This is a genomic window from Rhodococcus sp. SGAir0479 (genome assembly GCF_005484805.1).
Classification (GTDB): domain Bacteria; phylum Actinomycetota; class Actinomycetes; order Mycobacteriales; family Mycobacteriaceae; genus Prescottella.
This window is the reverse complement of the sequence record NZ_CP039432.1, coordinates 2,402,053-2,459,723: the sequence shown is the minus strand read 5'-3', so window position 1 is coordinate 2,459,723 and position 57,671 is coordinate 2,402,053. Positions and strand designations below refer to the sequence as shown.

46 protein-coding genes, 4 tRNA genes and 5 pseudogenes (1 of these 55 running past the window's edge) are annotated in these 57,671 nt (G+C 68.5%); 33 read left to right on the top strand and 22 right to left on the bottom strand.

The features are described 5' to 3' along the window. Both E7742_RS11525 and acpS read left to right on the top strand, forming a co-directional pair. Positions 1-8,835: the 3' portion of a type I polyketide synthase gene (locus tag E7742_RS11525; protein ID WP_137799071.1), read on the top strand. 477 nt of this gene lie to the left of the window's left edge; only the last 8,835 of its 9,312 coding nucleotides appear in the window; the start codon falls outside the window, past its left edge; it ends in the stop codon at positions 8,833-8,835. Beyond that, positions 8,836-9,249: a holo-ACP synthase AcpS gene (gene acpS, locus E7742_RS11520; RefSeq protein ID WP_137799070.1), complete on the top strand. Its 414-nt coding sequence runs from the start codon at positions 8,836-8,838 to the stop codon at positions 9,247-9,249. A gap of 78 nt (positions 9,250-9,327) precedes the next feature. On the opposite strand, the gene E7742_RS11515 is transcribed toward acpS, so the two are convergent. Beyond that, the gene (locus E7742_RS11515; protein WP_441346853.1) at positions 9,328-9,981 is read right to left on the bottom strand and encodes a TetR/AcrR family transcriptional regulator; all 654 of its coding nucleotides are present in this window, start codon (positions 9,979-9,981) and stop codon (positions 9,328-9,330) included. Positions 9,982-10,187: 206 nt separating this feature from the next. On the opposite strand from E7742_RS11515, the gene E7742_RS11510 reads away from it, so the two are divergent. Continuing rightward, the gene (locus E7742_RS11510) at positions 10,188-11,555 is read left to right on the top strand and encodes a dipeptidase (protein WP_137799068.1); all 1,368 of its coding nucleotides are present in this window, start codon (positions 10,188-10,190) and stop codon (positions 11,553-11,555) included. Between the two features lie 6 nt (positions 11,556-11,561). Here the strand turns inward: E7742_RS11510 and bcp are convergent, their stop codons facing one another. After that, positions 11,562-12,032, bottom strand: coding sequence for a thioredoxin-dependent thiol peroxidase (bcp, locus tag E7742_RS11505; RefSeq protein WP_137799067.1), 471 nt, complete (start codon positions 12,030-12,032; stop codon positions 11,562-11,564). 142 nt (positions 12,033-12,174) lie between these two features. On the opposite strand from bcp, the gene E7742_RS11500 reads away from it, so the two are divergent. Then, the gene (locus tag E7742_RS11500) at positions 12,175-12,396 is read left to right on the top strand and encodes a DUF3618 domain-containing protein (protein ID WP_137799066.1); all 222 of its coding nucleotides are present in this window, start codon (positions 12,175-12,177) and stop codon (positions 12,394-12,396) included. Between the two features lie 174 nt (positions 12,397-12,570). On the opposite strand, the gene E7742_RS11495 is transcribed toward E7742_RS11500, so the two are convergent. Then, positions 12,571-12,643, bottom strand: a tRNA-Lys gene (locus E7742_RS11495). Between the two features lie 22 nt (positions 12,644-12,665). Then, a tRNA-Lys gene (locus E7742_RS11490) sits at positions 12,666-12,738 on the bottom strand. A 274-nt stretch (positions 12,739-13,012) separates the two neighbouring features. Between E7742_RS11490 and E7742_RS11485 the strand changes: the two genes are divergently transcribed. Both E7742_RS11485 and E7742_RS11480 read left to right on the top strand, forming a co-directional pair. Beyond that, the gene (locus E7742_RS11485) at positions 13,013-14,257 is read left to right on the top strand and encodes a L,D-transpeptidase (protein WP_137799065.1); all 1,245 of its coding nucleotides are present in this window, start codon (positions 13,013-13,015) and stop codon (positions 14,255-14,257) included. Positions 14,258-14,304: 47 nt separating this feature from the next. After that, the gene (locus E7742_RS11480; RefSeq protein WP_254699309.1) at positions 14,305-14,538 is read left to right on the top strand and encodes a hypothetical protein; all 234 of its coding nucleotides are present in this window, start codon (positions 14,305-14,307) and stop codon (positions 14,536-14,538) included. An 826-nt stretch (positions 14,539-15,364) separates the two neighbouring features. Here the strand turns inward: E7742_RS11480 and E7742_RS11475 are convergent. From E7742_RS11475 to E7742_RS11445, 8 genes are all read right to left on the bottom strand, one after another. Further along, positions 15,365-15,437 (bottom strand) — tRNA-His (locus tag E7742_RS11475). An 84-nt stretch (positions 15,438-15,521) separates the two neighbouring features. After that, positions 15,522-16,121 carry an oligoribonuclease gene (orn, locus tag E7742_RS11470; RefSeq protein WP_137799063.1) on the bottom strand — a complete coding sequence of 200 codons (600 nt, stop codon included), beginning with the start codon at positions 16,119-16,121 and terminating at the stop codon, positions 15,522-15,524. Between the two features lie 165 nt (positions 16,122-16,286). Continuing rightward, entirely contained in the window at positions 16,287-17,405 is a 1,119-nt protein-coding gene (locus E7742_RS11465; protein ID WP_137799062.1) for an NDMA-dependent alcohol dehydrogenase, read from the bottom strand. Positions 17,406-17,738: 333 nt separating this feature from the next. After that, the gene (gene cmrA, locus E7742_RS11460) at positions 17,739-18,542 is read right to left on the bottom strand and encodes a mycolate reductase (RefSeq protein ID WP_137799061.1); all 804 of its coding nucleotides are present in this window, start codon (positions 18,540-18,542) and stop codon (positions 17,739-17,741) included. Between the two features lie 45 nt (positions 18,543-18,587). Next, on the bottom strand, positions 18,588-20,618 hold the full coding sequence (locus E7742_RS11455) for an NADPH-dependent 2,4-dienoyl-CoA reductase (protein WP_137799060.1): 2,031 nt from the start codon (positions 20,616-20,618) through the stop codon (positions 18,588-18,590). Positions 20,619-20,637: 19 nt separating this feature from the next. Further along, on the bottom strand, positions 20,638-21,192 hold the full coding sequence (locus E7742_RS11450) for a PadR family transcriptional regulator (protein WP_137799059.1): 555 nt from the start codon (positions 21,190-21,192) through the stop codon (positions 20,638-20,640). Positions 21,193-21,291: 99 nt separating this feature from the next. Next, positions 21,292-21,423: a putative transporter small subunit gene (locus E7742_RS23370; protein ID WP_217497505.1), complete on the bottom strand. Its 132-nt coding sequence runs from the start codon at positions 21,421-21,423 to the stop codon at positions 21,292-21,294. A 37-nt stretch (positions 21,424-21,460) separates the two neighbouring features. After that, entirely contained in the window at positions 21,461-23,158 is a 1,698-nt protein-coding gene (locus tag E7742_RS11445; protein ID WP_137799058.1) for a sodium:solute symporter family protein, read from the bottom strand. A 568-nt stretch (positions 23,159-23,726) separates the two neighbouring features. Here E7742_RS11445 and E7742_RS11440 point away from each other — a divergent pair. Continuing rightward, positions 23,727-25,070 (top strand): MFS transporter, encoded by a 1,344-nt coding sequence (locus tag E7742_RS11440; protein ID WP_137799057.1) that lies wholly within the window; start codon positions 23,727-23,729, stop codon positions 25,068-25,070. Positions 25,071-25,082: 12 nt separating this feature from the next. Here E7742_RS11440 and E7742_RS11435 read toward each other — a convergent pair whose 3' ends face one another. Next, positions 25,083-25,910, bottom strand: coding sequence for an acyl-CoA thioesterase (locus tag E7742_RS11435; RefSeq protein WP_137799056.1), 828 nt, complete (start codon positions 25,908-25,910; stop codon positions 25,083-25,085). Positions 25,911-25,998: 88 nt separating this feature from the next. On the opposite strand from E7742_RS11435, the gene E7742_RS11430 reads away from it, so the two are divergent. After that, entirely contained in the window at positions 25,999-26,568 is a 570-nt protein-coding gene (locus tag E7742_RS11430) for a TetR/AcrR family transcriptional regulator (RefSeq protein WP_137799055.1), read from the top strand. A 7-nt stretch (positions 26,569-26,575) separates the two neighbouring features. Here the strand turns inward: E7742_RS11430 and E7742_RS11425 are convergent. Then, a pseudogene (locus E7742_RS11425) lies at positions 26,576-27,420 on the bottom strand (alpha/beta hydrolase). Positions 27,421-27,441: 21 nt separating this feature from the next. Beyond that, positions 27,442-28,116: a TetR family transcriptional regulator gene (locus E7742_RS11420; RefSeq protein ID WP_137799054.1), complete on the bottom strand. Its 675-nt coding sequence runs from the start codon at positions 28,114-28,116 to the stop codon at positions 27,442-27,444. A 93-nt stretch (positions 28,117-28,209) separates the two neighbouring features. On the opposite strand from E7742_RS11420, the gene E7742_RS11415 reads away from it, so the two are divergent. Genes E7742_RS11415 through E7742_RS11405 form a run of 3 tightly spaced genes read left to right on the top strand, consistent with a single transcriptional unit; the run spans position 28,210 to position 30,744 of the window. Then, complete coding sequence (locus E7742_RS11415) at positions 28,210-29,295, top strand: ferredoxin reductase (protein WP_254699249.1); 1,086 nt, start codon at positions 28,210-28,212, stop codon at positions 29,293-29,295. 31 nt (positions 29,296-29,326) lie between these two features. Then, on the top strand, positions 29,327-30,517 hold the full coding sequence (locus E7742_RS11410; protein ID WP_137799052.1) for a fatty acid desaturase family protein: 1,191 nt from the start codon (positions 29,327-29,329) through the stop codon (positions 30,515-30,517). A 14-nt stretch (positions 30,518-30,531) separates the two neighbouring features. Then, positions 30,532-30,744: a hypothetical protein gene (locus E7742_RS11405; protein ID WP_137799051.1), complete on the top strand. Its 213-nt coding sequence runs from the start codon at positions 30,532-30,534 to the stop codon at positions 30,742-30,744. A 69-nt stretch (positions 30,745-30,813) separates the two neighbouring features. Here the strand turns inward: E7742_RS11405 and gdhA are convergent, their stop codons facing one another. Further along, on the bottom strand, positions 30,814-32,157 hold the full coding sequence (gene gdhA / locus E7742_RS11400) for an NADP-specific glutamate dehydrogenase (RefSeq protein WP_137801163.1): 1,344 nt from the start codon (positions 32,155-32,157) through the stop codon (positions 30,814-30,816). Positions 32,158-32,504: 347 nt separating this feature from the next. Here gdhA and E7742_RS11395 point away from each other — a divergent pair, with 347 nt between their 5' ends. Together E7742_RS11395 and E7742_RS23770 are read left to right on the top strand one after the other, a co-directional pair. Then, complete coding sequence (locus E7742_RS11395) at positions 32,505-33,923, top strand: DUF4185 domain-containing protein (RefSeq protein ID WP_254699248.1); 1,419 nt, start codon at positions 32,505-32,507, stop codon at positions 33,921-33,923. 195 nt (positions 33,924-34,118) lie between these two features. Next, positions 34,119-34,469, top strand: coding sequence for a LysR substrate-binding domain-containing protein (locus E7742_RS23770; protein WP_368076968.1), 351 nt, complete (start codon positions 34,119-34,121; stop codon positions 34,467-34,469). A gap of 212 nt (positions 34,470-34,681) precedes the next feature. Here E7742_RS23770 and E7742_RS11385 read toward each other — a convergent pair whose 3' ends face one another. The 5 genes from E7742_RS11385 to E7742_RS11365 all read right to left on the bottom strand — a co-directional run bounded on the left by E7742_RS11385 (position 34,682) and on the right by E7742_RS11365 (position 40,331). Next, positions 34,682-34,792 carry an excalibur calcium-binding domain-containing protein gene (locus E7742_RS11385; protein ID WP_254699247.1) on the bottom strand — a complete coding sequence of 37 codons (111 nt, stop codon included), beginning with the start codon at positions 34,790-34,792 and terminating at the stop codon, positions 34,682-34,684. An 861-nt stretch (positions 34,793-35,653) separates the two neighbouring features. Beyond that, positions 35,654-37,018 carry a DUF6414 family protein gene (locus E7742_RS11380; protein ID WP_441346901.1) on the bottom strand — a complete coding sequence of 455 codons (1,365 nt, stop codon included), beginning with the start codon at positions 37,016-37,018 and terminating at the stop codon, positions 35,654-35,656. After that, the gene (locus E7742_RS11375; protein WP_137799049.1) at positions 37,008-38,246 is read right to left on the bottom strand and encodes an ATP-binding protein; all 1,239 of its coding nucleotides are present in this window, start codon (positions 38,244-38,246) and stop codon (positions 37,008-37,010) included. The genes E7742_RS11380 and E7742_RS11375 overlap by 11 nt, the downstream gene beginning before the upstream one ends. A gap of 980 nt (positions 38,247-39,226) precedes the next feature. Continuing rightward, positions 39,227-39,303: transfer RNA gene (locus E7742_RS11370), tRNA-Arg, on the bottom strand. A gap of 71 nt (positions 39,304-39,374) precedes the next feature. Continuing rightward, complete coding sequence (locus E7742_RS11365) at positions 39,375-40,331, bottom strand: LysR family transcriptional regulator (RefSeq protein WP_137799048.1); 957 nt, start codon at positions 40,329-40,331, stop codon at positions 39,375-39,377. 88 nt (positions 40,332-40,419) lie between these two features. Here E7742_RS11365 and E7742_RS11360 point away from each other — a divergent pair, with 88 nt between their 5' ends. The 12 genes and pseudogenes from E7742_RS11360 to E7742_RS11305 all read left to right on the top strand — a co-directional run bounded on the left by E7742_RS11360 (position 40,420) and on the right by E7742_RS11305 (position 53,463). After that, on the top strand, positions 40,420-41,547 hold the full coding sequence (locus tag E7742_RS11360; RefSeq protein WP_137799047.1) for an XdhC family protein: 1,128 nt from the start codon (positions 40,420-40,422) through the stop codon (positions 41,545-41,547). A 95-nt stretch (positions 41,548-41,642) separates the two neighbouring features. Next, entirely contained in the window at positions 41,643-42,527 is an 885-nt protein-coding gene (locus E7742_RS11355) for an FAD binding domain-containing protein (RefSeq protein ID WP_137799046.1), read from the top strand. A gap of 1 nt (position 42,528) precedes the next feature. Next, a complete protein-coding gene (locus tag E7742_RS11350) occupies positions 42,529-43,020 on the top strand; it encodes a (2Fe-2S)-binding protein (RefSeq protein ID WP_137799045.1) in 492 nt (163 codons plus the stop codon). Further along, positions 43,017-45,434 carry an aerobic carbon-monoxide dehydrogenase large subunit gene (locus E7742_RS11345; protein WP_137799044.1) on the top strand — a complete coding sequence of 806 codons (2,418 nt, stop codon included), beginning with the start codon at positions 43,017-43,019 and terminating at the stop codon, positions 45,432-45,434. The genes E7742_RS11350 and E7742_RS11345 overlap by 4 nt, the downstream gene beginning before the upstream one ends. 24 nt (positions 45,435-45,458) lie before the next feature. Next, positions 45,459-46,359, top strand: a pseudogene (locus E7742_RS11340) (XdhC family protein). Beyond that, positions 46,350-46,940: a nucleotidyltransferase family protein gene (locus E7742_RS11335; protein WP_137799043.1), complete on the top strand. Its 591-nt coding sequence runs from the start codon at positions 46,350-46,352 to the stop codon at positions 46,938-46,940. The pseudogene E7742_RS11340 and the gene E7742_RS11335 overlap by 10 nt, the downstream one beginning before the upstream one ends. A 41-nt stretch (positions 46,941-46,981) precedes the next feature. Continuing rightward, positions 46,982-47,776 (top strand): annotated as a pseudogene (locus E7742_RS11330) (AAA family ATPase); the annotation flags it as partial. A gap of 72 nt (positions 47,777-47,848) precedes the next feature. Continuing rightward, positions 47,849-48,522: pseudogene (locus tag E7742_RS11325) on the top strand (SRPBCC family protein). After that, a pseudogene (locus E7742_RS11320) lies at positions 48,519-49,723 on the top strand (vWA domain-containing protein); the annotation flags it as partial. The pseudogenes E7742_RS11325 and E7742_RS11320, both read left to right, overlap by 4 nt. A gap of 80 nt (positions 49,724-49,803) precedes the next feature. Beyond that, on the top strand, positions 49,804-51,834 hold the full coding sequence (locus E7742_RS11315) for a cytochrome c oxidase assembly protein (protein ID WP_137799042.1): 2,031 nt from the start codon (positions 49,804-49,806) through the stop codon (positions 51,832-51,834). 283 nt (positions 51,835-52,117) lie between these two features. Then, complete coding sequence (locus tag E7742_RS11310; RefSeq protein WP_137799041.1) at positions 52,118-52,477, top strand: recombinase family protein; 360 nt, start codon at positions 52,118-52,120, stop codon at positions 52,475-52,477. Then, the gene (locus tag E7742_RS11305) at positions 52,474-53,463 is read left to right on the top strand and encodes a recombinase family protein (protein WP_137799040.1); all 990 of its coding nucleotides are present in this window, start codon (positions 52,474-52,476) and stop codon (positions 53,461-53,463) included. Before E7742_RS11310 ends, E7742_RS11305 begins: the two co-directional genes overlap by 4 nt. Positions 53,464-53,761: 298 nt before the next feature. Here the strand turns inward: E7742_RS11305 and E7742_RS11300 are convergent, their stop codons facing one another. After that, positions 53,762-54,016 carry a helix-turn-helix domain-containing protein gene (locus E7742_RS11300; RefSeq protein WP_137799039.1) on the bottom strand — a complete coding sequence of 85 codons (255 nt, stop codon included), beginning with the start codon at positions 54,014-54,016 and terminating at the stop codon, positions 53,762-53,764. Positions 54,017-54,147: 131 nt separating this feature from the next. On the opposite strand from E7742_RS11300, the gene E7742_RS11295 reads away from it, so the two are divergent. The 8 genes from E7742_RS11295 to E7742_RS11270 all read left to right on the top strand — a co-directional run bounded on the left by E7742_RS11295 (position 54,148) and on the right by E7742_RS11270 (position 57,483). Next, positions 54,148-54,384, top strand: a complete 237-nt coding sequence (locus E7742_RS11295; protein WP_175420469.1) for a helix-turn-helix domain-containing protein — start codon at positions 54,148-54,150, stop codon at positions 54,382-54,384. After that, positions 54,381-54,518 carry a hypothetical protein gene (locus E7742_RS23225; RefSeq protein WP_175420468.1) on the top strand — a complete coding sequence of 46 codons (138 nt, stop codon included), beginning with the start codon at positions 54,381-54,383 and terminating at the stop codon, positions 54,516-54,518. The genes E7742_RS11295 and E7742_RS23225 overlap by 4 nt, the downstream gene beginning before the upstream one ends. A gap of 196 nt (positions 54,519-54,714) precedes the next feature. Continuing rightward, a complete protein-coding gene (locus E7742_RS11290) occupies positions 54,715-54,900 on the top strand; it encodes a hypothetical protein (RefSeq protein ID WP_137799037.1) in 186 nt (61 codons plus the stop codon). After that, a complete protein-coding gene (locus E7742_RS11285) occupies positions 54,897-55,217 on the top strand; it encodes a hypothetical protein (protein WP_137799036.1) in 321 nt (106 codons plus the stop codon). Before E7742_RS11290 ends, E7742_RS11285 begins: the two co-directional genes overlap by 4 nt. A 91-nt stretch (positions 55,218-55,308) precedes the next feature. After that, positions 55,309-55,464, top strand: coding sequence for a hypothetical protein (locus E7742_RS23220; RefSeq protein ID WP_175420467.1), 156 nt, complete (start codon positions 55,309-55,311; stop codon positions 55,462-55,464). Further along, positions 55,461-55,706 (top strand): hypothetical protein, encoded by a 246-nt coding sequence (locus E7742_RS11280; protein ID WP_137799035.1) that lies wholly within the window; start codon positions 55,461-55,463, stop codon positions 55,704-55,706. Before E7742_RS23220 ends, E7742_RS11280 begins: the two co-directional genes overlap by 4 nt. Then, on the top strand, positions 55,703-56,041 hold the full coding sequence (locus E7742_RS11275) for a hypothetical protein (RefSeq protein WP_137799034.1): 339 nt from the start codon (positions 55,703-55,705) through the stop codon (positions 56,039-56,041). Before E7742_RS11280 ends, E7742_RS11275 begins: the two co-directional genes overlap by 4 nt. Further along, complete coding sequence (locus E7742_RS11270; protein WP_137799033.1) at positions 56,038-57,483, top strand: ParB/RepB/Spo0J family partition protein; 1,446 nt, start codon at positions 56,038-56,040, stop codon at positions 57,481-57,483. The genes E7742_RS11275 and E7742_RS11270 overlap by 4 nt, the downstream gene beginning before the upstream one ends. The last annotated feature ends 188 nt before the right edge of the window (positions 57,484-57,671 follow it).

The window sequence follows — 57,671 nt, the reverse complement described above, 5'->3', positions numbered from 1 at the left end:
GTCGCCACCATCGGCCACTCGCAGGGCCTGATCGCCGCGGCCGCCGTGGCCGGTGCGGGTGCGGCCGACAGCGCGCTGCTCGCCACCGCGCAGCTCATCGGTGCGGGCGCCGGTCTCGTCGGTCGCCGCCGCGGCATCATCGCCGCCGCGGACCGGTCGCCGATGCTCGCCGTCTCGAACGTCGATCCCGAGCGCCTGAGCGCGATCGTCGCGGAACTCGCGCAGGGCCAGGAGCCCGAGCGTGCCGCCGTCATGGCCATTCGCAACGGTCGTCGTCGCGTCGTGCTGTCCGGCCCGCCGGCGCAGCTCGCGCGCGTGCAGCAGCGCCTCGAGCAGATCGCGGCCGAGGAGAGCCGCGAGCGTGACGCCAAGACCCGTGGCGGCGCAGTGTTCTCGCCGGTCTTCGAGTCGCTGCCCGTCGAGATCGGCTTCCATCATCCCGCGCTGGCCGAGGCCGTGGAGCTCATCGGCGGATGGGCCACCCGCTGCGGCCTCGACGCCGAGCAGGTCCGCGCGCTGGCGCAGGCCGTGCTGGTCGACCCCGTCGACTGGGTCGACGCCGTCGAAGGCGCCATCGAGTCCGGTGCCGCGTGGATCCTCGACCTGGGGCCGGGTGACCTGCTCACCCGCATGACCTCGACCGGTGTGCGCGGGCGCGGCGTCGGCATCATCGCTGCGTCCACCCGCGGTGGCCACCGCAACCTGCTCACCCCCGGCGCCGCCCCCGAGGTGGCCCGTGCCTGGACCGAGTTCGCCCCCAAGGCCGTTGCCCTGCCCGACGGCCGCGTAGCCGTCGAGACCGCATTCACGCGGCTGACCGGTCGCTCGCCGATCCTGCTCGCGGGCATGACCCCCACGACCGTCGACCCGGCGATCGTCGCCGCCGCCGCCAACGCCGGCCACTGGGCAGAGCTGGCCGGTGGCGGCCAGGTCACCGAGCAGATCTTCGCCGACCACGTGGAGAAGCTGAAGGGCCTGCTCGAGCCGGGCCGCGCCGTCCAGTTCAACTCGATGTTCCTCGATCCGTACCTGTGGAAGCTGCACGTGGGCGGCAAGCGGCTCGTGCCGCGCGCCCGCGCCGCCGGCGCGCCGTTCGACGGTGTCGTCGTCACCGCCGGCATCCCCGAACTCGACGAGGCCGTCACGATCATCGACGAGCTGACCGAGGCCGGTTTCAGCTACGTCGCGTTCAAGCCGGGCACCGTCGCGCAGATCCGTTCGGTGATCCGTATCGCGAACGAGGTGCCGAACTTCCCGATCATCGTCCACATCGAGGGCGGCCGCGCCGGCGGTCACCACTCGTGGGAGGACCTCGACGACCTGCTGCTCGACACCTACGCCGAGCTGCGCGCCCGCGACAACCTGGTGCTGTGCGTCGGCGGCGGCATCGGCACCCCCGAGCGCGCCGCCGAGTACCTGACCGGTCGCTGGTCCACCGCGTACGACTTCCCGGCGATGCCGCTCGACGGCATCCTCGTCGGCACCGCCGCGATGGCCACGCTCGAGGCCACCACCTCGCCCGACGTGAAGCAGATGCTCGTCGACACCCCCGGCACCCCCGACTGGGTCGGGGCCGGGACGGCGCAGGGCGGCATGGCCTCGGGGCGTAGCCAGCTGGGTGCCGACATCCACGAGATCGACAACGCCGCCTCGCGCACCGGACGCCTGCTCGACGAGGTCGCCGGTGACGCCGACGCCGTCGCCGCGCGCCGGGACGAGATCATCGCCGCACTCGACGTGACCGCCAAGCCGTACTTCGGCGACGTCGCCGCCATGACCTACCAGCAGTGGCTGCGCCGCTACCTGGAACTGGCCGTGGGCGTCGACTCCGCGCAGGCGTTCGACTGCGGCGGCGACGTGCAGGACGCGATCGCCGACGCGACGCAGTCGGTGTGGTTGGACGTGTCGTGGCGCGACCGCTTCGGCGAGATGCTCCAGCGCGCCGAGGCCCGTCTGCACCGCAACGACCGTGGCCCGATCCGAACGCTGTTCGCCGATTCCACGACGCTCGACCGGCCGTTCGCGGCGCTGTGCGCCCTCGAGGCCGCCTACCCCGATTACGCCGACACCGTCCTGCACCCGGCCGACGTCGCGTTCTTCGTCTCGCTGTGCAAGACGCCCGGCAAGCCGGTCAACTTCGTGCCCGTCGTCGACGCCGACGTCCGCCGCTGGTGGCGTTCGGATTCGCTGTGGCAGGCACATGATCCGCGGTACACCGCCGACCAGGTGTGCATCATCCCCGGCACCGTCGCCGTCGCCGGGATCACCCGCGTCGACGAGCCCGTCGGTGAACTGCTCGACCGCTTCGAGAAGGCCACGGCCGACGAGCTGGTCGCGGCCGGCGCCGATCCGGCGCCGATCGCCGGCCGCCGCCACGGCGGTTTCGGTACCGGTCTGCTCGACGCCGTCCTCACCGCGCCCGACGTGCTGTGGGCCGCGCGGCTGACCCAGAACCCGGTCCGTCGCCTCGGCGAGGTCGCCGAGTGGACCGTCGAGTCCGACACCGTCGCCAGCCACGACAAGACCGGCGCCCGCCTCGTGGTCGTGGACGCCGAGCACGTCGAGCTGACGGTGCCGCTCGCGCAGGGCAAGGCCGTCGAGATCCGTATCACCGTGCCCGCCACCGTCCGCGACGGCGGTGCCCCCGTCGTCACCGAGGCCGATGCCGAGGCGTCCATGGCGGCGCTGCTCGGTGTCGCTGCCGGGCAGGAGCTCCCGACCGTCAAGGGCGGTGTCGCGCACATCAACCTGGCGTGGACCCCGGACCTGATCGCCGACCACGCCGGTGTCACCGGTGTCGGCCTGCCGGTGAACCTGAGCACCAGCGGCAAGGCCGTGCCCGACGTCGTCGTCGGCGCGTGCTGGCCGGCCGTCTTCGCGGCGCTCGGCGCGGCGACCACCGAGTCCGGCGTGCACGTCATCGAGGGCATGCTCGACCTGGTCCATCTGGATCACGCAGTCGATCTCGTCGGTGAACTGCCGTCGGAGACCAGCATTCTCGTGGTGCGTGCCGAGGCCGGCGACGTCGTCGACACCGACATGGGCCGGGTCGTGGAGGTACGTGTCGAGGTCGGCGCCATGCTCGGCGAGGGCCTCGAGGCGCCCGCCGTCGCCGTCCTCACCGAGCGTTTCGCGATCCGTGGGCGCACCGGTAAGGGTGAGCTGGCCGATCCGGCTCGGGCCGGTGGTTCGCTGTCCGCCGACGTCGCGGAGACCCCGCGCCGTCGCCGCCGCGACCTGACGATGGTGGCGCCGCGCAACATGGCCGCGTTCGCCCGCGTCTCGGGCGACCACAACCCGATCCACACCTCCGACGCCGCGGCGCTCCTCGCCGGGCTGGGTACCCCGATCGTGCACGGCATGTGGCTGTCGGCCGCCGCTCAGCAGGCCGTCACCGCGGTCGACCCCGAGTCGAAGGTGCCGGCCCGCCGCCTGACCGCGTGGACCGCCCGCTTCCTCGGCATGGTCCGCCCCGGCGCCGAGATCGACGTCCGCGTCGACCGGGTCGCCACCGATCACGGTGACGAGATCGTCGAGGTCGGCTGCCGCGTCGACGGTGACCTGGTGATGGTCGCGACCGGCCGCACCGCCGCCCCCAAGACCGTGTACGCGTTCCCCGGCCAGGGCATCCAGCGTCCGGGCATGGGGCTCGACGCCCGCTCGCGCAGCAAGGCCGCCCGCGAGGTCTGGGAGCGCGCCGACAAGCACACCCGCGCGGCACTCGGCTTCTCGATCCTCGCGGTCGTGCGGGACAACCCGACGCTGGTCAAGGCGCGCGGCGTCGAGCACCGGCACCCGGACGGCGTGCTGCACCTGACGCAGTTCACGCAGGTCGCGATGGCGACCCTCGGTGTCGCCCAGGTGGCCGAGCTGCGCGAGTCCGGCGCGTTCGTCGAGGGCTCGTACCTCGCCGGGCACTCGGTGGGCGAGTACAACGCCCTCACCGCGGTCGCCGGAGTGCTGCCGCTCGAGGCGCTGCTCGAGGTGGTCTTCCAGCGTGGTTCGGCGATGCACGAGCTGGTGCCGCGTGACGCCGCCGGCCGCAGCGACTACCGCATGGCCGCGATCCGCCCGTCGCAGATCGGCGTCGCCGACGACGAGCTGCAGGCGTTCGTGGGTGGTGTCGCCGACGCGACCGGCGAATTCCTGCAGATCGTCAACCTCAACCTCAAGGGTTCGCAGTACGCGATCGCCGGCACGGTCAAGGGCCTCGCGGCCCTCGAACGGGAGATCGACATCCGCCGTGAGGCTTTCGGAGGCAAGCGCGCGTTCATCGTCGTTCCGGGCATCGACGTGCCGTTCCACTCGACGGTGCTGCGCGGCGGCGTCGACGACTTCCGCGCCAAGCTCGACGAACTCCTGCCGCAGGAGATCGATCCGGCGCTGCTGATCGGGCGGTACATCCCGAACCTGGTGCCGAAGTTGTTCAACCTCGGTCGCGACTTCGTCCAGGAGATCGCCGACCTGGTCCCGTCCGACCAGCTGCAGGCCGTCCTCGCGGACTTCGACAGCTGGGCCGAGCGCCCGGTCGCGCTGACCCGCGTCATCCTCGTCGAACTGCTCGCGTGGCAGTTCGCGAGCCCGGTCCGCTGGATCGAGACGCAGGACCTGCTGTTCACCGACGAGGACGCCGGCGGTCTGGGCGTCGAGCGGTTCGTCGAGATCGGCCTGGGGGCGACCCCGACCGTCGCGAACCTCGCAGCGCAGACGCTCAAGCTCGACGAGCACGCCGGCACGAAGGTCGAGGTGCTCAACATCGAGCGGGAGGCGTCGGTCGTCTACAGCACCGACGTCGATCCGGCGCCCGTCGAAGAAGATCCTGCGGACGACTCCGCTGAGGCACCCGCCGCACCGGCTGCGGCCGCGCCCGCACCCGTCGCGGCCCCCGCCGCTCCGGCCGGTGGCCCGCGCCCGGACGACATCGCGTTCAAGGCCGCTGACGCCACCAAGGTGCTCATCGCACTGTGGACCAAGCTGCGCCCGGACCAGATCGGTCCCGCCGACACCATCGAGGCACTGTGCGACGGCGTGTCCTCGCGTCGTAACCAGCTGCTCGTCGACCTCGGCTCCGAGCTCTCGCTCGGGGCGATCGACGGCGCCGCGGACGCCGACATGGGATCGCTCGCGGTCACTGTGGACCGGTTGGCCCGCACGTACAAGCCGTTCGGCCCGGTGCTGACCGATTCGATCAACGATCACCTGCGCAAGGTGTTCGGCCCGTCGGGTCGCCGGCCCGGCGCGATCGCGGACCGGGTCAAGAAGGTCTGGGAGCTCGGTGACGGCTGGGCGCACCACGTGACCGCGGAGGTTGCGCTCGGTACTCGCGACGGCTCCAGCGTGCGTGGTGGCGCGATGGGTGGCCTGCACGAAGGTGCGATCGCCGACGGCGCCGCCGTCGACGCGCTCGTCGACGCCGCCGTCCAGTCCGTTGCGTCGCGCCGCGGTGTCGCCGTCTCCATGCCGGCTGCCGGTGGGGGAGCGGGCGGGACCGTCGACGCGGCCGCGCTCGGCGAGTTCACCGAGGCCATCACCGGCCGGAACGGTGTGTTGGCGTCGGCCGCCCGGCTGGTGCTCGAGCAGCTCGGATTCAGCGAGTCGGCTGCCGCCGCGGTCGCCGCGGACGACACCGCGCTCGTCGACCTCGTGTCGGCCGAGCTCGGGTCCGACTGGCCGCGACTGGTCGCCCCGGCGTTCGACGCCAAGAAGGCCGTGCTGATCGACGACCGCTGGGCCACCGCCCGCGAGGACCTCGCACGCGGCTGGACCGGTGAGATCGACCTGACCGTCGAGCGTTTCGACGGTGCCGGCACCGCCGTGGCCAACCACGCCCAGTGGTGGCAGCAGCGCGCGACCGCAGAAGGCCGCACCACGCTGGCCGAGCTCTACGGTCGCATCGCACAGGTGGCAATCGCGCCGCTCGAGAAGAAGGGCCGGTACACCGGCGAGATCGCGATCGTCACGGGTGCCAGCAAGGGCTCGATCGCCGCATCGGTGGCCGGCAAGCTGCTCGGTGGCGGTGCGACGGTCGTCGTGACCACCTCGCGTCTGGACAGCGAGCGTCTCGGCTTCTACCGCAAGCTCTACAGCGCCAATGCCCGCGCCGGCGCCTCCCTGTGGGTGGTTCCCGCGAACATGGCGTCGTACACCGACGTCGACGCGCTGGTCGAGTGGGTCGGCAACGTGCAGACCGAAACCGCCGGCGGCGCCAAGAAGCTCGTCAAGGAGGCGATGACGCCGACGATGCTGTTCCCGTTCGCCGCGCCGCGAGTGGCCGGCGAGCTGTCCGACGCGGGTGCCCGCGCCGAGATGGAGATGCGGGTGCTGCTGTGGTCGGTGGAGCGCCTGATCGGTGGCCTGTCGCAGATCGGCTACGACCGTGACGTCGACACCCACCTGCACGTCGTGCTGCCCGGCTCCCCGAACCGCGGTCTGTTCGGCGGCGACGGTGCGTACGGCGAGGCCAAGGCCGCGCTCGACGCGGTCGTCGGCCGCTGGTCGGCCGAGCGGACGTGGGCCGAGCGGGTCACGCTCGTGCACGCGCTGATCGGTTGGGTGCGCGGCACCGGACTCATGGGCGGCAACGACCCGATGGTCGAGGCGGTCGAGGCCAAGGGCGTGCGCACGTGGTCCACCGACGAGATGGCCACCGAACTGCTGAGCTCGTGCACGGCCGAGGTCAAGCGTGCCGCCGCGCAGGCGCCGCGCGTGGTGGACCTCACCGGTGGGCTGGCCGAGGTCGACCTGGACCTGCCGGCTCTCGCGAAGGAGGCGGCCGAGGCTGCCGAGAAAGCCGCCGAGACCCGGGACGAGGCTGCTGAGGATGCGAATTCGATTGCGGCCCTGCCCGCCCCGCCGCGTGCTGTGGTCGCCCCGGCAGTGTCCTCCTGGCCCGAGCTGGACGTCGATCCCGCCGACCTCGTCGTGATCGTCGGCGCCGGCGAGCTCGGCCCGTACGGCTCGGCGCGCACCCGCTTCGAGATGGAGGTCGACGAGCAACTCTCCGCGGCCGGCGTGCTCGAGCTCGCGTGGAACACCGGTCTGGTCGCGTGGGAGAACGATCCCACGCCGGGCTGGTACGACACCGAGACCGGAGAACTGGTGCCGGAGGCGGAGATCGCCGACCGCTACCACGACACCGTCGTCGAACGCTGCGGCATCCGCACCTACGGTGACGAGGGCGCGATGGTCGACAACACCGCGCCGCTGCTCACGTCGGTGTTCATCGACAAGGACCTGTCGTTCGTCGTCGGCTCCGAGGCCGAGGCCCGCGCGTTCGTCGACTCCGACCCGGAGAACACCGTCGCGGCGGTCGACCCCGAGAGCGGCGACTGGACCGTCACCCGCAAGGCCGGCACCGAGATCCGCGTGCCGCGCAAGGTCAAGCTGACCCGCACGGTCGGCGGCCAGATCCCGACCGGGTTCGACGTCACCAAGTGGGGCATCCCCGCCGACATGGCCGGGTCCGTGGATCGGGTCGGTCTGTGGAACATCGTCTCCACCGTCGACGCGTTCCTCACCGGCGGCTTCACTCCGTCCGAGCTGCTGCGGTGGGTGCACCCGTCGTTCGTCGCCAACACCCAGGGCACCGGCATGGGCGGCATGACGTCGATGCGCTCGCTGTACATCGACACGCTGCTCGGCGAGTCCCGCGCGAACGACATCCTGCAGGAGGCTCTGCCGAATGTGATTGCGGCGCACGTCGTCCAGTCGTATGTCGGTGGCTACGGTGCGATGGTGCACCCGGTCGCGGCGTGCGCCACGGCCGCGGTCTCCGTCGAGGAGGGCGTCGACAAGATCAAGCTCGGCAAGGCCAAGCTGGTCGTGGCCGGCGGTTTCGACGACCTGGGCATCGAGGGCATCGTCGGCTTCGGTGACATGTCGGCGACCGCCAAGTCGGACGAGATGGCCGCCAAGGGCATCGACGACCGGCGCTTCTCGCGGGCCAACGACCGTCGTCGCGGCGGATTCGTCGAGTCGGCCGGTGGCGGCACCATCCTGCTGGCGCGTGGTGATCTCGCGCTGGAGATGGGTCTGCCGGTTCTCGGTGTGGTCGCCTGGGCGGGTTCGTTCGCCGACGGTGTGCACACCTCCATCCCGGCACCCGGCATCGGTGCGCTCGGCGCGGGCCGCGGCGGGCAGGACTCGCAGCTGGCGCTCTCGCTCAACGCGCTCGGGATCACCGCCGACGACATCTCCGTGGTCTCCAAGCACGACACCTCGACGGCCGCGAACGATCCGAACGAGGCCGAACTGCACGAGCGTCTGGCGGCGGCCCTGGGCCGCAGCGACGGCGCGCCGCTGTTCGTCATCTCGCAGAAGACGCTCACCGGTCACGCCAAGGGCGGCGCGGCGGCGTTCCAGCTGATCGGCCTGTGCCAGGTCCTCAGCCAGGGCGTCGTCCCGCCGAACCGCAGCCTGGACTGTGTCGACGACAAGATGGCGGAGTTCTCGCACTTCGTGTGGCCGCGGACCCCGCTGCGCTTCGGAAACCAGTTCGCGCTCAAGGCCGGCCTGTTGACCAGCCTCGGCTTCGGTCACGTGTCGGGTCTGATCGCGGTGGTCCATCCGCAGGCGTTCGTCGAGTCGATCCCGGCGAACCAGCGCGAGGCCTACCTGACGCAGGCGCAGCAGCGCACGATCGACGGCCAGCGTCGCCTGGCGTCGGCGATGTGCGGCGGCGAGGCCCTGTACGAGCGTCCCGCGGACCGCCGCTTCGGTGGCGACGCGGTGCCGGCCAAGGCTGCCCGCCAGCTCGAGGCCGACATGCTGCTCACCGAGGAGGCCCGTCTGGGCGACGACCACGTGTACCGCGCCGGACAGCCGGGGTGCCGCTAGATGGCAGTCCTGGGGATCGGCTTCGACGTCGTCACGATCTCGGAGTTCGCGGAGCAGCTGAAGCGTCCGGGGACCGCGATGAAGTCCAGCTTCCGTCCCGCCGAGCGTCGGTACTGCGAGTCCCGCAGTACCGACCCGGCGCGGCACTACGCGGTCCGGTGGGCCGCGAAGGAGGCGGTCATCAAGGCGTGGGCGGCCTCGCGGTTCGCCCGCCCGCCCGCGGTCGGGGACAACGCGTACGTGCTGGTGGAGGTCGTCAACGACGCCTGGGGGCGGCCGACGATCAAACTGCACGGTGAGGCGGCCGAGTTCCTGCCGAGCGCCAAGATCCACCTGTCCTTGACACACGACGGCGACGTCGCGGGAGCGATGGTCGTCATCGAGGAACCTGACCCGATCGCGCCCATCGGCTGATCGAGCACGGAAGAAGACCGAGGCCGGTCGACGGACACAATCCGTCGACCGGCCTCGGTCGTTCGTTCGCACCGGCGCCTACTTGGAGCGGGCTTCCTTCTCCGCGACCAGCAGGTAGGCGACCATCAGACGCTTGAGTTCGGCGACCGCGTCGGCGTGGCTCTGGCCGTCCTGCACCGAGAAGTTCAGCATCGAGTACACGACGTGGACGAGGACCTCGGCCATCATCGTGCGGCGCTCGTGCGGAGTGTGCGGGGTGAGCGGTGCGAGCATGCGAGTGACCCGCTCGGCGAACTGCTTCTCGTGGATCACACCGGTCGCGCGGGTGGACGGCGTGGACTGCATCGCCAGCCACACCTCGCGGCGCGACGGATCGGACGTCCACAGTCCCGCCATGTGATCGACGAACGTGTTGAGGAACCGCAGCCAGTCCAACGACGGCACCTCGCCGCTGAACGCCTCGAGTTCCTGCTGCACGCCCACCAGGTCCTGCCGGTTGAGCTCACACACGATGACGTACTTGTTCGCGAAGAACTGGTAGAGCGTGCCGATCGGGACGTCGGCGCGGGCCGCGACCTCCTCGCACGTGAAGGACTCGAACCCGACGTCGACGAGCAATTCCCGGGACGCGTTGAGCAGTGCGTCGAACTTGCGGCGGCTGCGCTCCTGGGTGGGACGCTTGCGCGGCATCAGCTCCTGGGGGTCGCTCTGGACCTCCAGCGCGGGGTCCACTCTGCGAGGCGGACGGCGGCTGGTAGTGGACTCCACAGGCACAGGTTATCGGTCTTTTGCACAGGATTCGACGAAGTTCCCGTTCTCGTGTTTCCCGCGGTACCGCTTACCGCGCCGTGCGGCGGGGGTGAAGCGACGCTCCGACGCGCCGACCGCCTCCGGCTCGTAGGCTCGATGGGTCCTGTCCTGAACGTGTGGAGGAGGCCGTGGTGACGGAGCAGTCGGACGAGGTACGGGGACGAGTCGCGGCGCTGATGCCGACGGCGCGCGAGGAGCTGGCGGCCCTCGTGGCCTTCCGGTCGATCGCCGACCCGCGCCAGGCGCCCCCGGAGGAGTGCCTCGGGGCCGCGAACTGGGTCGCCGACGCGTTCCGGGCGGTGGGAATCGGCGACGTCGAGTTGATCGAGACGTCGGACGGTTCGACGGCGGTCGTCGGGCACCGGCCGGGACCCGAGGGCGCGCCCACCGTGCTCCTCTACAGCCACTACGACGTGCAACCCGCGGGCGACGAGGCGCTGTGGGAGACGCCGCCGTTCGAGCTGACCGAACGCGACGGCCGCTGGTACGGGCGCGGCGCCGCGGACTGCAAGGGCAACCTCGTGATGCACCTGCTGGCCCTGCGGGCGCTCGGGTTGCCGGACGCGCCGGCGCCGGTCGGCATCCGGGTGGTGTGCGAGGGCTCGGAGGAGATGAGCGGAGGGGGACTCGAGGACCTCGTGCGCGCCCGCCCGGACTTGTTCGCGGCCGACGTCGTGCTGGTCGCGGACACCGGGAACACCGCGGTCGGTCAGCCGGCCGTCACGGTCAGCCTGCGGGGCGTCGCGAATGTCGTCGTGCACGTGGAAACCCTCCGGAGCCAACTGCATTCGGGTATGTACGGTGGTCCTGCGCCGGACGCGCTGGCGGCGCTCGTGCAGATGCTGTCGACGTTGCGGGACCACGGCGGCAACACCGTGGTCGACGGACTCGACACCGCTCAGGACTGGATCGGTGCCGAGTACCCCGAGGAGCGGTTCCGCGCGGACGCCGGCGTTCTCGACGGGGTCCGGCTCACCGGTTCCGGCTCCGTGGCCGATGCGGTGTGGGCCCGGCCGGCACTGACGATCCTCGGCATCGACGCGCCGCCGGTGGTCGGCTCGGCCGCGGCGATCCAACCGCGGGCATCTGCCCGGTTGAATCTGCGTGTGCCGCCCGGGATGACGCCCGTTCATGCACAGGACGCGCTGATCGCGCACTTGGAGAAGGCGGCGCCGTGGGGCGCCCGTGTGCGGGTGGAGCGCGAGTCGGTGGGGGAGCCGTTCCGCACGTCGACCACCGGTCCCGCCTACGTTGCGCTGTCCGAGGCACTGGCGGCCGCCTACGGTGTCGCCGCGAGCCCGATCGGCGAGGGCGGGTCGATTCCGCTGTGCAACGTGCTGGGCGACCAGTTCCCCGACGCCGAGATCCTGCTGCTCGGTGTGGAGGAACCGGCCGCGTTCATCCACGCGCCGAACGAGAGCGTCGACCCCACCGAGATCGAGAACCTGGCCGTCGCCGAGGCCCTGTTCCTGAGGAGCCTCGGCGACCGGACCTGACGGCGCTCAGACGGACAGATCGCGGCGGAGTTTGGCGACGTGACCGGTCGCGCGCACGTTGTACTGGGCGACCTCGATCTTGCCGTCCTCGTCGACGAGGAACGTCGACCGGATTACGCCCTGGACGACCTTGCCGTACATCTTCTTCTCGCCGAACGCCCCCCAGGCGGTGAGCGTGGCCTTCTCCGGATCCGACAGCAGCGGGAAGTTCAACTCCTCGTTGTCGCGGAACTTCGCGAGCTTGGCCGGCTTGTCGGGGGAGATGCCGACGACGTCGAGGCCGGAGCCGTTCAGTTCGGCGAGGCTGTCGCGGAAGTCGCACGCCTGCTTGGTGCAGCCGGGCGTGCCGGCGGCGGGGTAGAAGTACACGATCACCTTGCGGCCGCGGTAGTCGGCCAGCGAGACGTCGTTGCCGTCGGCGTCGGGCAGTGTGAAGTCGGGGGCGATGTCTCCGGGGGCAAGCCTGTTGTCGGTCACAGCGACTGAGGCTACCCAAGAGGCCCGACGGTGCGGGCGACGCCGCGCTCGCCCGTCTGTTCTACGGTTGTGGACGCAGGTGCCGGTAGCGTGACCGGCACAGCAGCAACACAACCGCACCGAATCGACAGTTGGAGGACACGTGCCCAGGGACACCGAGGCCATCGAGCGGGACATCGAGAATGCCCGCAATCAACTCGCGCAGACACTCGACGTGCTCGCTGTCCGCACCAACCCCAAGCGTCTGGTCGAGTCGACCAAGCAGGGCGTGCTCGCCAAGTTGAACGAACCGGCGGTCAGGGCGGCGCTGATCGGTGCCGGCGCCATCGTCGGACTGCTGGTGGTGCGCAAGCTCTTCCGCTGACGGTCGGGCTCACGGGCCGCCGCAACCCTCGGGACCCCGTCTTCGGGGCGGGTCCGCGCCGGGGGAGGCGGCGGCCTTCGTCGTGTGTCGGGGAGGCCGGTGCGCACTGCGGGATCGGATGCTCGGTGAAACGACGAAGGTCCCCGCACGCGATGCGTGCGGGGACCTTCTCGGTGCGCCCACAGGGACTCGAACCCCGGACCCAGTGATTAAGAGTCACTTGCTCTACCAACTGAGCTATAGGCGCCAGCCGTGCTAGCAATCTAGCGTGCGCCGCCAGGGACTCGAACCCCGAACCCAGTGATTAAGAGTCACTTGCTCTGCCAGTTGAGCTAGCGGCGCAGTTGCCTTCGCGAGGTGTCCCTCGCTCGGTGCGAGGAGAACATTAACGGACCGCTTCGAGCGAAAGCAAATCCGTATCCCTGTAGCACTCCAGCCCCAGGTGGCGATTGGTATTCGACCGTTATTCACCGGCTCGGCACGTCGCTCGGGGGTGTCCGACAGAGCTGGCATCATGCAGTGGCGCGGCTGGTCGGTTTGTGACGCTCTGCCGCGGGTGGGGACGTGTCTCGCGGGATGTGTCGTGTTGGTTTGTGCAGTGTGAAGTGGGGTTTCGATGAACGGCAGTGGCGGACGCGAGGGTCGGCGCGGGGGAGGGCGGCGGCGACCGGGATCGTCGGCCGTGGTGGTGGCCGTCGCGGCCGCACTGGGGATGGTGATGCTGGTCACCGGATGCACCATCTCGACCAGTTCGGCGGGTACGGCGGATTCGGCGTCTGGATCGATCGACTCGAACCCGCTGGTCGCGCTCATCCAGCCGAAACTCACGACGTCGGTGCTCGACGGCGCGGTGGGCTTCTCACCGGGAACTCCGGTGACCGTCCGGGTCGCCGACGGCCGGCTCGCGAACGTCACACTGCGTAACCCGGAGGGTCGGGTCGTCGCGGGAGCCGTCGCTCCCGACGGCCTGTCGTGGACCAATACCGAGCAGCTCGGGTACAGCCGCAGGTATACCCTGCAGGCGGACGCGTACGGACTCGGCGGCGCCACCTCCACCACCATGTCGTTCACCACCAGCTCTCCCGGGAACGTCACCAAGCCCTACGTGATGCCGGGAGACGGCAGCGTGGTCGGGATCGGCCAGCCCGTCGCCGTCCAGTTCGACGAGAACATCCCCGACCGGAGGGCGGCCGAGGCCGCGATCGAGATCGTCACGGTGCCGCCGGTGGAGGGCGCCTTCTACTGGTTGAACAACCGCGAGGTGCGCTGGCGTCCGCAGAACTACTGGGCGCCCGGCACCACCGTGACGGTCGACGTCAAGGCCTACGGCCGCGATCTCGGCAAGGGTCTGTTCGGCCAGGAGGACGTGCACTCCTCGTTCACGATCGGCGACGCGGTCGTCATCCGCGCGGACGACGACACCAAGCAGGTCACCGTCAACGTCTCCGGGAGGGACGTGAAGACGATGCCGACCTCGATGGGCAAGGACAGCACGCCCACCGACAACGGCGTCTACATCGTCGGCGACCGCTTCGATCACCTCGTGATGGACTCGTCGACCTACGGTGTGCCGATCACCTCGCCCGACGGGTACCGCACGCCGGTGGACTGGGCCACGCGAATGTCGTACAGCGGCATCTTCTTCCACTCCGCGCCGTGGTCGGTGGGCGAGCAGGGGTACAGCAACACCAGTCACGGCTGTCTGAACCTGAGCCCGGCCAATGCGAAGTGGATCTACGACAACACCAAGCGTGGAGACATCGTCGTCGTCGAGAACACGGTGGGCGGGACGCTGTCGGGCACCGACGGCCTCGGCGACTGGAACATCCCGTGGGAGACCTGGCGCGCCGGTAACGCGTAGTCGCCGATTACCCTGGAAATGACCGAATCGTCTGGAGAACGGGAGAGCTGAGCGTGGAAAAGGTGGGAGCCGGGGATCTCGTTCAGGCTGCGGGGCACGCGGGCCCGTGGACCGTCCTCGAGGTGCGGCACGGCATGGCACTGCTCGAGCATGCGGACGGGCATCGGCTGTCGCGCCGCACGACGACGCTGACCGTGGTCCGCAAGGCGGAGCCCGGGACGCCTGCGGCGGAGTCGGTCGGCGACTCCGAGGGCGGCGACGCGCCCACGTTGTTCGACTGAGGAGACGATAGAGGCCCCCTGTGCGGGGGACATTTTCGTGCCGCCGCTGGTGCAGCGGTCATACGCAGAAGCGGTCGGTACCCCTACGGGTACCGACCGCTTCTGCGAAGCCTCAGATGTGTCAGGGCCTGGGCTGCAGCGCGAATGCCAGACCGATTACGGCGGCGAGGCCGCCCAGGAGGCCTGCGCCTACGCCGGCCCACGCCGCGAGCGGGCCGAGAGCTGCGGGATTACCGATGGAGCCCATGTTGTGTCCCCTTTTCTACCGATTCAGGTGGGAGTGGTGGTGTGCCTGAATCAGGCGATACCGAGCAGCGAGATCACGGTCAGGATTGCGCCGATTCCACCGAGAAGACCGCCGCCGAGCTTCACGAAGTCACCAATGGTCTTGGCGTCGAGGTCTGCAGAACCCATGTCGAACTCCTGTCATTGAGGGCGTAGTAGCAGTGGCATAAGTCACTGTCAGGCATCGAAGATGCTGTGCGTCACAGTAGATAGGCGTGAACAAACGGTTAATTCCAGGTCTCACTGAGTGGGACTTGTGAGTTTTCTCCTGGTCAGGGCGATTTATGTGTTAAGGCGAGTATCTGAAAAGTGATCTGCTTCACCGCCCGTGCTACCTCGCGTTTTGCGCACTTGTCGCGCTCCGGCGGGACGCGGGTGTGCGGCAAGTGCGCAGAACGCGCAAGGGTGGGGTATGAGGCGTGCGGGCCGGCTCCGGGATCGCTCGGACGGCGGGCATCGGACCGGGGTCCACGGGGCCGCCCAGCAGGCTGCGGATACAACGGAAAACGCCCCCCGGCGATGCCGGAGGGCGTTTCCTCGGGGTGACTGACGGGACTCGAACCCGCGACAGCCAGGATCACAACCTGGTGCTCTACCAACTGAACTACAGTCACCATCACTGCCGCTTCCGGCGGAACCGGTTTGCTGCAGCGAGACAAATACTAGCCTGAAGATCGGCCAAAGTGCCAATCGCCTGGTCAGGCGGGCCCCAACTCCTTCGCGACGGCCGCGATCTCGGCCGACGACGGGCCGGGATCGGCGACGAAGGCGGTGCGGCGGTAGTACTGCAGTTCGCGGATGGACTCCTTGATGTCCGCGAGAGCGCGGTGCGACAGCCCCTTCTCGGGCTGGCCGAAGTAGATGCGCGGGTACCAGCGTCGGCACAGCTCCTTGATCGAGCTCACGTCGATCATCCGATAGTGCAGGTGCATGTCCAGGGCGGGCATGTCCCTGGCGATGAACCCGCGGTCGGTCGCGATCGAGTTGCCGGCGAGCGGCACGGTGCCGGCGACGGGCACGTGCTCGCGGATGTAGGCGAGCACCATCTCCTCGGCCTCGGCAACGGTCACGGTGGACGCCCGCACCTCCTCCGTCAGCCCGGAACGCGCATGCATCTCCCGGACGACGTCGGGCATCGCGGCCAACGCGTCGTCGTCGGCGTGGATCACGATGTCCACGCCGTCGCCGAGGATGTTCAGTTCGCTGTCGGTCACCAGTGCGGCGATCTCGATGAGCTTGTCCGAGCCGAGCCGTAGGCCCGTCATTTCACAATCGATCCATACCAATTTGTCCTGCACGACAGACACAGTAGTCAGGCGCGGTCGGCGGGAAGCCCACGGTCGACAACTTTCCCCCGTGCCGGTGTCCGGCCGGAGCGATGCGGGAGGGGTGATCCGGAGGCCGAGATGCCTCGGTGCCGGGCCGGGTGACCCGGTACCGAGGCATTCGGGTACCCGTGCGGGTCAGTCGAACAGCACGACGCCGCGCAGGTTCTTGCCCTCGTGCATGTCGACGAAGCCCTGCGCGATGTCGTCGAGCTTGTAGGTGGTGGTGACCAGCTTGTCGAGTTCGAGCTTGCCGGCCTTGTAGAGCTCGATCATCCACGGGATGTCGGCGCTCGGCGCGGACGCGCCGAACAGCGAACCCTGGATACGCTTCTGGTAGAGCGTGAGCTCGAGGAGGCTGATCGGCAGCCCGACGTCCTCCATCTTGCCGAGTCCGGTCACCACACACGTGCCGGCCTTGCGGATCGACGAGAACGCCTGCGCGACGTGCTCGCCCGTGGTGACACCGACCGTGACGATCGCGGCGTCCGCGCCCTGTCCGTTGGTGAACGACCGCGCGATCTCGGTGGCCTCCTCCATGGTGGCGACGGCGTGCGTGGCGCCGAACTCGAGGGCGGCCTCGCGCTTGAACTGGACGGGGTCGACCGCGATGAGGTGCGACGCCCCCGCGTGTGCCGCACCCTGCACGGCATTGATGCCGATGCCGCCGACGCCCATGACGATCACCGTGTGGCCCGGGTACACCTGCGCCGAGTTGACGGCCGCGCCCCACCCGGTGCCGACGCCGCATCCCAGCAGGCACAGCGACTCGAGGGGCAGGTTCTTGTCGACCTTGACCGCGGAATCGATGCTGACCGTGGTGTATTCGCTGAACGTGCCCAACCCGCACGTCTGGGCGACGGGGGCGCCGTCGAGCGTCAGGCGGTAGCTGTTCGGATCGTCGGGCCGCCCACCGGTCATGATCGCGGCGCCGCGGTCACACAGGTTCTGCAGTCCCTTGGCGCACCAGCGGCACCGGCCACAGCCGGCGAGGAAGGAGAAGACGACGTGATCGCCCACCTCCCAGCCGAGGGTGTGCGGACCCACCTCGACGACGACGCCGGCGCCCTCGTGGCCCCCGCAGATCGGATAGCGGCCCACGCCGTGGTCACCCTTGGCGATGTGGTCGTCGGAATGGCACAGGCCGGAGGCCACCATCTTGACCGTGATCTCGTTCTGGCGGGGCCCCTCGAGTTCGAGGTCGACGACTTTGTACGTGCCGGGTGCTTCGGTGATGACGGCGGCGCGGGTCTTCACGGAGGTCCTCCTGATCGCAAGATGATGTGGTGTGCATCACTATCCGTCCGGGTGGTCTGTTCCGGTGTGGCCGGTCTCACTCACCGGTACGGATCTCGCGCGCCATGAGGTGGGCGACGGTCTCCCGTCGAACCAGTGTGCGGGGCTTGCCGTTCCGCACTCCCGCCACGGGTCGCCGGCCCGCGGCGTCGTACGTCGAGGCCAGGCTGTGGGGTACGCCCCCGTGCCCCGTACACGGCCACGTGCCGGGTCGAGGCGCGGCGCCATGGCCGCACGAAGGGAGGGAAAGAGGTCGGACGGCGGCCCGGACGGCCGGTCGACGCCGGGGCGGTCTCAGCCGCCCAGCTTCTTGTAGAACGTGCCGACGATGGGAGCCATGACGGCGCGCGGACTGTACTGCCCGGCCGCCGACATGCCCTTGCTCAGGATTCCCGGCACGATCCGCATCTTGTTCTGCGCGAGCGCGTCGAGCGAGACCTTCGCGACGTACTCGCTCGAGATCCACAGGAAGTCCGGAACCAACTTGTCGACGATGGACGCCTCGGCGGGGTCCGGAGTCTCGGTGCGGACGGGACCGGGTGCCAGCAGCGTGACGTTGACGCCGCTACCCTTCAGCTCACCGCGCAGGGACTCCGAGAAGGTGTTCACGAACGCCTTGGTCGCGGCGTAGGTGGCGTTGTTGGGAATCGGCATGTTGCCGGCGGCCGAACCGACCATGAGGATCGCACCCGACTTGCGGGCGACCATTCCGGGCAGCACCGCGAGCGTGAGGTCGTGCACGGCCACCGCGTTGAGTTCGACCTGGTCGCGTTCGTAGGCGGGATCGAGGTCGACGACGGGGCCGAAGGTCGCGATGCCCGCGTTGTTGCACAGGATCGAGATCTCGCGCTCGGCGAGTTCGGCCACCAGTGGGGCGCGGCCGTCGCGGTCGGAGAGGTCGACGGCGCGGACCTCCACCTCCACGCCGTGCTGCTCCCGCAGGCGGGCGGCGAGCTTTTCCATGACGTCGCCGCGGCGGGCGACGAGGAGGAGCGAGTGGCCGCGCGCCGCCAGTTCTGCGGCGAGGGCCTCGCCGATGCCGGAGGAGGCGCCGGTCACGACGGCGCGGGCGTCAGGGGTGGGATTCGGCAGGCTCACGACAGTGAAGGGTAGCGGGTCACGGCGAACGCGGTGGTCACGTGCTCAGATCCGCGCCGCCAGCCGGGTGCCCTGTTCGATCGCGCGTTTGGCATCCAGTTCCCCCGCGACGTCGGCGCCGCCGATGACGTGGGTGGTGATCCCGGCGACGGTGAGGTCGTCCACGAGCTCACGCACCGACTCCTGGCCCGCGCAGATCACCACGGTGTCCACCGCGAGCGTGCGCGGGCGTTCATGCTGCTCACCGAAGGTGATGTGCAGGCCCGCGTCGTCGATCCGTTCGTAGTTGACCCCGGAGAGTTCCTGCACGCCTTTGGCTTTCAGTGCGGCGCGGTGCACCCAGCCGGTGGTCTTCGCGAGGCCGGCGCCGATGCGTCCGGGCTTGCGTTGCAGCAGGAACACCTCGCGCGGCGACGGCGCCGGGCGCGGGACGGTGAGCGCGCCGGGCGCGGCTTCCGGGTCGGTGACGCCCCATTCCTGCCTCCAGGACCGCAGGTCCAGCGTCGGGGAGTGGTCGTGGGTGAGGAACTCGCTCACGTCGACACCGATGCCGCCGGCGCCGATCACCGCGACCGACGCGCCGACGGGCTTACCGTCCCGGACCACGTCGGCGTACGACAGCACCTTGGGGTGGTCGATGCCGGGGATGTCGGGGATCCGCGGTGTGACGCCGGTCGCGATCACCACCTCGTCGTAGCCGGCGTCGATCAGGTCGACCGCCGCGGCCCGGGTACCCAGGCGCACGTCGACGCCGGCAAGGTCGAGCTGGCGCCGGTAGTAACGGATGGTCTCGGCGAACTCCTCCTTGCCCGGAATCTTCCGCGCGATACCGAACTGGCCACCGATCTCGTCCCGGGCCTCGAACAGTGTGACGGCGTGTCCGCGCTGGGCGAGGTTGAGAGCCGCGGACAACCCGGCGGGTCCGGCGCCGACGACGGCGAGGTCCTTCTTGCGCCGGGTGGGCAGCAGGGTCAGTTCGGTCTCCCGGCCCGCGCGCGGGTTGAGCAGGCACGAGACGTGCTTGTTCACGAATGCGTGGTCGAGGCACGCCTGGTTGCACGCGATGCACGTGTTGATCTCGTCGGGTGCGCCGGCCGCGGCCTTGCGGACCCACATGGGGTCGGCGAGCATCGGCCGCGCCATCGAGATCAACTGCACCTCGCCGCGGGTGAGGATCTCCTCTGCCACCTCGGGCATGTTGATGCGGTTGGACGCGACGACCGGGATCGAGACGTGCTTCGCGAGCTTCTCGGTGACGTCGACGAAGGCCGCGCGCGGGACCGACGTCACGATGGTCGGCACCCGCGACTCGTGCCAACCGATGTCGGTGTTGATGATCGTGGCTCCCGCGGTCTCGACTTCCTTTGCGAGCGCGACGATCTCGTCCCACGTCTGGCCACCCTCGACGAGGTCGGCCATCGACAGCCGGAACGAGATCAGAAAGTTCGGACCCACGGCGGTCCGGGTGCGTCGCACGATCTCGACGGCGAGGCGGCGGCGTCTGTCCGGGGTGCCGCCCCACTCGTCGGTGCGCTTGTTGGTGCGTTCGCACAGGAACTGGTTGACGAAGTAGCCCTCGCCGCCCATGATCTCGACGCCGTCGTAGCCGGCCGCGTGGGCCAGGCGCGCGCACCGCACGAAGTTGCGGATCTGCCATCGGACGCCGCGGCCGGTCAGCCGCCGCGGCCGGAACGGGTTGATGGGCGCCTTGATCGACGACGCGCTGACGCTCAGAGGCTGATAGCTGTAGCGGCCCGCATGCAGTATCTGCAGCACGATCTTGCCGCCCGCGTCGTGCACCGCTCGCGTGACGGTCCGGTGCCGGCGCGCCTCCACCCGGTTGGTGAGCTTGGCGCCGAACGGCACCAGCCATCCGGTGCGGTTGGGTGCGTAGCCGCCGGTGACGATCAATCCCACACCGCCGCGTGCGCGTTCGGCGTAGAACTCGGCAAGGCGCGCGGTGTTCTTGGCGCGGTCCTCGAGACCGGTGTGCATCGACCCCATGACGACGCGGTTGCGCAGCGTCGTGACGCCGAGGTCGAGCGGGGCGAGCAGGTGGGGAAACGGAGCGGTCATGCCGGGCCTTTCGGTCGGGTCAGGAAGGCTCCCGCGTCGAGTCCGCGGTGAGGGCGCCGAGCACCTCGTCGCACCAGGCGACGAATCCCTCCTCGATGCGGATCCCGCCGCGGAGCACGAGGTACTGGTGCAGGGCCCGGCCGGTACGACGGCGGGTTGCGGGGAAGTCGTGTCGCGCGATGCGTTCGTACAGGTCCAGGCGGGCCGCGTGCTCGTCGCGGTGCCGCCGCACCTCGGCGAGCAGCGAGGCGGTGTCCCCGTAGGAGGCGCCGCGGATCTTCACGGCGAGCTCGTTGCGCAGATGTGCCGGCTCGGTGGGCTCGGCGATCCAGCGAGCCAGTTCGGCCCGCCCGGCGCTCGACACCCGGTACACCTTCTTGTCGGGACGTCCGTCCTGTGCGATCGATTCGCCCCTGACCCATCCGGCGTCGTCCATCCGCTTGAGTACGCGGTAGATCTGCTGATGGGTGGCACTCCAGAAGAAACCGATGGATCGGTCGAACCGCCGAGCGAGCTCGTATCCCGAGCCGGACTGCTCGCTGAGGGCGACGAGGATCGCGTGTTCGAGTGCCACCCAGTCAGTTTCTATGCAACGAAGTGAATATGCAACCCGTCGTATAAACAGAACGGGTGCCCTGCCGTGTCGACAGGGCACCCGTGCGGCGGGAATCGGTCAGACGAGGTTGTCGCCGTTCTTGCGTGCGGTGCTCCACTCGCGGACCGCGCCGCGGGTGATCACGAAGAGCGTCGCTGCCACGAGAACCGGCCAGATCAGGACGTAGGCGGTCAGAAGCACGGTGTTCACGAGAAAGAGCCTCCTGGGGTCGGGTCGAGTGGGACGGTCAGGGACGCGCGGGCGCCGCCCCGCGTGCGGGGCGGTCGTCGTCCAGGTCGTCGACGTGGGCCTGTCGATCGAAGTCACCGACCCGGTCCTCGATCGTCGCGAAGTCGAACGACTCGGTGTTGCGCACCGACATCGCGAAGCACACGACCGTGCTCACCGCGTATGCCACGAGGGAGCCGCTGAGGGTGGCGTAGTCGTGGAGGAACCCGATGCCGAAAGGCGCGGTGATCGCGATGGCGACCACGCCCACGATCCTCGCCACCCGCAGCCCGAAGAAGCCGAACGCCATCAACCCCAGGACGACGCCGACGCCGACGACCGCGGTGACGTCGATGACGAATCCGCTCGCTCCGTCCGTCGGCAGCCAGCCGAATCGCACCGGTAGGAACGCTGCGACGGCCGCGATGGTCGCCACCGTGAAGGCCTTGTTGGAGACCTTGTTCCAGTAGAAGCTGGCGATCACCGGGAAGACGAGTGCGCCCCACAGCGCACCCACGAACACCAACAGGTCGAGGATGTTGAGGCGCATGCTCGCGAACGCAACCGCCAGTGCGGTCGCGACGACCATCGTCGCCCGGCCCACCAGCAACATCCGGCGCGGATCGGCACCCTCGCGACCGGCGACCGTGTGGCCGTACCCGTCCGTCATCACGATGGACGACAGCGCCGCCAGATCGGAGTCGGCGGTCGACGACAGCGCGCCGAGCACCAACAGGAAGAACAGCGCGACCAGAACCGCGGGTAGATAGGTGCCGGCGATCTGCGGGATGAGGTTGTTGACGTCCCCGTCCAGCGGATCGAGACCCAGATAGAGCGCGAGGACGCCGAACATGCCGATGCCGATGACGGTGGCGCCGTAGCCGACGGCCGCGGTGACGAACGTCGGTTTGATGAGGTCCTCGCGGACCGCGAACAGGCGCTGCGCGATGGTCTGGTTGCCGATCGCGTACGCCAGCACGGCAGCGATGTAGGGCGCACCCTGGTTGAAGAACGCCTCGCTCGAGAAGAAGTTGCCCTGCGCCGGAGTCAGATTCGCGGCCCCGGTCTCGAAGGCGGCGGGAAAGCCCGCGGCGAAGAAGACGATCGGGATGAGGACGACCACGGCGCCGAGCATGCCCAGCAGCTGGATCACATCGGTGAGCACCGACGCCCGGAAGCCCGACCACAACGTGTACAGCAGCACGCCGCCGGCGATGACGAGCACGCCCTGGATGAAGTTGAGCGGCGACAGCAACGAGATGAGGACGCCGCCCGCGATGAAGTTCGACATCAGACTGATGAGGCTGCCGACGACGTTGGAGCCGGCCAGCATGAGCTGGCTGGATCGGCCGTGCCGGGCGTACATGATCTCGGCCAGGGTGTGTGCTCGCGGGGCGAGGGCGCGGATCCGGCGGCCGAACGGGTAGATGAACAGGATCATCAGTGCGCCCCACAGGCCGTAGTGGATGGGCCCGGAGATCCCGTAGGTGTATCCCGAGGTGGCCGACGCGTACATCGAAGACGCCCAGATCCAGGTGGCCGTCATGCTGGCGGCGGAGATGCCGAAGCCGACCTGGTTGCCGGCGGTCATGAAGTTGTCGGCGTTCTCGTTCTTCCGGCCGATCCGGAGTGAGACGAGGAACGTTCCCCCGTAGAAGAAGAGCAGCAGCAGAATAATCGCCACGGCGCTGAATTGGACGAGTTCCGGTGCGTCCATTCGTTACCTCCTTGACATTTATTCGCGTTTTTTCGGGTCGCGAAATCTCGATGCGAGCAGGCGACGTCGAGGGGCGCCGTGGAAGCCCCGCCAGCTGCGGGCGGGCGGCCGGCAGTCGAGGCCCCGCGGTGCGGCGGCGTGCGCCGCTGAAGGGGGTGAAAGCTGTTCGGCCCGAGCGGGTCATGTCCCTCGACGCGGCTCGTGGACCGACGGGGCCGTGACGGCGCACAGCGCTCGTCGGCGCAGGAGTTGCCTACGACGACAGGCGCGCGTGTGTGCACGAAACGCGGGTGGTCGCGATTCGTGCACTGTGGTCGACGCGTTCCCGGTCGGGTGCCCGCGCAGTGTGTGCGCAGAATGGTCGACGCATTCCCATCGGTTGTGACGCAGTGTAACAGCAGGAATCGTCGAACCGGAATTCCGACCTTGCAATCGAGTTATTCGAAGAAATTTGATACGCGGCCGGATTTTCGTTATTCCGGTACCCGGGGGCATATGCGACGGGAGCGGCGCGCCACGGGTCGCGGCGCGGCCGCCGGGCCCGTCCCCACTCCGTAGGCTCACCCTCATGAGTGCGGAACTGGTGGGCGAGGCGGGCATCGGGAGGGCGTCGACCCGCCGTCAGGTCGCGGCGTGGGGGCTGTGGGACTGGGGCGGAGCCGCCTTCAACGCCGTCGTGCTCACCTTCGTCTTCTCGGTCTATCTCACCGATGCGGTGGGGGACGATCTGCCGGGCACGGTATCGGCCAGCACGTGGCTCGGGTGGTCCCTCGGCATCGCCGGCTTCTTCATCGCGGTACTCGCGCCCGTCAGCGGTCAGAGGTTCGACGCCACGGGCCGCCGCAAGCGCTCCCTCGCCGTCCTGACGTTCTCGACGGTAGCGGCGATGGCCGCGATGTTCTTCGTCGTCGACGACTACCACTACCTGTGGTTGGGTCTGGTCCTGCTGGGATTCGCGTCGGTAATCTTCGAGCTCGCGGGAGTGCCGTACAACGCCATGATGCGGCAGGTATCGACGCCCGAGAACATCGGCCGGGTATCCGGGTTCGGTTGGGCAATGGGATATTTCGGTGGGATCGTGCTGCTGCTCGTGTGCTACCTCGGCTTCATCGCCGGCGACGGCCCCACCCGCGGGTTCCTGGACATCACCACCGACGGAGGCCTCAACATCCGGCTGGTGGCGCTGTTGGCCGCGGTGTGGCTGGCAGTGTTCGCGGTGCCGGTGCTGCTCATGGTCCCCGAGGCGCCGCGCACCGCGGCCGATCCCGGCGCCGCCCGCGCCGGGTTCGTCGAGTCCTATCGGGTGCTGTGGCGGGACGTGCGCGAACTGTGGGCCGTCGACCGCCGCACGGTGGGTTTCCTGATCGCCAGCGCGCTCTTCCGGGACGGGTTGGCCGGTGTGTTCACGTTCGGTGCGGTGCTGGCGGTCAACGTGTACGGGCTCGCGTCCGACAGCGTGCTGCTGTTCGGTGTCGCCGCGAACGTGGTCGCCGCGCTGGGGGCGATCGTGGCCGGCCGCTTCGACGACCGCATCGGCCCCAAGGTGGTGATCGTGGCGTCGCTGGCCGCCATGCTTGCCGTCGGGGTGGTGCTGCTGGCGGTGTCCGGTCCGGCGATGTTCTGGGTCTTCGGGCTGTTGCTGTGCCTGTTCGTCGGCCCGGCGCAGTCCTCGGCGCGCACGTTCCTCGCCCGTCTCACCCCGCCGGGGCGCGAGGGGCAGATGTTCGGGTTGTACGCCACCACCGGGCGGGCGGTGTCGTTCCTGGCACCGACGCTCTTCGGGTTCTTCGCCTGGTGGTTCGGCGCCGACCGCGCCGGGATCGTGGGACTGCTGGTCGTGCTCGGGGTCGGCCTGGCCGCCCTGCTCGCCGTCCGGGCGCCGGAGCGGGATGCCGAGGGCCTCCCCGGTTGACCGGCCGACGGATCAGTCCTTGAAGTAGACCAGCTGGTGCGTGGTGGCGAGCAGGGCTCCGTCGCGGCCCCAGATCTCGCCGGACTGGTCGAAGTAGCCCTTGCCGAACCGCTGCGCACGGGCGGTGGCGAGAACGGCGTCGTCGGCCTGGGCGGCCAGGAGGGTCGCGTCCGCATGGAAGTACACCGTGAGCGACACCGTGCCCGCGGGCAGGTAGCGACCCAGCCGCAGGAACGCCCGGGGATAGAACACGTCGCACAGGGCGGTCAGCGCCGGAAAGTCCAGCGGCCGCGGGGGGTTGTCGCGCACCCACAGCGTGCTGGTCGATCCCGGCTGAGCGCCGGCGTCGGGCTCGGGCACCGCACCCTCGACGAAGCGCAGTTCGTAGTTGCGGGCCCACGCGATGAAGTCCGGGAACTCGTGTACTGCAACGTCGTGCGCCGACGGTGCCGGCGGGGCGGCGATCTCGGTGGAATCCCAGGTCTCGCGGCGGCGCCCGAACACCGCGGTGGCCGTCGTGGTGACGGCGCCGTCCTGCACGAGCTCGACGTTCCAGTGTTGCGTCGACCGGTTGGTGCGGGTGGGACGGGCGGTCACCTCGAACTCACCGTCGGCGATCGGCCCCGCGAAGTTCACGGTCAGCGACAGCGGCTCACCGAGGCGTTCGGGATGCTGCAGGATCGCCCGCAGCAGGGTCGCGGCGGTGACGCCTCCGAACGGGCCCACCATGTTCGCGTAGGCGGGGGAGGTGTGGCCCCGGTAGGCGTCGGGTGCGCCCGTCCGAGCGGTGAGCTCGACGGCCGCGTCGAAGGGATGGGTGGGGGCGGCGATCTGGGTCACGACGACTCCTGACGGGTGACAATCCGGTTTTAAGTATGACAACATACATAGAACCGAGCGGCAACCATGCGCAGTGGGAGGTGGGGACATGGCGAGGCGACACGAGCCCGGCAGCGGTCCGCGTGCCGCGATGATCGACAGTGCGGTCGCGTTGATCCGTGAACAGGGCGTGGCGGCCACGTCGTTCGCGGACGTCCTGGCGCACAGCGGCGCGCCCCGCGGCTCGATCTACCACCACTTCCCCGGCGGCAAGTCGCAGCTGGTCGAGGAGGCGACGCGAGCGGCGGCCGATCAGCTCGGTCGCGGCGTGGCGCGGGTCCTCGGCTCCGGCGACACCGTCTCGGCGCTACGGGCGCTGGTCGGCTTGTGGCGCCGTGGACTCGAGGCCTCCGGATACGCCGCCGGATGCCCCATCGTCGCGGCCGCGCTGGGCACCGAGCGCGGTGCCCGCCAGGTCGCGGGCGTGGCCTTCACCCAGTGGTGCGAGTCGATCGCCGCGAGCCTGATCGAGGACGGCGTGGCCGAGGAGCGGTCGACGGCCCTGTCGGTGCTGGTCGTCAGCGCCCTCGAGGGGGCACTCGTGCTGGCGCAGGCGCAAGGCACGTCGACGCCGCTCGACGCCGTCGTCGACGAGCTCGAGGTGCTGCTCCGCGTGTGAGCGGCCCTCAGACCTGCGCGACGCGGGCGAGAACCGCGTCGGCGAGCGCGTCCGGATGCTCCTCGGGGATCCAGTGGCTGCCGCCGTCGAGCACGACGAAACGGTAGGGCGCATCGACGAACTCGCCACAACGTTTGGCCGCCGCCGGGCCGAGCGCGGGATCGGCAGTGCTCCACACGTAGGTGGTCGGCACCCGGACCGAGGGCAGTTGGCCGAACTCCCGGTCCATCGCGCGGTACCAGTTCATCGCCGCGGTGAGCGCGCCCGGTTCGGACAGCCGACGCAGGTGCTCCTCCACCAGTGCGGGGTCGATGCCGTCGCCGAACATCGCCCGCAGGCGCCGTGAGCCGTCCTCCAGGAGAACGTCTTCCGCCTTCCCCTCGGTACGGAGCAGGCCGATGTAACTCGACCGGCGCTGCTGATCGGCGTCCTCGCGCAGCGCCCAGCCGAGCGCCGCCGGGTGCGGCACCGAGACCGCAGTCAGGCTGCGGATCCGATCCGGGTGACTGCCGGCGACCTGCCACGCGACGGCGGCCCCCAGTCGTGGCCCACCAGGTGGGCTGCCTCGAGGCCGTACGCGTCGAGTAGTCCGACGACGTCGCCGACCAGGCGGTCGAACCGGTAGTCCTCCACCCGGGCCGGCCGGGCATCGGGGGAGTAGCCGCGCTGGTCGGGCGCGATCACCCGCAGGCCGGCGCCCACGAGGCGAGGTGTGACCGGACGCCACGACGCCGAGGTCTCCGGGAAGCCGTGTAGCAGGACGATCGGTGTGCCGTCGTCGGGCCCCGCGACGGTGACGTCGAAAGTCAGTTCGCCCAGGCGAACTCGGTCGGCGCGTGATTCGGCAGTCATGGCGCCACGGTAGCGGAACGGCTACGGGTGCGCGGGTTTCCAGCCGCCGATGCCGATCATGATCAGGCGCAACTGCTTCTCTGTGCGCGCGATCACGGCGCGTTCCTCGGACGAGCCGGGGCGATTCGCGTCGAGCAGGTCGACGACCGCGCCGAGCATCGTCTGCACGATGAGGTCGGCGGCCATCTCGAGATCCTCGACCTCCCAGTGAGACAGTGCGGGCATGCGCCCGAGGTCGACGGTGAGTTCGCTGACGAACAGGCGCAGTTCGGTGGCGATGGCGCGGCGGACCTCGGGCATGCCGCCGTAGCGCTCGCGGGCCACGAACCGGAACTCGGCTTCGTGGGCGTGCACCTGCCGGACGAGGATGTCGAGCGAGGCCCGGGCGGTGGTCGCGCTCGGGGTGCGGCGCGCGTCGCGCAGCAGGCGTCGCAACACCCGCATGCTGTCCTCCGCCAGTGCGACCCCGAGCTCGTCCATCGACGCGAAGTGCCGATAGAACGCGGTGGGCACGATGCCCGCGGCCCGCGCGACCTCCCGCAGGCTCACACTCGCGAAGCTGCGATCGGCGTGGAGTTCGAGTGCGCGCTCCAGCAACGCCTGGCGCGTGCGCTCCTTGCGCTGCGCACGCGTCTCCACCGGTTCGGTCACGGCGTCGAGTCTAGGCACGTGGATCACCTGCCGCGTGACCGGCATCACTCTCGACCGGGATTGACAGGTATGGGGTAACCGCGTTCACACTAATCAGTGTACGACTGTGCACTGAAAGTCCCGCGTGAGGAGATGATCATGACGACGAGTTCTCCCGCTTCCGCCGTGCTGCGTCCCATCGTGTCGCTCGTCGAGGCGCTGGCGACCCCGCACGCGGTCGACCGGTACCTCGAGCTGTTCGACCCCATGGTGACGGCCCGCGAGACGCGTGCCCGCATCGTGCGGGTCGACCGCCCCACCGCCGACTCCGTCGTGCTCGAACTCCGCCCCACCCGTCAGTGGCGCGGTTTCCGGGCCGGGCAGTTCGTCCAGGTCGGCGTGGTGATCGACGGAGTGCGCCACACCCGGTGCTACTCCCCGGTGGGGGCGGAGTCCGGCGGGCGGAGCACGGTCGAACTGATCGTGCGCGCGCACCCGGATGGGCTGGTCTCGCAGTACCTCGTGCGGCACGCCGCCGTCGGCATGGTCGTCGACCTCTCCGCGGCGGCAGGCGAATTCGTGCTGCCTCGCCGCCGCCCGAGCGAGGTCGTCCTGGTCAGCGGCGGCAGCGGGATCACCCCGGTGCTGTCGATGCTGCGCACCCTGCGCGACGAGGGCTTCACAGGCCCGGTCGCGTTCCTGCACTACACCCGCACGCTCGACGACGTGCCCGTCCTCGCCGAGCTGCGGGACCGTGCGGAGACGCGCGGCGACGTGACCGTCCGGATCGTGGAGACGGCGGCCGAGGGCCGCTTCCGGCGCGCGCACCTCGACGAGGTGGCGCCGTGGTTCGGGCCCGCGTCGGAGGTGTTCGTGTGCGGTCCGGACACGCTGTCGGGGGCCGTTCGCGAGCTGCTCGACGCCGATGGTTTCGGTGAACAGATGCACACCGAACGCTTCCGAATCGCACCGGTCGTTCCCGCCGGCCCCACCGGTGGTGTGGTCTCGTTCGCCCGCAGCGGCGTGGCGGCGGACGACTCGGGGCGGAGCCTGCTCGAACAGGCCGAGGCGGCGGGCCTGCAACCCGAGCACGGCTGCCGGATGGGGATCTGTTTCTCGTGCACGGCGGTGAAGCGGTCCGGCCGGACTCGCAACATCCTCACCGGCGACACGCACGACGACCCGGACCAACCGATCCAGCTGTGCATCTCCGCGCCGGTGGGCGACGTCGAGATCGACGTCTGACCCGTCCGGCCCACTCGAAGGAGGACAACCCATGTTCGGACTCAGCCTTCCCGGCTTCCTCTCGATGCCCGGGTTCCTGCGGTTCGGTGGACGCGATCCCGAACCCGCGGGCGACCTCACGGTGATCGACTACGACGACGTCGAGGCGCTCGGGCGTGAGCTCGACGCGCTGCGGGCGGAGGTCGTCGCCGACCTCGGTGCCGCCGACCGCGAATACATCTACCGGATCATCAAAGCGCAGAGGGGGTTCGAGGTCGCCGGTCGTGGCTTGATGTATCTCGGCTTCCTGCCGCCGTTCTGGCTCGCCGGTGTGGGTGCCCTGTCGATCTCGAAGATCCTCGACAACATGGAGATCGGCCACAACGTCATGCACGGCCAGTACGACTGGATGCGTGAGCCGGGCCTGAACTCGCGAGTGTTCGAGTGGGACACGGTGTGTCCCGCGGACCAGTGGAAGCACTCGCACAACTACATGCACCACACCTACACCAACATCGTCGGTCGGGACCGGGACATCGGTTACGGCATCCTGCGAATGGACGAGGCGCAGCGTTGGAACCCCTACTACCTGGGCAATCCGCTGTACGCGACCGCGCTGATGTTCCTGTTCGAGTGGGGCGTGATGCTCCACGACCTCGAGGCCGAGAACGTGGTTCAGGGCAAGCGCCGCTGGGCGGACGTCCGGCCGCTGGTCCAGGGTTGGTGGCGCAAGGCCGGGCGGCAGGTCCTCAAGGACTACGTATTGTTCCCGGTGTTGTCGGGGCCGATGTTCGTCTCGACGCTGCTGGGCAACGCCACCGCGAACGTGGTGCGCAACGTCTGGGCGTACTCGATCATCTTCTGCGGCCACTTCCCTTCGGGGGTACAGAGTTTCACCGAGGAGGAGACCGAGAACGAGACCCGGGGGCAGTGGTACCTGCGGCAGATGCTCGGCAGCGCGAACATCACGGGCAGCCCGCTGTTCCACATCATGTCGGGCAACCTGTCGCACCAGATCGAGCACCACCTGTTCCCGGACATCCCGGCGCATCGCTATCCGGAGATGGCGCCGCGGGTGCGTGAGCTGTGCGAACGCTACGGCCTGCCGTACAACACCGGTGGCTTCTTCCACCAGATCGGCACGGTGTGGGCCAAGATCTTCCGGTTGGCCCTGCCGCCGTCGCTCGTCGGCCGGACGCCCGCTCGCGGTGTTATCGTCGAGCATCGGAAAACCGCTGCATGAGAGGCGCGTCGAACATGGTGGGGAAGTTCGAACGAGGTAAGGACACGGTGCAGGAGCTCACCGAGTCCGCGGCCACGCACGTCGGCAGGATCGCAGTGATCATCGCCGGCGCGGTCCGGGACGTCACCCGCGAAGTGGGGGACTGGGTGACCGACGGTATCGAGATGCGCGAGGCCGCCCGGAAGGCACGTGAGGACGGCGAACCCGCGGCGGCCGACGAAGGCTGACGCAGTACTGCAAAGGTCGGGCCCGGCACCTGTCGCAGGTGCCGGGCCCGACCTTTCGGTGAAGCTCGATCAGATGATGCCCATGGCGAACATCGCGTCGGCCACCTTCACGAAGCCGGCGATGTTGGCACCCAGGACGTAGTCGCCCGGCTTGCCGTACTCCTCGGCGGTGGTGGAGCAGCGCTCGTGGATGCCGCGCATGATCTTGGACAGGCGCTCGTCCGTGTAGGAGAAGCTCCAGGAATCGCGCGAGGCGTTCTGCTGCATCTCCAGCGCGGAGGTCGCGACACCACCGGCGTTGGCGGCCTTGCCCGGCGCGAACGCGATGCCGGCCTCGCGGAAGACCGCGATACCGCCCGGGGTGGTGGGCATGTTGGCGCCCTCGGCGACGGCCTTGACGCCGTTGCTCACCAGCGTCTTGGCGGAGACGTCGTCGAGCTCGTTCTGCGTGGCGCACGGCAGCGCGATCTCACACGGGACGTTCCAAATGTTGCCACCCGGGAAGAACTGGGCGTCGGAGCGCTCGTCGACGTACTCCGAGATGCGGCCGCGACGGACCTCCTTGATCTCCTTGAGCAGTTCGACGTCGAGACCGTTGTTGTCGACGATGTAACCCGAGGAGTCCGAGCACGCGATCGCGGTGCCACCGAGCTGGCGGATCTTCTCGATCGCGTAGATCGCCACGTTGCCCGAGCCGGACACGACGGCCTTCTTGCCCTCGAGGCTCTCGCCCTTGGCGGCCATCATCTCGCCGACGAAGTAGGCGGCGCCGTAGCCGGTGGCCTCCTTGCGGACCATCGACCCGCCCCAGGTGAGGCCCTTGCCGGTGAGCACGCCGGACTCGTACGAGTTGTTGAGGCGCTTGTACTGGCCGAACAGGTAGCCGATCTCGCGGCCACCGACGCCGATGTCACCCGCGGGGACGTCGGTGTACTCGCCGATGTGACGCTGCAGCTCGGTCATGAACGACTGGCAGAAACGCATGATCTCGGACTCGGACTTGCCCTTGGGGTCGAAGTCGGAGCCACCCTTGCCGCCGCCGATGGGCAGGCCGGTGAGGGAGTTCTTGAAGATCTGCTCGAAGCCCAGGAACTTCACGATGCCGAGGTTCACGCTCGGGTGGAAGCGCAGGCCGCCCTTGTAGGGGCCGAGCACGCTGTTGTACTGCACCCGGAAACCACGGTTGACGTGGATGTTGCCGTTGTCGTCCTGCCACGGAACGCGGAAGATGATCTGCCGCTCGGGCTCGCAGAGGCGCTCGATCAGCGCGCCGTCCGCGTAGTTGGGGTGCCGATCGAGCACCACGGTGAGCGATTCGAAGACCTCGGCGACCGCCTGGTGGAACTCCGGTTCGCCAGCATTGCGAAGGAGCACCTGCTTGTAGATCTCCTCGACGCGGTCGCGTACAGACACTTTCACCTACCAGATTCCGTGAGAAGTTATTAATCTTTCTGTTACACGATAGTCCGCGAGGGCCCTCGACTTCGACGGTTACCTGCGGAAAGTGAGATTAGCCACGTGTAAACAGTCTGTTACACGGATGCGAAGAACGCGGCCGACCCCGCCCGGTGAACCGTCGAGAAGACCCTGGTGACGCGTGGTGTCGTGGTCTCGGGTCGGTCTCGGAGCCCCCTGCGCCGGAGTGGTGATACCCGTGGGCGGAACGTCCATGGTTTGCTCTTTACGGAAGAGCCTCGGGGGGACCGCGGGCGGACCGTGCGGATTGCCTCCCTCGATCGAACGACGGAAGGGCGCACTCTGTGAGGCAAGCGAATCGGAGGTGGGCCGCCGCGGTGTCGGCGGCCGCGGTGACCGCGGGTCTGTCCGTGGCGATGGCCACGCCCGCATCGGCGGCCGGTGGGCCGTGCGGCCAGAACTTCGGCAGTTCCGGAAGCCTCGGCAGCTCCGGGTTGACCGGAAGCGTGATGGGAAGCCTGGGGGCCGGCAGCCTCGGCGGCGCGACGGGTTCGCTCGCCAATTCGCTGCCGTGGATCACCGGCGCGCCCAACGGCGCCCTGCCGGTGCTGTCCGGCAAGACCAAGGCCCTCGAGATGGTGACCGGCCCGGGCAGTCCCAACAAGACCATCGACAAGTACAGCGTCGCCGGTACCGACCTCGGCATCATGTGGGACAACGGCAAGGAGGGCGCCGACCACGACGTGATGATGCTGTTCGGCGACACCGTCGGCGACTGCGGGATCGAGGGCGACCAGTGGCGCAGCAACGTGCTGTTCCGCAGTGCCGACACCGCACTGTCCGACGGCATGCGGATCGACAGTTCGCCGCTCGCGCCGGGCACCACGAACTTCTCGCGGCAGGTCATCGCCGGCCTGCTCAACCTGCCGCCGGGCAGCCCCGTCGAGTTCACCGTCATCCCGACCGGTGGTGTCGCGGTCGACGGGGTGCAGTACGTGCGGTGGATGTCCGTTCGGTCGTGGGACACCCCCGGCGAGTGGACCACCAACTACTCCGGGATGGCCGTCTCGACCGACAACGGCGAGACGTGGAACACCGATCTGGCCACGGTCCGTACCAATTTGCAGGGCCTGGGGATCGACGGTATTCCGGCGTTCTCGTCGGCCAACGCGAACTGGCAGATGAGCGCCTTCGTCCCGGATCGCGGGGACGGCTACGTCTACGAATTCGGTACGCCGTCAGGGCGTTCCGGGGCCGCTCGACTCGCCCGTGTGCCGGCCAACAACGCCGACATCGTGGATCCCGGCAAGTACGAGTACTGGAACGGATCGGACTGGTCCGCGACCATCACCGACGCCGAGCCCGTCATCGGGTCGTCGGTGAGCGAGCTGTCGGTGCAGTGGAATCCGTACTTGCGCAAGTACCTCGCGATGTACACGGACACGGGTGGACTGAAGATCCGCCAGGCCGACAACCCGTGGGGTCCGTGGAGCGGCTCGCAGACGCTCATCGGGTCGGCGACCCTGCCGTCGCTGTACGGCGGCTTCATGCATCCGTGGTCGAACCGGAACGGTGACAGCAATCTGTACTTCGTGCTGACCACGTGGGATCGCTACAACGTGATCTACATGCGCACGGACCTGAGCGGCATGCGCGTCGCGGCCACCGACCCCGTCGACCGCCCCGATCCCGCCGCCACCGGTGAACAGCGACTCCAGGGCTTCTCGACGCCCGAGGGATTCACCCCGGCGCCCGAGAACTAGAGCGAGCGCCCGTTTCCCGACGAGCCCGGCCCGTCCCCGTTCCTCGGGGCGGGCCGGGCTCCGTCGGGTTAGTGCTCGGGAGAGCTGCTGATGAGCGCCGCCCTCGCGCCGCACCGCGGGTGAGCCTACATCTGGTGCAGGCACACGGGGAGGGCGTTGGCCGCGCAGGTTCGCGACGGGAGTCTCGAACTCGCCGTGGTGATTCCGGCACCCGGGGATCTACCGTCGATTCCGCTCGGGGAAAAGAACATTCGAATGAAAGTGGCGACCGGGCACCAACTGGCCATGCGCACCCGGATTGCTCTCAGCGAAGTCGCCGACGAACCGTCCATCGCGAATCCGACGTCGTACCACCTGCGGCAGTTGACGGAGTCGTGGTGCGCAAAAGCGGGATTCGCGCCTCGGGCGGTGTTCGAGAACACGGAATTCGAGACGCTGCGATTCGCTCGGCCCGCACGGGCTGGGGGTGGCGCTGCCGCCAGGTTGCGGGACTTCGTGACGGCTCGGGCTGCGCGGCGCGTGACGGAGACCAGTCCGGACACCTGAGAGGTTTTAGGCCGCCGGCCGGTGGCAACTTCCCTGCCACCACCGGCCGGCGCCGGTAGGCACATAGTCGGGGGTACGTACCTACCGTGTCACTCGAGGTGACAAGTGAACGTTAGCTCAGGACCGCTGGGGGTGAACAAGCCGAAAGGCCTGAAACTGCGAGTCTCACCCTCGGATTTCACCCGTGGACCCGTTCCGGAGCGCCCGTCGACTCACCCGCAGGCGACACCGTCGTTGTCGCGGTCGAGCTTGCTGGCGTACCCGGGCTGTCCGCGGTAGATCGGCGCGGCGCCGGCTGCCCGCGCGGCCGCCGGTGCCACCACCGGCGCAGGCGCGCCGCGAGGCGCGGGAGCGGTCTCTTGGGCAACCGGTGCAGGAGTCGGAGGCGGCGTCGTCGAGCGACTCGATGCCGGGGCCTGCGCCGCGAACGTGACGGCGGTCTTGTTGGTCGTCGTTGCGGGCGCCGCGAACCGGAATCATCCCGGCACGCGGCGAGGACGAACATAGGGTGACGGCGGCCAAGCCGGCTGCCGCCGGTCCGTGAGTGCGTGTTTAGGTATTCCCCCTGAGATCAGGTTACGAGGTCGAGCGACCTACAGACGGTAACGCCCGGTGTGGGGGAATCGAGTGTTCGACCGGGTGAAACTTCAGGTTGAACCTGTCCCCTGGGACGGGCCCGAGTGGCTTCGCGCGAGTGCTCCTGCGTGAAGCCATTTCAAACCGGAAAAGTTCGTTCCGGCGAATAATCGACGAGGAATGCGTTGTGCCGGCACTTCCAGGTGGCACCGAGACGGCGGCCACGCAATGCTTGCCCACCGCCGTCCGGTCGAACCACTGGCCGATGCTTGCCGAGATCGACAAGTTCGTCGACGGGTATCGCCGTAATGCAACTGCCTACGAGCTGGCCGAGCGATTCGGGATACACCGTCAGACCATCGGCGCACTACCGGGAGGGGTGATCAACGGTGCAGATTGGCAAAACGTATTGGAAAGACGTTTGGCCTCGGAGCGAGCACGGTCGGCAAGGTGTCTAAGCGAGCGGGCGTGCATACAACGACCCCAGCGGCCTATAATACTAGCCGCTACTACGCCCGCTGCGACGAAGCTATCGATCCCGTTGAGTGGACGTTGGTATCGGACATGCCTACTTCCTGGTTGCCATAGTGTGCATTCCGAGCGAGTGACTACCAGTATATTGCCACAAACTCAACATCGAGAAGTCTACTATCGGCCTCGCTTGACCTCTCTGTCTCATGGGTCGCGATTTCCACACGAGAACCGAATGCTGGGGATAGCGACAACCCCGCCGAGGCACGAGCGAAATTCCTTGCCGCAAGATCGGCGTCCGGGTTAAGAAGTTCTTCCTTTCCGCTTTTTGCGGCCACAGCGCGATAGACTGTCGCAAATGCCTGCCGCTGAACCGAAGATGTTGACCCGTCCGAACTCAAACCTTGCAGCTCAACGTCAAGTTCGTCTCGATCCTTTCCGTCGAGTTCGACATCGGCGACCTTCTCGAGCTCCTGCCGGTAGAACCGAAGAGCCTGCTGGAGCACCCCGATATCAGCGCTTGCGCCGGAGTCGCGAAGCCCGGAAATGCCAGTGCGACCAGCTTCGTTGATCTGGTCAGCGAGTTCGGGTGAAACATCATTAAACAAGTGCGCAAGTTTAACTGGCGTCCAACGGTGGTGAATCCCGTCTCGCGCTACGCGGCACAATACTTTAACCCTCGACGATGAGAATAGAACTCGACGAATATCTTTCCAGTAGCCAATATGCTCAGTCACGCCAACAACCTCAAGGGGGCGCCGTACGACGTCAATCTGATCGATGATTCTATTATCAACGATATATTCCTGACCATCGACTTCGATCACCGACAGCGAAGTTGCCTTCGCTCGAATTGGAATTAGGCCCGCGAGCAAGCGCTCAATAAACTGGTTCATCGGACCGACCTCGCGAAGCATAGCCTGCCCCGCGGAACCAAACAGCTCGCCGGACTCTTTTGCCATCGCTTCAATCTCGGACATCATGGTTCTCAATTTGAATACCGGGTCTACATCTAGTGACACTTCCACTTCGATGAGAGTCCCGCGCGTGAATACACTGGCCGGCACTGCGCCGTATCTACCGACTGGCTTAATGGCAGAATCAACATTGCTGGCCGGTCTAGGTGCTACCTTCGATACCTTAATTGCATACTCAATGCTTGCATCGTCATACAATTCGTTGAAGAGGGTTTGAACGATCGCTTTTCGTGATGTCTGGACATTGTTAGAGTTGCTAGTCTTGAAGCGCGAGCCCAACTCCGCCTTCCCCAAGACATCGTTGCCTGCTGCAACCTTACCCGTAACTTCAGCTTCCTCTGCCTGTGAAATCGCTCGCGACACTTGCTCAGGAATTGTATCTTTCTGGGAAGTTAGGAGGCTGCGAAGTGAGACCTCATCAAGGTACACAAACTCGCGCAAGGGCCGCTGCGATGAACTCTTCTTTAAATCCTTCGTTTCGGATCTTCTTTGGCGCCATTCCGCCCACCATGACCTAATTGACATGACTTACCTCCGCTTGCTTACTGGTTCGACTCGGTCTCGAAGCGACGCGCTCGAAAGCTAGGGCCAGATCTTCGCCCGAAATAGAGCTTCGATTATCTCCAGCAGCGACGAGCGACGCCTCGGTCCAGATAGAGTTCAGTCGAGCCGCAGACCACCCGTCTGTCAGTGCGGCAACCTCGGCAATTGGGAGATCGTCTAGTGTTGCCAGATTTCGCGCGCTAGCTTCCAATATCTCATGGCGATCTTGTGCGGTCGGTAAGTCGAACGAAATTTCCCAGTCGAACCTTCCTGGACGTAGCAGTGCATCATCGATATCTGAAATACGGTTTGTTGCAGCGATTACGACTACATTACTCGATTTTTGATCAAACCCATCGAGTAGTGTCAGCAGTTGAGCAACGACTCGCTTGGATGCCTCGTGAGAGTCACTCGTTCGGCGTTCCGCGATACTGTCGATCTCGTCGAAAAAGATTATCGCACGATCCTCGCTGGACGCGGCCTCGAAGATGCGGCGAAGAGTTTCCTCACTATCCCCCACCCACTTGCTAACAATCGATGGACCGCTTACGAGAAAGAATGCCGCTCCAGACTCCCGTGCGATGATGCGCGCAAGATGGGTCTTCCCAGTTCCTGGCGGACCTGAAAATATGACGCCTTTCATCTGGCGCGCGCCGATATCGCGAAGGCGATCCCTATTCTTTAGTTGTGTTTCTATCAGCTCTACGGCCCGATCGCGTACGTGATGATACCCGCCGAACGAATCGAACCCCGGCCCATCCTCTTCAAGTTGAACAAGGTATTCGTTAAGGCCATCGTCATCGACTCCGGAATCGCGGTATCGAACGGGCGAGTCATGAAGAATCCTGGTAATTCCATCGACGTCGTTGAACTGTACTGTGTTGCCGGCGCTGACTTGAATTGTTGGCTTCCCTGGAAGAAGTCGTATGCTTGACCCTACTTCTATCAGTACACCGTCTTCTAAAATCCGGCGAACAATCGCGACTTCAGGAAGTTCAGGCCAGGCGCTTCGGGGTGCGATCTCCCATCCTCGATCGCTGAAAAATATCACATCACCGCGGTTTATAGCAGCTACGGACCCCACCGAAAACCGGGCAATACTTCCATTGGAAGTACGTCCTAAGAAGGCTTCGCCTTGATCGAGTACTTCCAGCACTTTAATGAGGTGCCCATCATTGCGTTCGTAGGTGCCGCCCGGTGGGCCAGTCATAGCCATTTCTCCTCAGGTGAGTGTCGACCGATTGAGTTGGTCGCGTCGGCTCCGCCGATTCGGCGAAATCGCAAAGAGACTGTCCTTTGTGGATGCCACTATCTGCTCGCAAGACAGACATGACCGAGACCTTCAATTTCGACGAGCGTCGCTTGAAAGGCGTGGCACCACCCTCTAGATGATCCATGGCGTCCAGGCCGGCGTCAATAGCCGCATGAACAATTTCGGCGGGTGTGCTGTAGTTCTCGCTCTTTGCATTCTGAGATCCTGGCGTATGAACGTGCATGTCAACCGCCCAGAACTGCGCCCAATTAGCCATGGATCCTCCCCAAAGACGCCGATTCGTAGCACAGATCGACTACATACCCCCGCCTGCATCCGCGAAGAGTTCCGTCTGCTGAAGCACAAGCTCGACCGCCCTGCCCTCAAGATCCGATGGAAGTCCTATTTCGGAGCAAACGGCGCGACTAGGTCCACACAGCTGCGCGGACCGACTCCCTGTACTGCCAGTCGACCGTGACGTTTTTCCGGACAGACCATACAAGATCGACCGCACGCAACTCATCACCAGTCGCCACGAAAGGTTGACCAACTGCACCCGGAAGGCGGTTCGCATCGTGGAGGTCGAAGACCTGGTCGCCGCGGAGTACCGCGTCATCCAGCTGACGCCTGAAGCACGACGCGAAACCACCCAGTGATGACTTGCAGCGACGCACGCACGGATCGAGGCAGAGCGGCGCGATTGGCTACCCAGAAGCAACGCACAACCAATGAGCGCACCCGCCTGCTCCAGGCCCACTACGTCGGGGCCATTCCCCTCGACCTGCTCAAGGAGGAGCAAAGGCGGCATTGCGCGCCGCAGGTTGCCACCGTCGGAACGCCTGGCCCAACGACGGGGGGCTACCCAACCGCGACGTCACCCTCGTCGGGGCACAAATAGAAAAGCCCCGACCGTGTCGAAGGTTTGAATGAGCACTATCTGGTGCCCCCGGCAGGAATCGAACCTGCGACCTAGAGATTAGAAGGCTCTTGCTCTATCCAACTGAGCTACGGAGGCGCGGCCAGAAGCATACCCGCTGAACGGGGATCAAATGCACATCCGGGTCACCGGTGTCGGGACCGTCCCGGTCAGCTCCACAGCGTGACGTGGACCTTCGGCTTGAAGTGGCTGACATCGACACCGGTGCCGCGAATCATCGCCTGGATGCACCGGGGCGTGCCGACGAAGTGCAGCAGTTCGGACGCGGCGGGCTGCAGGTGCTGATGCGGCAGCGTGGTCGCGCACCACTCACCGGCCGCACGGAGTTCCGGGCCCTCGACCAGCCCGAGGGAGCCGGCGGAGAGCTGGTCCCCGATCGCGAAACCGAGCGCGAGCGTCAGGGCCGACGACCGCCGCACGGCCTCCACGGCGGCGGCGTCGCTCTGGAACATGCGCTGCTGTTCGCGGGGAATGTCGAGTGCGCGGAGCATGTGGCGGGTGACGCCGTCGCCGCCGGCGGCGGACGGGCCCAGAAACCACTGCTGTTCTCGGAGGTGCCGGATCGACGGCCGGGTGCGCGCCAGCGAATGGTCGGGCGCGCACACGGTCAGCACCTCGTACTGCAAGAAGGGGTGCACGAACAGCGGTTGCCGGTCGCCCGGCGTGCGGGGGCCCAGTGCGACGTCGACCGCACGCGAGGAGACGAGATTCGCGAACTGCCGCATCGGGTGCACGCTCAACTCGACGGACAGGTCCTTGGCTCGGCTCGCGAACAACGCGATCAGACCGGGGGCGGCGTGCTCTGCGAACAGCGGCGACGCCGCGATCCGCAGCAGGCGCCGCCCGTGCCCGGCCTGGCTCACCTCGAGCGCCGTCTGCTGTTGCAGGCCGAGGATCTCGACGGCGCGGCTGGCGAGCCGCAGACCGCCGGGGGTGAAGGCCAGCCCGGACGGCCGGCGGCTGTAGAGCGGATCGTCGAGTTCCTTGCGGAGCTGGGCGATGTGCATGGAGACACCCGAATCCGTCATGCCCAGTTCGCGTGCCGCCGCTCGAACCGATCCGAGCCGCACCACCGCGGAATAGGCTCGCAGTTGAGCGGGTGTCACGGACCCGAGCCTACGTCCCGGCAGAGATCGACATCCGCGAATCGGCCGTCGCCGCGAGCCGCGCCGGCCGGGGCAGGGAGGCTGACACATGCGCGACGTCCTGCCCGAGCTGCTCGACATCTGGCGGGCGGGGGACACCGCGGGACTGGGCACGGTCGTCGCGGCGTTCCGGTCGGCGCCGCGCGATCCGGGCGCCGCCATGGTGGTGGCACCGGACGGAACGGTCGCCGGCTCTGTCTCCGGGGGCTGCGTCGAGGGTGCGGTGTACGAGTTGGCGACCGAGGTCGTCGGCACGGGAGCACCCGTCCTCGAACGGTACGGCGTCAGCGACGAGGACGCGTTCGCCGTCGGACTCACGTGCGGCGGCATTCTCGACGTGTTCGTCGAGCCCGTCTCGCGCCGCACGTTCCCCGGTCTCGGCGCCGTGGCCGCGGACGTCGATGCGGGTCGCCCGGTCGCGGTCGCCGCCGTCGTCGACCACGCCGACCGGTCCCGGATCGGACGACACCTGGTCGTCCGGCCCGACTCGGCCGACGGATCGCTGGGCTCCGCGCGCATCGATCAGGCCGTGGTCGACGACGGCCGGGGGATGCTCGCGGCGGGACGGACCGCGGTACTCGAGTACGGGCCCGACGGCCAGCGTCGCGGCGATGGGATGCGGGTGTTCGTCGCCAGTTACGCGCCGCCGCCACGCATGCTGGTGTTCGGCGCCATCGACTTCGCGGCGGCCGTTGCGCGGCAGGGGTCGTTCCTCGGCTATCGCGTGACGGTATGTGACGCGCGGGCGGTGTTCGCGACCGCGAGCCGCTTCCCGACCGCCGACGAGGTGGTGGTCGACTGGCCGCACCGCTACCTGTCCGCGCAGGCCGCCGCCGGCGCGCTCGATCGGCGGACGGTGATCTGCGTGCTCACCCACGACCCCAAGTTCGACGTCCCGCTGCTGAGTGTCGCCCTCCGGCTCCCGGAGGTGGGGTACGTCGGGGCGATGGGGTCCGAGCGCACCCATCTCGACCGACTGCAGCGCCTGCGCGACGCCGGCCTCACCGACACCGAACTGGCCCGTCTGTCGAGTCCGATCGGGCTCGACCTCGGGGCCCGGACGCCGGAGGAGACCGCGGTGTCCATCGCAGCGGAGATCATCGCCGCGCGGTGGGGCGGACGCGGTCGGCGCCTGCGTGACCTGGGCGGACGTATCCATCACGAACCTTCCGGATGATTGCGGTGCCGCGATGAAGCAATCACTGAATCGGCCTTGACGACGGGCTCGGCCGGGCACAGGCTGGAACCATCACGCTCTGTGAGGAGTGTCACATGCAGGTTCCGGGGTTGTTCGAATACGAGCGCGCCGCCGACGTGGCGGACGCGATCGCATTGCTGGACCGGCTCGGGGACGAGGCCAGGGTCGTCGCCGGCGGACACAGCCTGCTGCCGATGATGAAGCTGCGGTTGGCCAATCCCGAGTACCTCGTCGACATCAACGACCTGGCCGCCGAGCTCGGCTACGTCACCGTGGAACCGGACGTCGTGCGAATCGGTGCGCTGGCTCGTCATCGCGAGATCCTCGAGTCGGACGCCCTGGCCGCCGTCCTCCCGATCTTCCGCGACGCCGAACGGGTGATCGCGGACCCGGTGGTCCGCAACCGGGGGACGATCGGTGGGTCGCTGTGCCAGGCGGACCCCGCAGAGGATCTGACGACGGTCTGTTCGGTGGTCGACGCGGTGTGCGTGGTCCGCGGACCCGCCGGGGTGCGGGAGGTGTCGATGGCCGACTTCGTGGTGGGCCCGTACGAGACCGACGTCCGGGGCAACGAACTTCTCGTCGAGGTCCGGATCCCGATCGTCCGTTCCGTGTCGAGCGCCTACACGAAAGTGCATCGGCGCGTGGGGGACTGGGCCATCGCCGCCGCCGGGGCGGCGCTGACGCTCGACGGCACCCGCATCGGCCGCGCCCGGATCGGTCTCACCGCTGTGGAGGCGGACGTCGACCGGGTGGCCCGGATCGGTGAACAGTTGGCGGGCCGGCCGGTGGACGAGGACACCTTCCGGTGGGCCGGCGAGCTGGCGGCGCAGGCGTGTGAGCCGGTCACCGACACCCGCGGCACCGCCGCCTACAAGCGGCACCTCGCCGGTGAACTGACGGTCCGCTCCCTGCGCGCCGCCGCGCAGCGAGCCGGCGTCGCACGAACGGAGGCGTGAGATGCAGGTGACGATGAGGGTCAACGGAGCCGAGGTCACCGACGATGTCGAACCGCGCATGCTGCTGGTCCACTTCCTGCGGGACCGGCTGGGGCTCACCGGAACCCATTGGGGTTGCGACACCAGCAACTGCGGCACGTGCGTGGTGTCCGTCGACGGGGATCCGGTGAAGTCGTGCACGATGCTGGCGGTGATGGCGGCCGGACACGACGTGCGCACCGTGGAGGGACTCGCGAAGGACGGGGCCCTCGATCCGGTGCAGGAGGGGTTCATGCAGTGCCACGGCCTGCAGTGTGGATTCTGCACACCCGGAATGATGATCACCGCTCGGGCGCTCCTCGACCGCGATCCAGACCCCGACGAGCAGACGATTCGGGAGGCCGTCTCCGGCCAGATCTGCCGCTGTACCGGGTACACCACCATCGTCCGGTCGGTGCGGTGGGCGGCCGAACACAGCGGCGCGGACACTCTGACGACGGGAGGTGCGTCGTGACCACTCTCGACGAGGCACCCGCAACGGCCGACCTCGACCACGCGGCCAACGACGGGAAGCCGTGCGGGCACGGCCGGATGCTCCGCAAGGAGGACCCACGCTTCATCCGCGGCCAGGGCCGCTACGTCGACGACGTCCAGCTGCCGGGGATGCTGCACCTGGCGATCCTGCGGTCCCCGGTCGCGCACGCGAAGCTGGTGCGCGTGGATACCACTGCGGCACAGGCGCACCCGAAGGTCGCTGCCGTCGTCACCGGTGCCGATCTCGCCGAGAAGGGGCTGGCGTGGATGCCGACGCTGTCGAACGACGTGCAGGCCGTGCTGGCCACCGACAAGGTCCGCTTCCAGGGGCAGGAGGTGGCGTTCGTCGTCGCGGAGGACCGGTACGCGGCACGGGACGCCCTCGAACTCATCGACGTCGAATACGACCCCCTCGAGCCCGTGATCGACGCCCGGACCGCCCTGGCCCCGGACGCGGCCGTCATCCGCACCGACCTCGACGGCAAACGGGACAACCACTGCTTCGACTGGGAGACCGGGGATTCGGCCGCCACCGACGCCGCGTTCGCCCGCGCCGACATCGTGGTGCGGCAGGAGATGGTCTACCCCCGCGTGCATCCGGCGCCGATGGAGACGTGCGGAGCGGTCGCCGACTACGACGCCGTCGACGGCAAACTCACCCTGTGGTCGACCACGCAGGCACCGCACGCGCACCGCACGCTGTACGCGCTGGTGGCGGGGCTGCCCGAGCACAAGATCCGCGTCGTCTCACCGGACATCGGTGGCGGGTTCGGGAACAAGGTGCCGATCTACCCGGGCTACGTGTGCGCCATCGTGGGGTCGCTGCTCACGGGCAAACCCGTCAAATGGGTCGAGGACCGCAGCGAGAACCTCACGAGCACCGGGTTCGCACGCGACTACATCATGGTGGGGGAGATCGCCGCGACCGCCGAGGGCCGGATCCTCGCGATCCGCACCGACGTCCTCGCCGACCACGGCGCCTTCAACGGCACCGCGGCGCCCGTCAAGTACCCGGCGGGGTTCTTCGGGGTGTTCACCGGCAGCTACGACCTCGAAGCCGCGTACTGCCACATGACCGCGGTGTACACCGACAAGGCGCCCGGCGGGGTGGCCTACGCGTGCTCGTTCCGCATCACCGAGGCCGTCTACCTGGTCGAACGTCTGGTGGACTGTCTGGCGTTCGAGCTCGGCGCGGATCCTGCCGAGCTGCGGCTGCAGAACCTGCTGCGGCCGGACCAGTTCCCGTACACCTCCAAGACCGGATGGAAGTACGACTCCGGCGACTACGCGACCACCATGCGCAAGGCCATGGACATGATCGGCTACGCCGACCTGCGCCGGGAACAGGCCGAGCGCCGCGAGCGCGGGGAACTGATGGGCATCGGGATGTCGTTCTTCACCGAGGCGGTCGGCGCCGGACCCCGCAAGGACATGGACATCCTGGGGCTCGGCATGGCGGACGGCTGTGAGCTCACCGTGCACCCGACCGGCAAGGCGGTGGTCCGGTTGTCGGTGCAGACCCAGGGGCAGGGCCACGAGACCACGTTCGCGCAGATCGTCGCCGAGGAACTCGGCATCCCACCCGAGGACATCGACGTGGTGCACGGCGACACCGACAACACCCCGTTCGGACTCGGCACCTACGGCAGCCGGTCCACGCCGGTGTCCGGTGCGGCGGCCGCGCTGGTGGCGCGCAAGGTCCGGGACAAGGCGAAGATCATCGCGTCGGGGATGCTCGAGGTGTCGGTCGCCGATCTGGAATGGGTCAAGACCGACGAGCGCGGCGGCGCGTTCCAGGTGAAGGGGGATCCGTCGGCCGCGGTCACCATCGGCGACATCGCGATGCGCTCGTACGGCGCCGGCGATCTGCCGGACGGTATCGAGGGCGGGCTCGAGGCCCAGATCTGTTACAACCCGGAAAATCTCACGTACCCGTACGGGGCGTACTTCTGCGTCGTCGACGTCGATCCGGGCACCGGTCAGGTGATGGTGCGCCGGTTCCTCGCGGTCGACGACTGCGGTACCCGGATCAACCCGATGATCATCGAGGGTCAGGTGCACGGCGGCATCACCGACGGAATCGGGATGGCGCTCATGGAGATCGTGTCGTTCGACGAGGACGGGAACTGCCTGGGCGGCTCGCTCATGGACTACCTGATCCCGACGGCGCTCGAGGTGCCGCGCCTCGAGACCGGATACACCGTCACCCCGTCACCGCACCATCCCATCGGCGCCAAGGGGATCGGGGAGAGCGCGACCGTCGGCTCCCCGCCCGCCGTGGTGAACGCCGTCGTCGACGCGCTGAAACCCTACGGCGTGCGTCACGCGGACATGCCGCTCACGCCGTCCCGGGTGTGGGAGGCGATGCAGGGGCGGGCCACCCCACCGATCTGACCCCGCTCCGAGGAGACGATGCCAATGGACCTCGACGCGCGCGCCGCCCGGTTGACCGGCGAGCGGCGCCCGTTCGTGCGCGCGACCGTGGTGCGCGCCCAGCAACCGACGTCGGCGTCGCCGGGGAACCGGGCGATCGTGACGGCCGACGGCACGATCGAGGGGTTCGTCGGCGGTCACTGCGCGCAGAACTCATTGCGGCAGGCGGCGATCGACGCGCTCGAGACGGGGGAAAGCCTGTTGCTGCGCATCCTGCCAGAGGACGGTGTCGGCTTTCCGGACGTGCCCGGCGCGCGGTCGTCGTCAACCCCTGCCTCTCCGGCGGGGCGATGGAAATCTTCCTGCAGCCGTGCCTGCCTGCCCCGATCGTGCGCGTGGTGGGACAGACCCCGGTCGCCGACGCGGTCGCCGAGCTCGCCGGCGCGCTCGACCTCGACGTGCGCCGCGGTGCGACACGGCAGGAGGGCGAGTGCGCGGTCCTCGTGGCCAGCCTCGGCGGCGACGAATCGAGTGCCGTCCGCGACGCACTCGACGCGGGCGCCGGCTACGTCGGTCTGGTCGCGAGCAGTACCCGCGGTGCCGCGATCCTCGACGAACTCGGGCTCGACCCGGCGCGGCGGCAGCGGGTCCACACCCCGGCCGGATTCGCCATCGGGGCCCGCACCCGGGCGAGATCGCGGTGTCGATTCTCGCGGAGCTGGTGCAGGCACTCCGCGTCGACCACGTTGCCGAGCGTGCGGCCGGTGACACGGGGGAGCCGAGCGGGCAGCGCGACGAGCGGCTCGCGGTGATCGACCCCGTCTGCGGGATGACCGTCGTCGTCGAGGAGGACACCCCACACCTGCAGATCGACGGTGAGGACTACTGGTTCTGTGCGCCCGGCTGCCGCCGCACCTACGAGAAGGAGCGCGCGGAATGTACGTGACCGGGCTGGTGCTCGCGGCCGGGGGCTCGCGGCGACTGGGGCGCCCCAAGCAACTGTTGCCCTATCGTGGTGCGACCCTGCTCGACGCCAGCCTGACCACGGCCCGTGCCTGCCGATTCCATCAGCTGCTTGTGACCGTGCCGGGTTCGGCGGAGGCCATCGAGGACCTCGTCGATCTGCGCGGGTGCATCGTCGTCCACGCCCCGGACGCCGGCAGCGGCTGCGCTGCCTCGGTGAAATCGGCGCTGCCGCACGTCGATCCCCTCTCCGCGGGCATCGTGTTGCTGCTGGGCGACCAGCCCGGCGTGCAGCCGTGGACGGTGCGCGCACTCGTCGGACGCGGGGCCATGGAGAACATCGGGTTGTGCCGCTACGAGAACGGTGTGGGTCATCCTCTGTGGTTGGGCCGCACCGTGTTCGACGACCTCGCCGGACTGGTCGGCGACAAGGCCGTGTGGAAGCTGTTCGACCGCACGGACATCGAGATGTTCGACGTCCCGGCGGACGGCCGGATCCCGCTCGACGTCGACACCTGGGACGAGTACCGCGAGCTCCTCGACCAGGACCGGGACGCGTCGTGACCGCGGTGGCCGGCGACGACGGGTTCACCGACGTCGCGGAGTTGACCGCACGGTTCGACGCCTACGGCTACCTCCTCGACGAGGGCACCGCCACCGCGCTGTTCCTGGCGCTGCGACTGGGCCGGCCGTTGCTGCTCGAGGGCGAGCCCGGGGTCGGAAAGACAACCGCCGCGAAAGTGCTGGCCGCGGCGTTGGACACGCCGCTGCTGCGCTTGCAGTGCTACGAGGGGCTGGGGGCGGACGAGGCGCTCTACGACTGGAACTACCAGCGGCAGCTGCTGGCCGTCCGGCTGTCCGAGGCCCGCGGCGATCGACTCGACGAAGCCGATCTGTTCACCGACCGGTTCCTCCTCGAACGCCCGGTTCTGCAGTGCGTACGGCACCGCGGCGCGGCGCCACCGGTGCTGCTGATCGACGAGATCGACCGTGCCGACGACGAATTCGAGGCGCTGCTGCTCGAGTTCCTGGGCGAGGCCGCGGTCACGGTGCCCGAACTGGGAACGTTCGTCGCGGAGCGGGCGCCGATCGTCGTGCTCACCTCCAACCGCAGCCGCGACCTGCACGATGCGCTGCGTCGCCGCTGTCTCTACCACTGGATCGACTACCCGGCCCCCGAGCGGGCCGCCGCAATCCTGCGCCGCACGGTGCCGGGCGCGGCCGCCCCGTTGATCACGAGCGTCACCGAGTTCGTCGCCTCGGCCCGCGCGCTGGACCTGGACAAGCCGCCCGGCATCGCCGAGGCGATCGACTGGGTCGCGGCACTCACCGCACTCGGCGCCGGCGATCTGGTGCCGGCCACCGCCGTCGCCAGCCTGGGCGCGATCGCGAAGACCCCGACGACCGCATCGTGCTCGCCGAGGCCGTCGGCGACTTGCCGACGGGCGGCGCCACCGGATGAGAGGACGACGATGAAGATCACGGACGAGTTCACGGTCGACGCTCCGATCGACCGCGCCTGGGTGGTGCTCACCGACCTCGAAGGCATCGCACCTCTGCTGCCGGGTGCGCAGATGACCGGGCGGGAGGGCGACGACTACCTCGGGACCGTCAAGATCAAGGTCGGTCCGGTGACAAGCGAGTTCGCCGGCCGCGCCTCGTTCGTGTCGAGGGACGCGGGTCCCGCACCGCGGTGATCGACGCGCGGGGCCGCGAGAAGCGCGGCAGCGGCAACGCGTCGGCGACGATCACCGCCCGCCTCCACGAATCGGACGGCGCGACGCGGGTCACCGTCGAGACCGACATGAAGGTCGTCGGCAAACTCGCCCAGTTCGGCAGCGGCATGATCCAACAGGTCTCGTCGAAGCTGATGCGCCAGTTCGCGGCGGCGCTCGCGGACAAACTGGCGGCCGACGCCACCGCGCCGGCTGCCGCCGCCGCGAGCGCGACTGCGGCCGAGTCCGGGGCGATCGTGCTGACCGCGGTCCCCGAACCCGAGCCGGTCGCCGAAGTGGGGCCCGAAGCCGAACCGATCGACCTGCTCGAGCTCGCCGGCGGGTCGGTCGCGCGGCGCGTGGCGCCGTGGCTCGCGGCGGTGGTGGCCGCCGTCGTCGTGTTCGTGGTCCTGCGGTCCCGCCGCCGGTGACCGGACGGTCGGCGGCACTGCTGCGCGGCGTCGACCTGGCGGCGTTCGCGGTGGCACTCGTCACGCGGGCGCGGGCTGCGGGCGTTGCGGTCTCGGCCAGCGGCGGGGCCCGGTTCACGGAGGCGCTGCGCGTGCTGCCCCCGACCGATCGGCGACGGCTCTACTGGATCGCGCGGGTCACACTCGTGAGTCGGCGCGGCGACATCGCAGCCTTCGACGCGGTGTTCGGGTCGGTCTTCGACGCGGCCGTGCTGCCCCTCGATCCGGCGGCCCGGGCGGCGCACCGGCACCGGGCGTCCCGTCCGCGCGAGAACAGTCCCGAGGCGGCGCCGCCGAGCGCGTCCGAAACCCGCGTGCCGTGGACCACCCGCGAGGTACCCGCGGTCACGGCGGCCGACGTGCCGGCGCCGCGCGACGAGGACACCCCGGGCCCCGGCGTGACGCTGCGGCTGCCGAGCGCACTCGAGGCGCTCGCGGACGAGCCGTTCGGGGGTTCCGGGACGAGGATCTGGCGGCGCTGGGCCGTTGGTTCGAGGCTGCCGCGATGCGTTGGCCCACCCGCCGCACCCGTCGCCGCGCCCCGCACCGGCACGGGCGGGTGGACCTGCGCGCCACGCTGCGGCGGGCCCGCGGGACGGCGTTCGAACCGATCCGGTTGACCCGCTACCGCCGGCGCGTGCGCCGCCGCCGGATCGTCCTGCTGTGCGACGTCAGCCGGTCGATGCGCGGATACGCCGACGTCTACCTCCACCTGATGCGCGCGGCCGTGCTCCGCGCCGGGCACGACGCCGAGGTGTTCGCGTTCTCGACGCGCCTCACCCGGCTGACCCCTGTGCTCGCGCACCACGACGCCGAGGTCGCGGTGGCCCGGGCCAACGAGCGTGTGGTGGACCGCTTCGGCGGCACCCACATCGCCCGGAGCCTCGCGGCGCTGTCGGGCTCGCCACACGGCAGTCTGCTGCGCGGCGCCGTCGTGATCATCGCGTCCGACGGCTGGGACAGTGACCCGCCCGCCGAACTGGGCCGCGCCGTCGCCCGCATCCGGCGGCGGGCGCACCGGTTGGTGTGGCTCGATCCCCGCGCGGGCGCACCGGGATTCGAGCCCGCCGCCGGCTCCCTGCTGGCCGCGCTGCCGTACTGCGATCACTTTCTCCCGGCGCACACCATCACCGCGCTGGGCGAGATGTTGACGACCGTCGCCGACGCCGCCGCAGGCGCGGGCCCGCGCGGCGGGCCGAGGTCCGAGTCCGACACGATGTCGTAGGTCCTACCCTGGTAGCTATGGCAACACCCCTGCGAGAGCAGTCCGAGCGCGCTCCCGTTCCGTCCTCCCGTGCCGGATCCGGCGCCCTGTACACCGTCAGTGCCGTGCTCGCGGGCGTCGTCGCCGCGCTGGTCGTGGCGATGTCGGCGTCCCAGGCGCTGGTGTTGATGGGCATTCCCGACCCCGGCCCGTTCACCACGTACGGACTGCCGGCGCTGCGTGCGGTCAGCGAGGTCGCGGCCGTCATCGCGGTCGGGTCGCTGCTGTTCGCGGCGTTCATGGTGCCGCCACAGAAGACCGGTGTGCTGGACGTCGACGGTTACCGCGCCGTCCGTACCGCGTCGCACGCGGCGCTCGTCTGGGCGCTGTGCGCGGTGATCCTGGTGCCGCAGACGCTGTCGGACACCTCCGGTCAGCCGTTCTCGGAGGCGATCAAGCCCGACAACCTGTGGTCGGCGATCGGGCAGGTGGAGAACGCCGTGGCATGGGCGTGGACGGCCGGCCTCGCGCTGGTCCTCGCGATCGCGTCACGCGTTGCGCTGCGCTGGTCGTGGACGCCGTTCCTGCTGCTGCTGAGCATCGCCACGATGCTCCCGATCGCGCTCACCGGGCACTCCTCGTCCGGCGGTTCCCACGACGTGGCGACCAACAGCCTCATCTGGCATCTCGTCGCGGCCGCGTTCTGGGCGGGTGGCCTGTTCGCGCTGCTCGCCCACGCCCGTCGGGGCGGCGCGTACACCGACGTCGCGGCCCGCCGGTTCTCGTTCGTCGCCACCATCTGCTTCGTCGCGATGGGCATCAGCGGCGTCGTCAACGCCCTCGTCCGCATGCCGATCGGTGATCTGTTCGCCACCACCTACGGCCGGCTGATCGTCGCCAAGGTCGTCGCGCTCGTCGTGCTCGGTGTCTTCGGCTGGTTCCAGCGCCGCCGCTCGCTGCCCGCGCTCGCCGCCGACCCCCAGTCGCGAGGCGCCCTCGTCCGCTTCGCGGGCGCGGAGGCGCTCGTGTTCGCCGCGACCATCGGCATCGCGGTGGGCCTGGGCCGCACCCCGCCACCGCCGCCGTCGTCGATCCCGACGCTCACCGAGGTGGAACTCGGCTACAACCTCGACGGCGCGCCCACCTTCGGCCGCCTCGTCCTGGACTGGCGTTTCGACCTGATCTTCGGCACCGCCGCTATCGCCCTGGCCGTGCTCTACGTCGTCGGTCTGCGGACGCTGCGCCGGCGCGGGGACAGCTGGCCGGTGGGGCGCACCATCGCGTGGTTCTCCGGTTGCGTGGTGCTGCTGCTCGGCACGTCCTCCGGTGTCGGCCGGTACGCGCCCGCGATGTTCAGCGTCCACATGGGCGCACACATGGCGCTGTCGATGCTCGCCCCCGTCCTGCTGGTGCTGGGCGGGCCGATCACGCTGGCGCTGCGGGCGCTGCGTCCCGCGGGCAAGGACGGTGTCCCCGGCCCGCGTGAGTGGCTGCTGAGCTTCCTGCACAGCCCCATCTCCAGATTCCTGACGCATCCGCTGGTCGCGTCGGTCCTGTTCGTCGGCGGCTTCTACGCGCTGTACCTGGGCGGCATCTTCGGCGCGAACGTCGACAGTCATGCCGCGCACCTGCTGATGAACCTGCACTTCATCCTCAGCGGCTACCTGTTCTACTGGGTGGTGATCGGTGTCGACCCGTCGCCGCGCAACCTGCAGCCCATGACCAAGCTCGCGATGGTCTTCGGCTCGCTGCCGTTCCACGCGTTCTTCGGTGTCGCGCTCATGAGCATGGGTGAGGTCATGGGCGCCACGTTCTACCGCTCGCTGAACCTGACGTGGAACGCCGACCTGTTGAAGGACCAGCAGCTGGGCGGCTCGATCGCGTGGGCCACCGGTGAGGTGCCGCTCGTCCTGGTGATGCTGGCGCTGCTGGTGCAGTGGTCGCGCAGCGACCAGAAGGCCGCCAAGCGCGTCGACCGTGCCGCCGAGCGGGACGACGGCGCGGAGCTGGCCGCGCACAACGCGATGTTCGCCGAACTCGCCCGCCGCGACCGGGAGGCGGGCCTGTAGCACGGGCCACCGTCACCGTCCGCCGCCGAGAGCTCCTGCGGGCCGGGATGTGGATACGACTCCGGTTCATCCACAACCGTGCCGGCGCCGCACCACCGGCCGCCGATTCACGGCATCGTCGAACGCACCGCCTCTTCCGGGCGGTGCGTTCGCCGTTTCGGGGAACGTCGGTGGCAGCGAAGGGGGAAGTCGATGTACGAGACACACGGCACTGTGGTCGGCACGGTCATCACCGATCCGTTCAATGTGGATAACCGGTGACGATACCGACTAGACTGTATCCATGACCGTTGCCGTTGTCTACACACGAATCTCGAAGGACCGCGTCGGCGCCGGCCTCGGCGTCGAACGGCAACGGGAGGACTGCCAGAAGCTCGCCGATCAGCTCGGCTGGACCGTCGCGCGAGTCTTCTCCGACAACGACATCTCCGCCTACTCGGGCAAACCGCGCCCCGAGTACCGCGCCATGCTCGACGCCCTCGACCACGGCGAGGCCCAGGCGGTCATCGCCTGGCACACCGACCGACTCCACAGGTCCCCGTCCGAACTCGAAGAATTCATCACCCTGTGCGAGCGCCGCAGCATCACCGTGCGGACCGTGCAGGCCGGAGAACTCGACCTCTCCACCCCGCCGGCCAGATGACCGCGCGCATCGTCGGCGCGGTCGCCCGCCACGAGATCGACCACGCCCGATCGCGCATCAAAGCCGCGCACGCGCAGGCCGCCGCCCAGGGGCGGGCGCACGGCCGCATCGCGTACGGGTATCGACTCTCCGACGATGGCCGCCGAGTGCCAGACGAGGTGACCGCGCCGATCGTCCAGGAACTGGCGAAGCGTGTACTCGCCGGCGAGACCATGTACTCGATCTGCAACGACCTGAACGATCGCGGCACACCCACTCCGCGCGGCTCCAAGCGATGGAACACGCAGAAGGTTCGGCAGATGCTGCTGAGCCCAACCTACGCCGGCCTGAGGACACACCTCGGCGTGCTGACGCCGGCAGTGTGGGAGCCGCTGATCGACGTCGAGGACCACCGCGTCATCCGTTCGATTCTGACGGACCCCAGGCGGAAGACGACGCGAGGGAGCGCGCCCGTGCATCTGCTGTCGGGCATCGCGCGCTGCGGTGTCTGCGGCGAGTCCATGGGCCGGAAGAAAAGTCACGGCGGGAACTCGTACGGGTGCCTGCGGAACCACTGCGTCTACCGGCGGAGCGAACCTGTTGACCTGATGGTCTCCGAGGCGATCATCGCCCGGTGCGAGCAGATGACCGGCCTGCAGGAGCTCGTCGACGACGACGTCGCCGATGCGGAACGGGAGGCCGCTCGACTGCGGGCTCAGCTGGACGACTTCTGCGACAAGGCGGCGGCGGGCGAACTCTCCGCGGCATCACTCGCCCGGATCGAAGCGAAGTTGCTCCCGCAGATCCGCGCCGCCGAGCGGCGAGCCGCGGTCGTCGTGCCGCCGGCAGTGGGGGAGCTGCTCGGGACGAACGCCCGGGTGCGATGGGAGCAGATGCCGGTGATCGCGAAACGGACGGTTGTCCGAAACCTGGTGGAGATCACCATCGACCGCGGAAAGCCGGGCCCGAAGTTCGACCCGGAGTTGATCCGTTTGAAGTGGCTCTGATCCCTACTTCCGGGTAGGTATGACCGGGCCTTCCGCCCTGTCGGCGCTCCGGTTTACTCTCATGCCCAGAAGAAGATCGACTGTTTGGTATGGGGGCGAGCTGTATGCCTGATGTTGCTCTCGCGCGAGCGATCGCCGCGGGTATGGAACGCGTGGGCCTGGACGTACGGGGGCTGGCTTCACGATTGGGGGAAAGCCCCACCTGATCGAAGGGTGGCTGGCATCACCGAAGGCGATGTCCGTCGAGTCGGTCGCCGACGTGGCGGCCGTGTTCGGCGTGCTGCCCTCTTCGTTGTTCTCAGCCGCGTAGAAGGCGCTTCTCGGCGGCCGCGAGTAGGTCGGCGACGCTCATGTCTATCGCGTTAGCGAGCAGCGCGAGCTGCTCGACATCCATCGCACGATCGCCCGTGAGGATCTTCGTGATTGTGGGGCGTGCGATCCCGGTCCGTTCGGCGATTGCGGCGTGCGTGAGGTTGAGTCGCTCGGCGGCGTCTCGAACGATTTCAGCGACTGCCGCGGTGTACTTGCCTACTCGCCTCGGGGCTTGTGCCATGTGGAACACGTTACCGCCGAATGCCACCCCTTGTGTTCCATTTAGACCCTTTCAAGATCACTAAAGTGGTGATTTGCACCACTTCTTCCATTTGCTTGCGATGTTCCATATGGAGCCGTAGCATGTTCTGTATGGAACCACCGAAGCTATCGCGGGCGGTGGCCGGCATCGTTCAGAAGGCGCTCGACGACGCCAACATCAGCCTCCGCGAAGTCTGTAGACAGACCGGCATCTCCCCGACCACCCTCCACGCGCGACTGAAGGGATACAGACCCTTTCAGCTCGACGAGATCGAACTGATCGCCCAGCTGGTCGACATCGACGTCGCCGAACTGATGCGCCTCGCTGTGACCTCGGCGGCGGCATGACCACCGAGTGGACGCCCGCCATGCAGGCATGGCTCGACCAGACCCTCGCTCGCGCAACGCCACTCACTATCTTCCAGGAGAACGCGGTCAAGGCCGAGTTCCGCAAGATAGCGCTCTCCGACCAGGCTGCTTAGCCCCTCGACTTCCCACAGCCCTCCGCGCACCCCCGGCGCGGAGACTGCCCCGGACGCCGTCCACCCCCCATCGGCGTCCGGGGCCACCAGTCCCCGGCAGCGACGGAACCCAACATCGGGAGTTCCTGTTCCTGTGCAGCGCCATCGCCGCACTTCCGTCGCTGCCGGTCACCAACAACGAACGGAGAGAACAACAATGCGCCTCCGCAAGCCTCGCCGCCCCGCCCCCGCCGCCCCAGCGCCCGTGCAGCCCACCGGCGCCCACGATGCCCCCACCCATCCGATCTACGCCGGTCTCGCCCGCGGCAACGTCCTGCCGCGGTTCGACGACATCGACGAGATGCCACTCGGCGCCATCGTCACCTCGGGCAGGCTCGCATGAGCGCCCCTGTCGACACCACACCCGCGCTCGTGGCCAGATTCGACCTCGACCAGATCCAGGCAGGCGACTTCGACGGACCAAGCTTCCGGCCGATCCGACCCCGCCCACCGAAGCCTGCCGGCGCCCGCGTGGTCTACGCCCTGCCGAACGGCCGCCTCCGTGAACGCGGCCGCGCACGCCTCATCTACTCCGGCGAGCGCGACGGCATCCACTACTGGACGCCGGTGACCACGTTCTGGATTCAGCCGGGCGACCACCTCGAAGTCGACTACATGCCCTCGCACACCGTCATCCAAGGGATCGAGGCGCAGGCGTGAGGGGCCTCATCGCAGTCGTCAGCGTGTACGCGATCGGTGCCGGCATCATCGCCGCCTGCTGGATCACATACCGGCTCGCGGAGCTGCTGCCGTGATCGCGCTACTCGCAGCCGCCGTCGCCGCCATCGCCGCAGTCCTCGGCCTGGCGTCCGGGGACTGCTCGACGGGGGAGGCGTGGGCGCTGATCGCGATCCTCGCAGCGGCCGCCGCGATCATCGGTATCCAGGCCGCCAGGCTCCTGCCATGAATGGCCGCCATCAGCTCGACAACCCGATCTGGTTCGAGGCGGCACTCGCCGGCACCCAGCCCGCCGAAGTGCTCACCCCGTACGACCGTCGGGTGCTGATGGCGGCCCTCGTCCGCCGCGGTATGACCGACACCGAGATCGCAACGCACACACGGTGGACCACCTACACCACCGCGCGGATCCGCGAGAACTGCGGCCTGGAACCGAACCGCGCTGGACCGGAAAGGACCCCGGAGACGTGAGCTCATCGTGCAAGGAATGCCGCCAGCCGATCGCGTGGGCTAAGTCGATGGTCCGCGAGGACTCGTGGATCGCGCTCGACACCTCCCCGGACCCGGGACTCGGATCGGTCCGCAAGCGGTTCGTGTACGAGAACGGACCTGACCGTCCCGCCACGGTCTACGCGGAAGTCCTCAAGGGCGACGACCTGCACCGAGCCATCGCCAACGGCGAGCGGCTCTGGATCCTGCACCGCGACTCCTGCGCTGCCCACCGGCCCCGCAACCCACGCCCCGCGCACGCCGTCTACACGCCCCGCCGCCGACTCTCCCGACGAACCGAACGGAACCTCAGATGACCACCACCACAACAGTGTTCGAACAGCTCCCACTTGCCCATCTCGTTCCGCACCCGCGAAACGTGCGCACTGCAGTCGGCAATGTCAGCGACCTCGCTACCTCGATCAAGGCGCAGGGTGTCCTGCAGCCTCTCGTCGTTGCGCCCCACGAGATCCTCGACCAGCGGTGGACGATCATCGCCGGGCACCGGCGCCACGCCGCCGCGAAGAAGGCCGGCCTGAAGACGGTGCCGTGCGTCATCCGTCATGACCTCACCGGCGGGGCCGACCAGCTGCAGGCGATGCTCACCGAGAACCTGCAACGCTCGGACCTCAACGCCGTCGAAGAGGGCGACGCCTACCAGGCGCTCCTCGACCTCTCCATCGACGTCAAGGCGATCTCCGCGCGAACCGGACGCACGCAGAAAACGATCCGCGAACGGGTGAAGATCGCCGCAGCGCCGGAGGACGTCCGAACGAAGGTCATCGACCGGCAGATCACGATCGACGAGGCCCTCACACTTCAGCAGTTCGCCGCCTATCCGAACGTGTACGAGACGCTCGCGAAGTACCCCGGCACCGCGAACTGGTCGTGGGCTGTGCAGAACGCGAAGAACGCCCGAAGCCGCGCCGACGCGGGCACCAAGCTCGTCGCCGCGCTACGCACCGAAGGCGTCCGCGTGATGGACAACGACGAGCGTGAGGCGTTCCGGCTCGAGCAGACGAAGGCGCGCGGAGTGAACCTGCTGTGGGCGAAGCTCCCGGCCGAGCCGAAAGACCGCACCTCGGAATCGGTTTGCGCGTCGTTCCACGACTCCGGCTACGGCGCCATCGACGGATGCGTCTCCTGGCACGTCCTCGTCACAGAGGACGAAGCCGACGAAGAGGTCGATGCCGCGCCGACAACCGAGCGCCCCTCCGTCGAGGAAGCCCGCGCCGCACAGAAGGCAAAGACCGAGGCCGCCGCCGAGCAGGCCCGCCGCGAGCAGCTCGCCGCCGACCTCACCACCGCGGCCACCGTGCGCCGCGACCACCTTCGCGACGTTCTGGTGGAGGGGAGCGCCGACACCGCCCATGAACTGCTGATCGGGATGGTCTCCGACCAGCTCGACGAGACTGAGGTGGACGTCCTCGAGCTCGTCGTCGACATGCTCAGCCTTCCCGCCGTCCTCGACAACACCGATGACCGCGGAGACATCCTCGCGGACCGCGTCCGGGGAGCGGCGCAGAGCATGAGCGCTGCGAAGCTGGTGATCCTGCTCCGCTACCTCGAGCAGCTCCCCGCCGAGCTCGCACTCGACAACCTGTCCCGGTGGCTTCCCGACTGCCCGCCGTACTCACTCCAGTCCGCCAACGCATGGCGCTGTGAGCTCGGCGGCCCGCTCGGCTACGAGTGGTCGGACGTCGAAGCCGGTCTCCTCGACGATCTCGCGCGCGCCGAAGCTGCCGCCGATGACGAGTAGCAGCCGATGTCCGCAGACGCCTGGTGGAACAGCCTCCCGCTCGACCGGCGCGAACAGATCTGGCGGTGGATCGAACGCCCCGAACAGCACGTCGAAGTCGCCGGCCAACTCGAAATCCCCATACCACGACAGCGCAGGAGGTAGCCCACGATGACCGCGATCGTCGTCGAAACGAAGGACCTGCGGCA

What these genes read in the sequence shown, in the direction of transcription:
- E7742_RS11405 (WP_137799051.1), top strand. Translation starts at nt 30,532, where the DNA reads ATGGTGGGGAAGTTCGAACGAGGTAAGGACACGGTGCAGGAGCTCACC.
- E7742_RS11440 (WP_137799057.1), top strand. Translation starts at nt 23,727, where the DNA reads ATGAGTGCGGAACTGGTGGGCGAGGCGGGCATCGGGAGGGCGTCGACC.
- E7742_RS11290 (WP_137799037.1), top strand. Translation starts at nt 54,715, where the DNA reads ATGCGCCTCCGCAAGCCTCGCCGCCCCGCCCCCGCCGCCCCAGCGCCC.
- E7742_RS11410 (WP_137799052.1), top strand. Translation starts at nt 29,327, where the DNA reads ATGTTCGGACTCAGCCTTCCCGGCTTCCTCTCGATGCCCGGGTTCCTG.
- E7742_RS11430 (WP_137799055.1), top strand. Translation starts at nt 25,999, where the DNA reads ATGGCGAGGCGACACGAGCCCGGCAGCGGTCCGCGTGCCGCGATGATC.
- E7742_RS11350 (WP_137799045.1), top strand. Translation starts at nt 42,529, where the DNA reads ATGCAGGTGACGATGAGGGTCAACGGAGCCGAGGTCACCGACGATGTC.
- E7742_RS11335 (WP_137799043.1), top strand. Translation starts at nt 46,350, where the DNA reads ATGTACGTGACCGGGCTGGTGCTCGCGGCCGGGGGCTCGCGGCGACTG.
- E7742_RS11485 (WP_137799065.1), top strand. Translation starts at nt 13,013, where the DNA reads ATGAACGGCAGTGGCGGACGCGAGGGTCGGCGCGGGGGAGGGCGGCGG.
- acpS (WP_137799070.1), top strand. Translation starts at nt 8,836, where the DNA reads ATGGCAGTCCTGGGGATCGGCTTCGACGTCGTCACGATCTCGGAGTTC.
- E7742_RS11380 (WP_441346901.1), bottom strand. Translation starts at nt 37,018, where the DNA reads ATGTCAATTAGGTCATGGTGGGCGGAATGGCGCCAAAGAAGATCCGAA.
- E7742_RS11285 (WP_137799036.1), top strand. Translation starts at nt 54,897, where the DNA reads ATGAGCGCCCCTGTCGACACCACACCCGCGCTCGTGGCCAGATTCGAC.
- E7742_RS11360 (WP_137799047.1), top strand. Translation starts at nt 40,420, where the DNA reads ATGCGCGACGTCCTGCCCGAGCTGCTCGACATCTGGCGGGCGGGGGAC.
- E7742_RS11355 (WP_137799046.1), top strand. Translation starts at nt 41,643, where the DNA reads ATGCAGGTTCCGGGGTTGTTCGAATACGAGCGCGCCGCCGACGTGGCG.
- E7742_RS11305 (WP_137799040.1), top strand. Translation starts at nt 52,474, where the DNA reads ATGACCGCGCGCATCGTCGGCGCGGTCGCCCGCCACGAGATCGACCAC.
- E7742_RS11310 (WP_137799041.1), top strand. Translation starts at nt 52,118, where the DNA reads ATGACCGTTGCCGTTGTCTACACACGAATCTCGAAGGACCGCGTCGGC.
- E7742_RS11455 (WP_137799060.1), bottom strand. Translation starts at nt 20,618, where the DNA reads ATGACCGCTCCGTTTCCCCACCTGCTCGCCCCGCTCGACCTCGGCGTC.
- E7742_RS11315 (WP_137799042.1), top strand. Translation starts at nt 49,804, where the DNA reads ATGGCAACACCCCTGCGAGAGCAGTCCGAGCGCGCTCCCGTTCCGTCC.
- E7742_RS11295 (WP_175420469.1), top strand. Translation starts at nt 54,148, where the DNA reads ATGGAACCACCGAAGCTATCGCGGGCGGTGGCCGGCATCGTTCAGAAG.
- E7742_RS11420 (WP_137799054.1), bottom strand. Translation starts at nt 28,116, where the DNA reads ATGCCGGTCACGCGGCAGGTGATCCACGTGCCTAGACTCGACGCCGTG.
- E7742_RS11415 (WP_254699249.1), top strand. Translation starts at nt 28,210, where the DNA reads ATGACGACGAGTTCTCCCGCTTCCGCCGTGCTGCGTCCCATCGTGTCG.
- E7742_RS11300 (WP_137799039.1), bottom strand. Translation starts at nt 54,016, where the DNA reads ATGGCACAAGCCCCGAGGCGAGTAGGCAAGTACACCGCGGCAGTCGCT.
- E7742_RS11280 (WP_137799035.1), top strand. Translation starts at nt 55,461, where the DNA reads ATGAATGGCCGCCATCAGCTCGACAACCCGATCTGGTTCGAGGCGGCA.
- E7742_RS11270 (WP_137799033.1), top strand. Translation starts at nt 56,038, where the DNA reads ATGACCACCACCACAACAGTGTTCGAACAGCTCCCACTTGCCCATCTC.
- E7742_RS23225 (WP_175420468.1), top strand. Translation starts at nt 54,381, where the DNA reads ATGACCACCGAGTGGACGCCCGCCATGCAGGCATGGCTCGACCAGACC.
- E7742_RS11375 (WP_137799049.1), bottom strand. Translation starts at nt 38,246, where the DNA reads ATGACTGGCCCACCGGGCGGCACCTACGAACGCAATGATGGGCACCTC.
- E7742_RS11445 (WP_137799058.1), bottom strand. Translation starts at nt 23,158, where the DNA reads ATGGACGCACCGGAACTCGTCCAATTCAGCGCCGTGGCGATTATTCTG.